General features: G+C 72.2%; 54 protein-coding genes and 1 pseudogene (2 of these 55 running past the window's edge). 27 read left to right on the forward strand and 28 right to left on the reverse strand.

The genetic code is table 11. From position 1 onward, the window contains the following. The 4 genes from AC59HU_RS07465 to AC59HU_RS07480 all read left to right on the forward strand — a co-directional run. Window positions 1-532, forward strand: partial view of an aldo/keto reductase gene (locus tag AC59HU_RS07465; RefSeq protein ID WP_497222750.1) — the 3' portion only. The gene continues 446 nt to the left of window position 1, outside the view; only the last 532 of its 978 coding nucleotides appear in the window; its start codon lies off the left edge, out of view; it ends in the stop codon at window positions 530-532. 83 nt (window positions 533-615) lie between these two features. After that, window positions 616-1,458, forward strand: coding sequence for a fumarylacetoacetate hydrolase family protein (locus AC59HU_RS07470; protein ID WP_497222751.1), 843 nt, complete (start codon window positions 616-618; stop codon window positions 1,456-1,458). Continuing rightward, a complete protein-coding gene (locus AC59HU_RS07475) occupies window positions 1,455-2,207 on the forward strand; it encodes an SDR family NAD(P)-dependent oxidoreductase (RefSeq protein ID WP_497222752.1) in 753 nt (250 codons plus the stop codon). The genes AC59HU_RS07470 and AC59HU_RS07475 overlap by 4 nt, the downstream gene beginning before the upstream one ends. A gap of 71 nt (window positions 2,208-2,278) precedes the next feature. Beyond that, complete coding sequence (locus tag AC59HU_RS07480) at window positions 2,279-3,259, forward strand: hypothetical protein (RefSeq protein ID WP_497222753.1); 981 nt, start codon at window positions 2,279-2,281, stop codon at window positions 3,257-3,259. Window positions 3,260-3,279: 20 nt separating this feature from the next. Here AC59HU_RS07480 and AC59HU_RS07485 read toward each other — a convergent pair whose 3' ends face one another. After that, window positions 3,280-4,800, reverse strand: coding sequence for a SulP family inorganic anion transporter (locus AC59HU_RS07485; protein ID WP_497222754.1), 1,521 nt, complete (start codon window positions 4,798-4,800; stop codon window positions 3,280-3,282). A 187-nt stretch (window positions 4,801-4,987) separates the two neighbouring features. Here AC59HU_RS07485 and AC59HU_RS07490 point away from each other — a divergent pair, with 187 nt between their 5' ends. After that, window positions 4,988-5,365, forward strand: coding sequence for a MerR family transcriptional regulator (locus tag AC59HU_RS07490; RefSeq protein WP_497222755.1), 378 nt, complete (start codon window positions 4,988-4,990; stop codon window positions 5,363-5,365). Window positions 5,366-5,701: 336 nt separating this feature from the next. Continuing rightward, entirely contained in the window at window positions 5,702-6,358 is a 657-nt protein-coding gene (locus tag AC59HU_RS07495) for a hypothetical protein (protein WP_497222756.1), read from the forward strand. Window positions 6,359-6,458: 100 nt separating this feature from the next. Here AC59HU_RS07495 and AC59HU_RS07500 read toward each other — a convergent pair whose 3' ends face one another. Then, window positions 6,459-6,674 (reverse strand): hypothetical protein, encoded by a 216-nt coding sequence (locus tag AC59HU_RS07500; RefSeq protein ID WP_497222757.1) that lies wholly within the window; start codon window positions 6,672-6,674, stop codon window positions 6,459-6,461. A 475-nt stretch (window positions 6,675-7,149) separates the two neighbouring features. Between AC59HU_RS07500 and AC59HU_RS07505 the strand changes: the two genes are divergently transcribed. Continuing rightward, entirely contained in the window at window positions 7,150-7,635 is a 486-nt protein-coding gene (locus AC59HU_RS07505) for a hypothetical protein (RefSeq protein WP_497222758.1), read from the forward strand. Between the two features lie 77 nt (window positions 7,636-7,712). Then, on the forward strand, window positions 7,713-7,940 hold the full coding sequence (locus AC59HU_RS07510) for a resistance to Congo red protein (protein WP_497222759.1): 228 nt from the start codon (window positions 7,713-7,715) through the stop codon (window positions 7,938-7,940). A gap of 209 nt (window positions 7,941-8,149) precedes the next feature. Here the strand turns inward: AC59HU_RS07510 and AC59HU_RS07515 are convergent, their stop codons facing one another. The 3 genes from AC59HU_RS07515 to AC59HU_RS07525 form a co-directional block, all read right to left on the reverse strand. Beyond that, window positions 8,150-9,217 carry an alpha/beta hydrolase gene (locus tag AC59HU_RS07515; protein WP_497222760.1) on the reverse strand — a complete coding sequence of 356 codons (1,068 nt, stop codon included), beginning with the start codon at window positions 9,215-9,217 and terminating at the stop codon, window positions 8,150-8,152. After that, window positions 9,210-10,952, reverse strand: coding sequence for an MFS transporter (locus AC59HU_RS07520; protein ID WP_497222761.1), 1,743 nt, complete (start codon window positions 10,950-10,952; stop codon window positions 9,210-9,212). Before AC59HU_RS07520 ends, AC59HU_RS07515 begins: the two co-directional genes overlap by 8 nt. Window positions 10,953-11,093: 141 nt before the next feature. Continuing rightward, the gene (locus AC59HU_RS07525; RefSeq protein ID WP_497222762.1) at window positions 11,094-11,726 is read right to left on the reverse strand and encodes a mismatch-specific DNA-glycosylase; all 633 of its coding nucleotides are present in this window, start codon (window positions 11,724-11,726) and stop codon (window positions 11,094-11,096) included. 118 nt (window positions 11,727-11,844) lie between these two features. Here AC59HU_RS07525 and AC59HU_RS07530 point away from each other — a divergent pair, with 118 nt between their 5' ends. Next, window positions 11,845-13,089, forward strand: coding sequence for an alpha/beta fold hydrolase (locus AC59HU_RS07530; protein ID WP_497222763.1), 1,245 nt, complete (start codon window positions 11,845-11,847; stop codon window positions 13,087-13,089). 111 nt (window positions 13,090-13,200) lie between these two features. Beyond that, the gene (locus AC59HU_RS07535; protein WP_497222764.1) at window positions 13,201-13,404 is read left to right on the forward strand and encodes a hypothetical protein; all 204 of its coding nucleotides are present in this window, start codon (window positions 13,201-13,203) and stop codon (window positions 13,402-13,404) included. 188 nt (window positions 13,405-13,592) lie between these two features. Here AC59HU_RS07535 and AC59HU_RS07540 read toward each other — a convergent pair whose 3' ends face one another. Next, a complete protein-coding gene (locus AC59HU_RS07540) occupies window positions 13,593-13,943 on the reverse strand; it encodes a UBP-type zinc finger domain-containing protein (protein WP_497222765.1) in 351 nt (116 codons plus the stop codon). Window positions 13,944-13,960: 17 nt separating this feature from the next. On the opposite strand from AC59HU_RS07540, the gene AC59HU_RS07545 reads away from it, so the two are divergent. Then, complete coding sequence (locus tag AC59HU_RS07545) at window positions 13,961-15,634, forward strand: FAD-dependent oxidoreductase (RefSeq protein ID WP_497222766.1); 1,674 nt, start codon at window positions 13,961-13,963, stop codon at window positions 15,632-15,634. A gap of 73 nt (window positions 15,635-15,707) precedes the next feature. Here the strand turns inward: AC59HU_RS07545 and AC59HU_RS07550 are convergent, their stop codons facing one another. From AC59HU_RS07550 to AC59HU_RS07560, 3 genes are all read right to left on the reverse strand, one after another. Then, window positions 15,708-16,484: an SDR family NAD(P)-dependent oxidoreductase gene (locus tag AC59HU_RS07550; RefSeq protein WP_497222767.1), complete on the reverse strand. Its 777-nt coding sequence runs from the start codon at window positions 16,482-16,484 to the stop codon at window positions 15,708-15,710. Between the two features lie 64 nt (window positions 16,485-16,548). Then, window positions 16,549-17,427 (reverse strand): fumarylacetoacetate hydrolase family protein, encoded by an 879-nt coding sequence (locus AC59HU_RS07555; RefSeq protein ID WP_497222768.1) that lies wholly within the window; start codon window positions 17,425-17,427, stop codon window positions 16,549-16,551. Between the two features lie 21 nt (window positions 17,428-17,448). After that, window positions 17,449-18,810 carry an MFS transporter gene (locus tag AC59HU_RS07560; protein ID WP_497222769.1) on the reverse strand — a complete coding sequence of 454 codons (1,362 nt, stop codon included), beginning with the start codon at window positions 18,808-18,810 and terminating at the stop codon, window positions 17,449-17,451. Between the two features lie 190 nt (window positions 18,811-19,000). Between AC59HU_RS07560 and AC59HU_RS07565 the strand changes: the two genes are divergently transcribed. Beyond that, window positions 19,001-19,690 carry a GntR family transcriptional regulator gene (locus AC59HU_RS07565; RefSeq protein ID WP_497222770.1) on the forward strand — a complete coding sequence of 230 codons (690 nt, stop codon included), beginning with the start codon at window positions 19,001-19,003 and terminating at the stop codon, window positions 19,688-19,690. A gap of 82 nt (window positions 19,691-19,772) precedes the next feature. Beyond that, complete coding sequence (locus AC59HU_RS07570; RefSeq protein ID WP_497222771.1) at window positions 19,773-20,624, forward strand: SDR family NAD(P)-dependent oxidoreductase; 852 nt, start codon at window positions 19,773-19,775, stop codon at window positions 20,622-20,624. Window positions 20,625-20,708: 84 nt separating this feature from the next. On the opposite strand, the gene AC59HU_RS07575 is transcribed toward AC59HU_RS07570, so the two are convergent. Next, window positions 20,709-21,251 (reverse strand): TetR/AcrR family transcriptional regulator, encoded by a 543-nt coding sequence (locus tag AC59HU_RS07575; RefSeq protein ID WP_497222772.1) that lies wholly within the window; start codon window positions 21,249-21,251, stop codon window positions 20,709-20,711. A 99-nt stretch (window positions 21,252-21,350) separates the two neighbouring features. Between AC59HU_RS07575 and AC59HU_RS07580 the strand changes: the two genes are divergently transcribed. The 3 genes from AC59HU_RS07580 to AC59HU_RS07590 are packed head-to-tail and all read left to right on the forward strand — an operon-like array spanning window position 21,351 to window position 24,687. Continuing rightward, window positions 21,351-22,040, forward strand: a complete 690-nt coding sequence (locus tag AC59HU_RS07580) for a TetR/AcrR family transcriptional regulator (RefSeq protein WP_497222773.1) — start codon at window positions 21,351-21,353, stop codon at window positions 22,038-22,040. Beyond that, the gene (locus tag AC59HU_RS07585; RefSeq protein ID WP_497222774.1) at window positions 22,037-22,711 is read left to right on the forward strand and encodes a hypothetical protein; all 675 of its coding nucleotides are present in this window, start codon (window positions 22,037-22,039) and stop codon (window positions 22,709-22,711) included. The genes AC59HU_RS07580 and AC59HU_RS07585 overlap by 4 nt, the downstream gene beginning before the upstream one ends. Beyond that, on the forward strand, window positions 22,708-24,687 hold the full coding sequence (locus tag AC59HU_RS07590) for a YhgE/Pip family protein (protein WP_497222775.1): 1,980 nt from the start codon (window positions 22,708-22,710) through the stop codon (window positions 24,685-24,687). The genes AC59HU_RS07585 and AC59HU_RS07590 overlap by 4 nt, the downstream gene beginning before the upstream one ends. A 190-nt stretch (window positions 24,688-24,877) precedes the next feature. On the opposite strand, the gene AC59HU_RS07595 is transcribed toward AC59HU_RS07590, so the two are convergent. Continuing rightward, the gene (locus tag AC59HU_RS07595; protein ID WP_497222776.1) at window positions 24,878-26,428 is read right to left on the reverse strand and encodes a molybdopterin-dependent oxidoreductase; all 1,551 of its coding nucleotides are present in this window, start codon (window positions 26,426-26,428) and stop codon (window positions 24,878-24,880) included. Between the two features lie 216 nt (window positions 26,429-26,644). After that, window positions 26,645-27,127, reverse strand: coding sequence for a DUF3054 domain-containing protein (locus tag AC59HU_RS07600; RefSeq protein WP_497222777.1), 483 nt, complete (start codon window positions 27,125-27,127; stop codon window positions 26,645-26,647). A gap of 31 nt (window positions 27,128-27,158) precedes the next feature. Here AC59HU_RS07600 and AC59HU_RS07605 point away from each other — a divergent pair, with 31 nt between their 5' ends. Continuing rightward, the gene (locus tag AC59HU_RS07605) at window positions 27,159-27,422 is read left to right on the forward strand and encodes a hypothetical protein (protein ID WP_497222778.1); all 264 of its coding nucleotides are present in this window, start codon (window positions 27,159-27,161) and stop codon (window positions 27,420-27,422) included. Between the two features lie 333 nt (window positions 27,423-27,755). Continuing rightward, the gene (locus AC59HU_RS07610) at window positions 27,756-28,673 is read left to right on the forward strand and encodes an EamA family transporter (protein ID WP_497222779.1); all 918 of its coding nucleotides are present in this window, start codon (window positions 27,756-27,758) and stop codon (window positions 28,671-28,673) included. A 124-nt stretch (window positions 28,674-28,797) separates the two neighbouring features. On the opposite strand, the gene AC59HU_RS07615 is transcribed toward AC59HU_RS07610, so the two are convergent. Beyond that, window positions 28,798-29,523: a TrmH family RNA methyltransferase gene (locus tag AC59HU_RS07615; RefSeq protein ID WP_497222780.1), complete on the reverse strand. Its 726-nt coding sequence runs from the start codon at window positions 29,521-29,523 to the stop codon at window positions 28,798-28,800. A gap of 47 nt (window positions 29,524-29,570) precedes the next feature. Next, window positions 29,571-30,629: a magnesium and cobalt transport protein CorA gene (locus AC59HU_RS07620; RefSeq protein ID WP_497222781.1), complete on the reverse strand. Its 1,059-nt coding sequence runs from the start codon at window positions 30,627-30,629 to the stop codon at window positions 29,571-29,573. Between the two features lie 302 nt (window positions 30,630-30,931). Between AC59HU_RS07620 and AC59HU_RS07625 the strand changes: the two genes are divergently transcribed. Beyond that, window positions 30,932-32,416 (forward strand): ion channel protein, encoded by a 1,485-nt coding sequence (locus AC59HU_RS07625; RefSeq protein WP_497222782.1) that lies wholly within the window; start codon window positions 30,932-30,934, stop codon window positions 32,414-32,416. A gap of 33 nt (window positions 32,417-32,449) precedes the next feature. Here the strand turns inward: AC59HU_RS07625 and AC59HU_RS07630 are convergent, their stop codons facing one another. Further along, window positions 32,450-34,018, reverse strand: coding sequence for an Nramp family divalent metal transporter (locus tag AC59HU_RS07630; protein WP_497222783.1), 1,569 nt, complete (start codon window positions 34,016-34,018; stop codon window positions 32,450-32,452). 67 nt (window positions 34,019-34,085) lie between these two features. Between AC59HU_RS07630 and AC59HU_RS07635 the strand changes: the two genes are divergently transcribed. Then, window positions 34,086-34,505 carry a PPOX class F420-dependent oxidoreductase gene (locus tag AC59HU_RS07635; RefSeq protein ID WP_497222784.1) on the forward strand — a complete coding sequence of 140 codons (420 nt, stop codon included), beginning with the start codon at window positions 34,086-34,088 and terminating at the stop codon, window positions 34,503-34,505. A 168-nt stretch (window positions 34,506-34,673) separates the two neighbouring features. Here AC59HU_RS07635 and AC59HU_RS07640 read toward each other — a convergent pair whose 3' ends face one another. Beyond that, window positions 34,674-35,372, reverse strand: a complete 699-nt coding sequence (locus AC59HU_RS07640; RefSeq protein WP_497222785.1) for an HAD family hydrolase — start codon at window positions 35,370-35,372, stop codon at window positions 34,674-34,676. Further along, entirely contained in the window at window positions 35,369-35,845 is a 477-nt protein-coding gene (locus AC59HU_RS07645) for an Lrp/AsnC family transcriptional regulator (protein ID WP_497222786.1), read from the reverse strand. The genes AC59HU_RS07640 and AC59HU_RS07645 overlap by 4 nt, the downstream gene beginning before the upstream one ends. A gap of 90 nt (window positions 35,846-35,935) precedes the next feature. Between AC59HU_RS07645 and AC59HU_RS07650 the strand changes: the two genes are divergently transcribed. The 3 genes from AC59HU_RS07650 to AC59HU_RS07660 all read left to right on the forward strand — a co-directional run bounded on the left by AC59HU_RS07650 (window position 35,936) and on the right by AC59HU_RS07660 (window position 38,757). Further along, window positions 35,936-37,201, forward strand: coding sequence for a histidinol-phosphate transaminase (locus tag AC59HU_RS07650; protein WP_497222787.1), 1,266 nt, complete (start codon window positions 35,936-35,938; stop codon window positions 37,199-37,201). A 197-nt stretch (window positions 37,202-37,398) separates the two neighbouring features. Continuing rightward, the gene (locus AC59HU_RS07655; protein WP_497222857.1) at window positions 37,399-38,049 is read left to right on the forward strand and encodes a DUF6198 family protein; all 651 of its coding nucleotides are present in this window, start codon (window positions 37,399-37,401) and stop codon (window positions 38,047-38,049) included. A 39-nt stretch (window positions 38,050-38,088) separates the two neighbouring features. Further along, a complete protein-coding gene (locus tag AC59HU_RS07660) occupies window positions 38,089-38,757 on the forward strand; it encodes a metal-dependent transcriptional regulator (RefSeq protein ID WP_497222788.1) in 669 nt (222 codons plus the stop codon). A gap of 237 nt (window positions 38,758-38,994) precedes the next feature. On the opposite strand, the gene AC59HU_RS07665 is transcribed toward AC59HU_RS07660, so the two are convergent. The 6 genes and pseudogenes from AC59HU_RS07665 to AC59HU_RS07690 form a co-directional block, all read right to left on the reverse strand. Beyond that, complete coding sequence (locus AC59HU_RS07665; RefSeq protein WP_497222789.1) at window positions 38,995-40,137, reverse strand: cysteine desulfurase family protein; 1,143 nt, start codon at window positions 40,135-40,137, stop codon at window positions 38,995-38,997. Window positions 40,138-40,352: 215 nt separating this feature from the next. Next, a pseudogene (gene nadC, locus AC59HU_RS07670) lies at window positions 40,353-41,210 on the reverse strand (carboxylating nicotinate-nucleotide diphosphorylase); the annotation flags it as partial. Beyond that, window positions 41,207-43,327 (reverse strand): L-aspartate oxidase, encoded by a 2,121-nt coding sequence (gene nadB / locus AC59HU_RS07675; RefSeq protein WP_497222790.1) that lies wholly within the window; start codon window positions 43,325-43,327, stop codon window positions 41,207-41,209. The gene nadB and the pseudogene nadC, both read right to left, overlap by 4 nt. Next, window positions 43,324-44,625 (reverse strand): quinolinate synthase NadA, encoded by a 1,302-nt coding sequence (nadA, locus tag AC59HU_RS07680; protein WP_497222791.1) that lies wholly within the window; start codon window positions 44,623-44,625, stop codon window positions 43,324-43,326. Before nadA ends, nadB begins: the two co-directional genes overlap by 4 nt. Before the next feature lie 73 nt (window positions 44,626-44,698). Next, on the reverse strand, window positions 44,699-45,586 hold the full coding sequence (locus tag AC59HU_RS07685) for an NUDIX hydrolase (RefSeq protein ID WP_497222792.1): 888 nt from the start codon (window positions 45,584-45,586) through the stop codon (window positions 44,699-44,701). Between the two features lie 85 nt (window positions 45,587-45,671). Beyond that, window positions 45,672-46,556 carry a hypothetical protein gene (locus tag AC59HU_RS07690; RefSeq protein WP_497222793.1) on the reverse strand — a complete coding sequence of 295 codons (885 nt, stop codon included), beginning with the start codon at window positions 46,554-46,556 and terminating at the stop codon, window positions 45,672-45,674. 146 nt (window positions 46,557-46,702) lie between these two features. On the opposite strand from AC59HU_RS07690, the gene AC59HU_RS07695 reads away from it, so the two are divergent. The 3 genes from AC59HU_RS07695 to AC59HU_RS07705 all read left to right on the forward strand — a co-directional run bounded on the left by AC59HU_RS07695 (window position 46,703) and on the right by AC59HU_RS07705 (window position 49,814). Beyond that, entirely contained in the window at window positions 46,703-47,500 is a 798-nt protein-coding gene (locus tag AC59HU_RS07695) for an HAD-IIA family hydrolase (RefSeq protein WP_497222794.1), read from the forward strand. A 321-nt stretch (window positions 47,501-47,821) separates the two neighbouring features. Further along, window positions 47,822-49,111 (forward strand): LCP family protein, encoded by a 1,290-nt coding sequence (locus AC59HU_RS07700; protein ID WP_497222795.1) that lies wholly within the window; start codon window positions 47,822-47,824, stop codon window positions 49,109-49,111. Between the two features lie 130 nt (window positions 49,112-49,241). After that, window positions 49,242-49,814, forward strand: a complete 573-nt coding sequence (locus AC59HU_RS07705; protein WP_497222796.1) for a DUF4190 domain-containing protein — start codon at window positions 49,242-49,244, stop codon at window positions 49,812-49,814. A gap of 35 nt (window positions 49,815-49,849) precedes the next feature. On the opposite strand, the gene AC59HU_RS07710 is transcribed toward AC59HU_RS07705, so the two are convergent. The 5 genes from AC59HU_RS07710 to AC59HU_RS07730 form a co-directional block, all read right to left on the reverse strand. Then, a complete protein-coding gene (locus AC59HU_RS07710; protein WP_497222797.1) occupies window positions 49,850-51,796 on the reverse strand; it encodes a DUF2207 family protein in 1,947 nt (648 codons plus the stop codon). A 42-nt stretch (window positions 51,797-51,838) separates the two neighbouring features. Next, window positions 51,839-52,450: a septum formation family protein gene (locus AC59HU_RS07715; protein WP_497222798.1), complete on the reverse strand. Its 612-nt coding sequence runs from the start codon at window positions 52,448-52,450 to the stop codon at window positions 51,839-51,841. Between the two features lie 185 nt (window positions 52,451-52,635). Next, window positions 52,636-53,145 carry a hypothetical protein gene (locus AC59HU_RS07720; RefSeq protein WP_497222799.1) on the reverse strand — a complete coding sequence of 170 codons (510 nt, stop codon included), beginning with the start codon at window positions 53,143-53,145 and terminating at the stop codon, window positions 52,636-52,638. Between the two features lie 13 nt (window positions 53,146-53,158). After that, window positions 53,159-53,707: an orotate phosphoribosyltransferase gene (gene pyrE, locus AC59HU_RS07725; RefSeq protein WP_497222800.1), complete on the reverse strand. Its 549-nt coding sequence runs from the start codon at window positions 53,705-53,707 to the stop codon at window positions 53,159-53,161. 97 nt (window positions 53,708-53,804) lie between these two features. Continuing rightward, window positions 53,805-56,075 carry a YhjD/YihY/BrkB family envelope integrity protein gene (locus AC59HU_RS07730; RefSeq protein WP_497222801.1) on the reverse strand — a complete coding sequence of 757 codons (2,271 nt, stop codon included), beginning with the start codon at window positions 56,073-56,075 and terminating at the stop codon, window positions 53,805-53,807. A 54-nt stretch (window positions 56,076-56,129) separates the two neighbouring features. On the opposite strand from AC59HU_RS07730, the gene AC59HU_RS07735 reads away from it, so the two are divergent. Next, window positions 56,130-56,194, forward strand: partial view of an exodeoxyribonuclease III gene (locus AC59HU_RS07735; RefSeq protein WP_497222802.1) — the 5' portion only. 775 nt of this gene lie beyond the right edge of the window; 65 of the gene's 840 nt are visible here — the first part of the coding sequence; the start codon lies at window positions 56,130-56,132; the stop codon falls past the right edge of the window.

Genomic DNA, 56,194 nt, shown 5'->3' on the forward strand with positions numbered 1-56,194 from the left:
GGCCTCGACCACCGGCGTGGATGCGCTGGTCGAGCTGCGCGAGCAGGGCGTGGTGCGGGCGATCGGCGCCGGGATGAACCAGGCCGCGATGCTCGCCGAGTTCGTGCGGCGCACCGACGTCGACGTGGTGATGGCCGCCGGCAGACTCACCCTGCTCGACCAGAGCGCGACCGACGAACTCCTGCCGCTCGCGGTGGAGCGCGGGGTCGGCGTCGTCGCGGCCGCTCCCTACAACTCGGGGCTGCTCAGTCGCGAGGTGGTGCCCGAGAGCGCGCACTTCGACTACGCCGAGGCGCCCCGCGAGCTCGTCGAGCGGGCCCGGCTGATCGCCGAGGTCTGCGCGCGCCACGGGGTGTCGCTGCCGGCCGCGGCCGTGCAGTACCCGCTGCGGTTCACGGGCGTGGTGAGCGTCGTCGCCGGCGCACGCACCGCGGGTCAGGCGCTCTCGACCACCGAGCGGGCCGCCGCCGCCATCCCGGATGCGCTCTGGGACGAGCTCGACGAAGCCGGGCTGGCGCCCCGCGGCGCCTGACCACCGGCCGCGCCAGCCCGCGGCCCGCGACCCCGCCGCATTTCACGAACACGAGACCCTACGACGAGAAGGACGAGACACAGATGAGATTCCTCAGGATCGGCGCGGCCGGCGCCGAACGGCCCGCGGTCGAGGTCGACGGCATCCGCTACGACATCTCGGCGGTCACCGGCGACATCGACGGCGACTTCCTGACCCGCGGCTTCGGCGACCTCGAGGCGGCGCTCGCGGCCGGCGACCTGCCGGTGATCGACGACGGCGAGCGGATCGGCGCGCCCATCCGTCGGCCCGGCAAGATCGTCTGCATCGGCCTGAACTACCGCGACCACGCCGAGGAGACGGGCGCGGCGATCCCGGCGGAGCCCGTGGTGTTCATGAAGGATCCGATGACGATCGTCGGGCCGTTCGACGACATCCTCATCCCCCGCGCCTCGACCAAGACCGACTGGGAGGTCGAGCTCGGGGTCGTGATCGGCGAGACGGCCCGCTACCTCGAGTCGCCCGCGGCCGCGCGAGCGCACATCGCCGGGTACGTGCTCTCGCACGACGTCTCGGAGCGGGAGTTCCAGATCGAGCGCGGCGGGCAGTGGGACAAGGGCAAGAGCTGCGAGACCTTCAACCCCCTCGGGCCCGTGCTGGTCACCGCCGACGAGATCGCCGACCCGCAAGACCTGGGCCTTCGGCTCTGGGTCGACGGCGTGCAGCGCCAGGACGGGTCGACCGCGAACATGATCTTCCCGGTCGAGTACGTGATCTGGTACCTCAGCCAGTTCATGGTGCTCTACCCCGGCGACCTCGTGAACACGGGAACGCCCGCGGGGGTCGCGCTCGGCATCCCGGGCAATCCCTACCTGCGGGCCGGCAGCCGCGTCACGCTCGAGATCGACGGCCTCGGCCGCTCGGAGCAGGGCACGGTGCAGGCATGAGCGCCGGGGAGTTCGACGGCATCGCCGCGATCGTGACCGGCGGCGCCTCCGGCATCGGAGCGGCCACCGCCGAGGCGCTGCTCGCCGCGGGGGCGCGGGTCGCCGTGCTCGACCGCTCGACCGAGGGGGCGCCCGAGGGGGCGCTGACCATCACGGCCGACGTGACCGATCGCGCCTCCGTCATCACGGCCGTCGACGAGGCGGCTCGCGCGCTGGACGGGCTCGACGTGGTCGTGAACAACGCCGGCATCAGCGCCGTGGGCACCGTGGAGCAGAACGACGACGAGCAGTGGGCGCGGGTGCTCGACGTGAACGTCGTGGGCATGGCTCGCGTGTCGGCGGCCGCGCTGCCGCACCTGCGCCGCTCGGAGCACGCGGTGATCGTGAACCTCTGCTCGATCGCGGCCCTGAACGGGCTGCCGGACCGGGCGCTGTACGCGGCCTCGAAGGGCGCCGTGCTCGCGCTGACCTACGCGATGGCCACCGATCACGTGGCCGAGGGCGTGCGGGTCAATGCCGTCAGCCCCGGCACGGTCTCGACGCCCTTCGTCGAGCGGATGCTGCAGGGCTTCGACGACCCGGTCGCCGAGAGGGCGGCCCTGGATGCACGCCAGGCGACGGGCCGCATGGTGAGCCCCGCGGAGGTGGCGGACGCCATCCTGTACCTCGCGAGCCCCCGGTCGGCCTCGACCACGGGCTCGGTGCTCGACGTGGACGGCGGGGTGACGCACCTGCGGGTGCGGCGCTGAGGCGCGCATCCATTCGACTCCCAGCCGACCGGAGGGCGCGCGGGCGTACGGTGATCGCGGAGAAGGACATCATGACGCCTGAACAGACCGCCGAAGACCTGCGTGCGCGCGACGAGTACGACGCCTATGGGCCGTGGGTCGTGCGGGTGCGCGAGACGGCCGATCTGCCGCCGTTGTTCGTGGATGCGCGGCTCGAGCCGGGGCGCGACGTGGTGGTGAAGTTCCCGCGGCCCGAGGCGCGGCGCGACCTGCTGCCCGGCATGGACCTCTACGACGCGGTGCTGTCGGCCGGTCAGGATGCGCTGGTGGTGCTGCAACGCGATCGAGCGGTGGCGGGGCGGCACTCGACGCGGGTCATCCCCTACGCCGGGTTGGCGGCGATCGTCGACAGCGTCGATCTGCTGGATGCGCGGCTCGAGATCCACGCGACCGACGGCGAGGTCGTGGTCGTGCCCTACAACGGGTCGTCGAAGCGCACGGTCGGCGAGCTGATCGACGAGCTGCGGAGCCGGATCGCGGCGGCCGTCACGCCGCCGGCCGGCTGGCCCGGTGTGCCGCTGCCCGAGCCCGGTACCCCGGTGCGGCTGGGGATGGACGACCTCGGTCGGAAGGACGTCGCCCTCGTCTCGCTGTTCGACCAGATCGTGCGGGGTGGAGCGGCTGCCGGTGGGGCGGGTGGTGCTGCTGTTGGTGGTGCCGTATTGCTCGCCGCGGCCGGCCGGAGCGTCGCGCGCCCCGTCGGCGCGGGAGCCCGCCGGGCGTTCGAGCAGGTCTGGCCCACCTCCCTGCAGGGAATGGTGATCGTCGGAACCCCGACCGAGCTGCAGATCCTCACCCGGCGTCTGCCGTTCCGGCGTGGTGGCCGCCCCGAGACCTCCCTCTCCCGAACGATCGTCGTAGCGCCCCTGGTCACCGCGGTCGACGCCGAGCCCCACACCTCCCGCGACGCGATCACCCTCGTCACCCTCCGTGCCGGCGAGGCGTCCCTCCCCTTCGCGGTCCCCGCCGCATCCCCCCTCGAGCGCGCCCTCCGGGCTCTAGCCCCCCGCTGACCCTCCCCCGCCTCCGTCGTTCAGTGTCCGGCGCCGAGCTTCCCGGCGAGACGGCCGTGGAAAGCCGTGCTCGCCGCGTTCAGTCCTTCGAAGACGACATGCTTGCCGCGTTGTTCGTACTTCGTCGCGATCGCGTCGAGCGCGGCGACGGTCGACGCGTCCCAGATGTGGCTGGTCGACATGTCGATGACGATCCGATCGGGATCCGCGGCGTACTCGAACTGGGTGGTGAGGTCGTTCGACGAGGCGAAGAACAGTTCCCCGTCGACCGTGTAGTGCGCGGCCGGAACGGGCTCGTCGAGTCTGACCTCGCGAGTCACGGTGGCGAAGTGGGCGACGCGGCGCGCGAAGATCACCATCGCGACGATCACGCCGACGATGACGCCGATCGCGAGGTTGTGGGTCGCGACGACCACGGCGACGGTCGCGATCATCACGGCGGTCTCCCCGACGGGCATCGTCTTCAGCGTCGACGGCTTGATGGAGTGCCAGTCGAACGTGGCGATCGACACCATGATCATCACGGCCACGAGAGCCGCCATCGGGATGATGGACACGACGTCGCCGAGCGCGACGACCAGAATGAGCAGGAAGATGCCGGCGAGGAAGGTCGAGATCCGGGTGCGGGCGCCGGAGGCCTTCACGTTGATCATGGTCTGGCCGATCATCGCGCAGCCGCCCATGCCGCCGAAGAGCCCGGAGAGCACGTTCGCGGCGCCCTGGCCGAGGGCTTCGCGGGTCTTCCGGGAGTGGGTGTCGGTGATGTCGTCGACGAGCTTCGCGGTCATCAGCGACTCGAGCAGCCCCACGACCGCCATCGCGGCGGCGAAGGGAGCGATGACCGTGAACGTCTCCCAGGTGAAAGGCACGCTCGGGATGAACAGCGACGGCAGACTGCGCGGCAGCTCGCCCTGGTCGCCGACGTTCGGTACGTTCAGCGCGAACACGATGGTCGCGGCGGTCAGCAGCACGATCGCCACCAGCGGCGCTGGGATCACCTTCGTGATCTTCGGCATGAAGACCATGATCAGGATGCCGATCGCGACGAGCGGATAGACCAGCCACGTCACCCCGAGCAGCTGCGGCAGCTGGGCGATGAAGATCAGGATGGCGAGCGAGTTCACGAACCCGACCATCACGCTGCGCGGGATGAACCGCATCAGCTTCGCCACGCCTAGTACTCCGAAGAGGACTTGGAAGATGCCGGCGAGGATGACGGTGGCGATGAAGTAGTCCATGCCGTAGTCGCGGGCGACCGGGGCGATGACGAGGGCGACGGCACCGGTCGCCGCGGTGATCATCGCGGGGCGGCCGCCGAGGAACGCGATCGACACCGCCATCACGAACGAGGAGAACAGACCCACGGCGGGGTCGACGCCGGCGATGATCGAGAACGAGATCGCCTCGGGGATCAGCGCCATGGCGACGACGAGGCCGGCGAGGACTTCGCGGGTCAGGATGCGCGGGGTGCGCAGCGCTGTCAGCACAGACGGTTCGGCTCTGTATCGGTTCGGCGAATCTGTCTTCTGGGCGATAGCCATGGCTGTCTCCTGGGAACGGGGCCGTTTGCGGACGACCGGTGGGTGAGTCTGGGTCCGGCGCCCCGTTGCGCGCGCCACCGTGCTCGTGAATGAGAATGGTGGGGAAGGGAGTGCTGCTGACGCGGAGAGCTCAGCAGCCCCTGCAACACTACCCTGACGTAAGGGTTGATTTGACGAAAGAGGGCGCATGGACCCCGAGACGACCGAACCGATGATGCACATCGGTGAGCTGGCCGAACGGACCGAGCTGTCGCTGCGCACCATCCGCCACTACGACGAGATCGGCCTCCTGAAGCCATCCGGCCGCACCGAAGGCGGGTTCCGCCTCTACACCGAAGGCGACTTCGCCCGACTGATGCTCATCCGGCGGATGAAGCCGCTCGGGTTCCCGTTGGAGGACATGAGCGAGCTGCTTCGCATCATCGACACTCTCGAGCACGGTGACGATCCGGAGTTGCGGGCCCAGCTCGAGCAGTTCATCGACCGGGCGGTCGAGCAGCGGGAGAAACTGCATCGTCAGCTCACCATGGCCGACGAGTTCATCGATCTGCTCCGCGACCGGTGAAGAGAGCATCCTAAGTACTGTCCTGGGGCCACTATCACTGTCAGTGTCCTGCGCGACAGTACTTTGAACCGGGTGCCCGTCGTGCGGAGGTCCGCGAACGCATGCAGGTGTCGACGGGGTGGCATCGGCGACCTTGTACATGATGTGCGCCCGGCCGCAAGCAGGGACCTGCCAGGCTTCGGCGGGATCGCCGGGATGACGCGGCGAAATCGAGGCGGATCCGTCGCCGCGACCCCCGTTCGAGGGTGGGTGCGCAATCCGATCCCGGTCTCCTTCCGGATCTCCTCTGTGCCTCGGATGAGGTCACAGACGATCCAGAGAAGGAGTACCCCACTCATGCGAAAGATCACCACTCGCGCCGGAATCATCGGAGCTGCCGGCATCGGAGCCGCCGCCCTCGCGATCGGCGGCCTCTCGGCCCCGGCCTTCGCCGACACCTCGTCGAGCTACGACGAGTCGTCGTCCAGCGTCTCGACCGCCGTGCAGAACACGCTCGACCTCCTCAGCGGTTCCAACTCGATCGGCAACGGCGGTCTGCTGCTCGCCCCCGACACCAACACCGGCGGCATCGGCACCGGTGACATCGGTTCCGGCGACATCGGGTCCGGCGACGTCAGCGGTGGCGACGTCAGCGGCGGCGACGTCTCGGTCGGCAACGGCGGCCTGATCAACGCTCCGCTCGTCGACGGCCCGCTGCTGGGCGAAGTGGCTTCCGGCAACGACACCCCGATCGCGTCCGGCAACGAGACGGATGCGCCCATCGGCTCCGGCAACGAGGTCACCGCTCCCGTGGACGCCCCGATCGGTTCGGGCAACGACACCTCGGTCGACGCACCGGTCGGCTCGGGCAACGACACCTCGGTCGACGGCGGCGACACCAGCGTCGGCGGCGACACCTCGGTCGGGTCGAACCTGTCCGACGTCGGCGGCGACGTGAACGACCTCGTCGACGGCGTCACCTCGGGTCTCGGGATCGGCGACATCCTGAACTGACCCTGAGCACGCACGGAAGGCCCGCCCCTGTCTCGGGGGCGGGCCTTCGGCGTCCATCGATGATCGCCGGCGCACGACGACTGCGCGGAGGACCTGCTGGCTACTCGGGCCGGGAGTCGACTCCCGGCACGTCACGGTAGCGGATCGCTCCGACGAGCAGGGCGATCCCAAAGCCGAAGATGCCGCCGCCGACCCAGTTCACGAGATGCAACCACGACGGCGGATGCTCGAGGCCGAGGATGAGCGTGGCGGAGAGGGCGACGATGCCCAGGACCATCACGACGATGGCGATGACGAGACGGGTTCTGGAACGCACGTCCCGATGCTAGCGACCCGCCCGCGCTCGGCGCGACGCCGCCCATCCCTGGGAGGTCGCGGCACACGCTTCACGGGGGCGGGAGGACGCGGGGCGATGAACGGAGCCTGACCCACCAGCCGCCTCGCGGCGACTCGCGCATCCCGAGCGGTCGGCGAAAAGGAATTGCCCCGGCGCGCCGACGCATTCCTGCGTCCCGTCCGGGGCTTACGACCCCAGGATACCTCGCCCCCACCCACTCCATCAAGGGCACTTGACGATTTCTCACCGAAGCTTGACAATGGGCTCCCATGCACACCGATCCCGCCTCACTCGCCGAGCTCGGCCGGGTGATCGGGTCCGAACGGATGGCCCCTATCTCGCCGTATGCGGACAGGATGCATCCCGAGCCATTCGGCTCTACACCTGGAACATCGAGGCGAGCGGCGCCCTTCTCGGCACCTTCGCCGCTGTCGAGGTCGGGGTACGGAATGCGATGCACCGCTCCCTCTGCGAACACCACGGCCAACCCGACTGGTGGCTCGAGGCCCCGTTGAGCGGTCAGGACCGGGTCTCCGTCGCCGGGGCCACCCGACTGCTCGACCGTCGACGCGGGGAGCGGGGTTGGCTCCCCGGACACCTGGTCGCCGAGCTGCCCGCTTCGTTCTGGGAGGGCCTCCTCGCGAATCGGTACCACCAGGCTCTCTGGGAGCCGTGCCTCCGGAAGGCGTTCCCCCACTTCACCGGTCGGCGCGGCGACCTCAAGTCCCAGCTCCAGTGCCTCCGCCTTCTTCGTAATCGGGCGGCTCATCACGAGCCGATCCACGCGCGAGACCTCTCGGTCGACTTCCGTTTCCTGTGCGGCGTCGCCGGCGCCACATCGACCGACCTCGAGGCCTGGATCGAGACGCATTCCCGCCTCCCTCATGCGATCGAGGGCAAGATCGCATCGGTCGCCGGGCTCCGCCCCACGCGGTTTTGACCGACGCACGTCTGACGGCATCCGCGCTCGTTCTGATCCGGCCCGCTTCGCAACCGGATGAGTGCTCAGGTGGAGGCGTGACGATCAACGAGAAGGTCGGGGTGGGGTTCCTGAGCGTGGTCGCGCTGGCCTGCGCCGCACTGCTGTTCGTTCCGGATGTGCGGGCGGGCTCCATCGGGCGCGGGGTGGTCCGCCTGTTGCCGGGGTGGGTGTTCCTCGTGGTCGCGATCGTCGTATTCGTGGCATGGATCACGCTCGTCGTCGTGAACAGCAGGCGACGCCGCGACAAGAAGCCCCCGCTCTGACCGACGCGGCGGCCGGCGGGCGCAGCTACCGCGGGCACACTCCGCTACTGCCAGCGCCCCTCCCGCACAAGCTGGATCACGCCCGCCACGGTGATCGCGACCCCCAGGGGCACGCCGATCGGGGCGAGCGTCGCGGGCCGCCCACTACGGGAGCGAGCCCTCCGCAGGAGTGGGCCCCTGACGAGCGAGCCCACTCCGGCGGGCGCGGGCTACGCGCTCGGGGTGGGCGCGAGGAGGCGGCGGGTCCAGTCGGCCAGGGCCGCTGTGGCGCTTCGGGTGACGGCGGCGGCCGGCATCATGCTCGTGAAGCCGTGGAACGCCCCCGGCCACACGTGCAGCTCGGCGTCTCCGCCCGCGGCCCACAGCGCGCTCGCGTAGGCGACCGTCTCGTCGCGGAACACCTCCGCGCTACCGCAGTCGAGGTACGTGCGCGGCAGCCCGGCGAGGTCTGCGAGGTCGGCGGCCCGCGCCGGCGCCGCGTAGATCGACACGTCGTCACCGGCCCTGCGGGAGCCGAGGTAGGCATCCCACCCGAACCGCGTCAGCTGCCGGTCGGCGACCCCGACCCCGTCGATCTGCCGCGTCGACACGGTCGAGTCGCGGTCGTCGAGCATCGGCGAGACGAGGATCTGCGCCAGCAGCGCCGGCCCACGCCGATCGCGCGCGAGCAGCGCGGTGCCGGCCGCGAGCCCTCCGCCGGCGCTCTGCCCGGCGATCACGATACGCTCGGGGTCGATGCCCAGCTCGTCGGCGTGCGCGTGCACCCAGACGAGTCCGGCGTAGCAGTCCTCGACCGGGTAGGGGTCGGGATGCTCGGGGGCGAGCCGGTAGTCGACGCTGATCAGCACCACGTCATGGTCGTCGAGCAGCCAGTCGTCGTAGGAGTCGAGGTTGCCGAGGTGGTGACCGAACATCATCCCGCCGCCGTGGATCGTGTACACCGCCGGCCTGGCGGCACGGCCGGTGCGCTCCATGTGCCCGGTGCGCCCATCGCGCCCATCCGGGTCGGGCTGGTCGTGCCGGATGCGCTGGATGCGCTGGATGCGCTGGATGATCGCGAGCGTGATCGGGTCGCCGAGATGGCCGGGCACCGTGAGGCTGCGCCGCTCGTAGCCGCGGGTCGCGAGCCGCTCGTCGAGCGCCTCCTCGGTCATCTCGAGTGCGCGCATCCGGGGCAGCATCTCGGTGGTGAGGGTGAGGGGGCCGCGGGCCTCGAGGGCGGCGAGGAACGGGACGAACTCGGGATCGAACGGGGGGCGGGGCATGGGGTCAGACATCGGTAAGCTCCTGGGTGCTGGGGGCGGAAGTGGGGGTGGCGGCGCGAGCGGCCGCGGTCGAGGTGGAGGTCTCGGCGGGGGCGACGGCGCCAGTGGGCACCGCGGAGGCGGAGGCCTGGGCGGAGGTGGCCGTACCGGTGGCCGCGTTAGAGGCGGGGGCGATCGCGGGCGGCGCGGCGCTGCCCGCGTCAGCGTCAGCGGAAGTGGCGTCTGCGGCCAGAGGCTCGGGCGAAAGGCGGCGCGAGCGGCGGACGCCCACGGCCACGAGCCCCGCCGCGAGCCCCGTGATGGCCAACCCCGCGACGAGGATCGCGGTCTGGAACGACGCGAGCCCCTCAGCCCCGAAGCTCATCGTCGTGATGCTCCCGCCGACCACGGCGGCGAGGATCGTGCCGGTCGCCGCGATGCCGACGGCGGTCGCGATCTCGCTGGCCGTGTCGACGAGCGCGGCACCGATCGAGGTGCGATCCTCGGGCAGCCCGCGGAGGACGTTGTTGCCCGCGACCACCCCGACCACCCGCATCCCGGCCGCGACCAGCACGAGGGCGACGAGCACCCAGGGGTAGCCGAACCGGCCGAGCAGGGCGAAGACGGCGAGCCCGGCGACGACCGCGGCGGCGCTCATCCATGCGGCCCGGTCCAGGCCCACCCGTGCCACGAACGGCCCGACGAACCGCCCGCTCGCGAGCAGCACCACGACCTGGGGCAGCGTGCCGATCGCGGCGAGCGCCGGCGGCCAGCCCCAGGCGAACTGCAGCTGCAGCGTCACCAGGAACGACAGACCGGCCATGGCGAGCCCGGCGGCCGCCTTGTAGGCCAGGCCCGAGGCGACGAGCGGCTTCGCGACGAGGCGCAGGTCGAGCAGCGGATGCAGTGCGGTGCGCTCCCTGATCACGAATCCGATCGCGGCGGCGACGGTCAGCACGGCCGCGAGCACGGCCACGACCAGAGCGGTCGCCTGCCCCGCGCTGGCGCTTCCGGCCTGGCCGACCTGGCCGACCGCGCCGACTCCGCCGACCTCGCCGGCGGCCACGAACAGCGTCGGGGTGAGCAGCACGCCGACCACGGTCGCGGTGCCGAGCACGGCGCCGATCACATCGATCGGATCGGCATGGAGCTGGTCGCGCCGATCGCGGGCGATGCCGGCGCGGATGCCGAGGAACGCGATGACCGCGATCGGCGCGTTGGCCACGATGAGCACCTGCCACGGTGCGACGGCGAGCACGAAGCCGCCGATCGTCGGCCCGGCGGCGAGGCCGACCAGTCCGGCGGTCGAGATGACGGTCAGCGCCCTCACCCGCAGGTCGTCGCGGTCGAACAGCCGGAACGCCAGGGCCATCGACCCCGGCGTGGTCATCGCCGCAGCGACCCCCATCAGCGCGCGCACGGCGATCAGCTGCTCCACCGAGGTGACGAACAGGGTCAGCACGCTCACGAGCGCGAGCAGCACCAGGCCCACGAGCATGACCCGACGGCGGCCGACGCGATCGGCGACCGCGCCGAACAGCAGCATGAGCCCGCCGAACGCGACCGAGTACGCGCCCGAGACCCACTGCAGCGAGGCGGTGGATGCGGCGAGCTCGCGCCCGATGGTCGGCAGCGCGACGTTCAGCACCGAGTTGTCGAGCATCTCGAACAGGAACACGGCCGAGAGCCCGGCGAGCGCGACCCACGCGTCGCGCAGACGCGGCGGTGGCGGGGCCTGGATGGCGGGCGATGGGGATGGTCGGGACACGGGCGCACTCCTTCGATGAAGAAGTGGCGACTCCCACGAGACGCGTGTACGTGTCCGTCGGCCGGAGCGCGACGGGTTTTTTCCCTCTGCGAGAAGACTACCGCATCCGCACCCCCTCGTGCGAGCGGTCGCGGTGTCGGGTCACGCCCCGGGCGGCGGGTACAGCGGGATGCCGGCGGCCGCGGCCGCCTCGCGGTAGGCGGCGGCGAGCGAGGCGACGGTCTCGTGCGCGTTCAGCCCGCTCGGGTTCGGGACCACCCAGAGCTCGGCACCCTCGAGCTCCTCCGGCTGCCGGCCGACCACCGCACCGGGCCGGCCGAAGGCGATCCGGTAGCTCGTCACTCCCAGCATCGCGACGACCAGCGGCTCGAGCGTGCGCACCCGCTCCCGCAGCACCGCCGCACCGGCGACGAGCTGCGAGCGGCTCAGTTCGTCGGCGCGAGCGGTGGCGCCCTCGACGAGGGTGGTGATGCCCAGCCCGCGAGCGATCAGGTTGTGCCGGTCGTCGTCCGACAGCCCGTTCGAGGCGTCGATCACCCGGTCGACGATCCCGGCCTCGAAGAGCGCGGGGTAGAAGCGGTTGCCGCGCCTCCCGAACGGCGCCTGCACCGCGGCGCTCCGCAGGCCCGGGTTGATGCCGACGATGAGCAGTTTCGGATGCTCGCCCAGCACGTCGGGAACGCCCCGGCCCTGGTAGCTCTTCAGTTCCTCGCGCGAGAAACCGGTGCCCGCGCCACTGTCCGCACCGGCCTCGCCCCGGGGCGCATCCGTCATGACCATGCTCCTGTCCACTCGACCCCGGTCGCTTCGATATACGACCCGTCGGATTCGTGGCCCCGCGCGACGGGAGATGAGATCATTCTCGCGGTGACGACGGAAGGAGGCCGCCACGGTGAGCAGGCCGAACCGCACCCCGGGCGACGAGCGACGCCAGCGGGTCGTGCTGGCCGTCATCGCGGCGGTCGTGATCGTCGCCGCGCTGCTCGCCGCGAGCGTCGTCCGCCGGGTGATCGAGGGGGCCGACGAGCAGGCCACCGACGCCCCCTTCTACGTCGCCCCGACACCGCTGCCGGCGGCCGAGCCGGGAACCGTCATCCGCAGCGAGCCCATCGACAGCGCGCCCGAGGGGATGAAGGCGTGGCGCGTGCTCTACCACTCCACCGATCTCGCCGGCGACGACGTGCCGGTCTCGGGGGTGGTCGTCGTGCCCGACGCCCCGGCGCCCACCGGTGGCCGCACCATCGTGTCCTGGGCGCATCCGACCACGGGTGCCGCGACCCCGTGCGCGCCGTCGCTCGCGCGGGATCCGTTCGAGCTCATCGAGGGCCTGCACGAACTCGTCGCGGCCGGCTACGCGGTCGCCGCCACCGACTACCCGGGGCTGGGGGTGGAGGGGGTCGCCTCGTCCTACCTCCTCGGCGTGCCCGAATCCAACAGCGTGCTCGACGCCGCGCGGGCGGCACGCGCTCTCGACAGCGGCGGCACGAGCGATCGGCTGATCCTCTGGGGCCACTCCCAAGGAGGGCAGGCAGCGCTGTTCGCCGCCGAGCGGGCCGCCTCGTACGCCCCGGACCTCGATCTGCGAGGTGTCGCCGTCGCCGCGCCCGCCGCCGACCTCACCGCCCTGATGAGCGACGACATCGGCGACCTGGCCGGCACCACGATAGCGTCGCTCGCCATCCCCGCCTTCACGACGGCCTATTCGGGTCAGTATGGCACCGCCGCGATCCAGGCCATCCTCACCCCGGCCGGCGCCGAGGCCACCCCGCGCATGGCGAGTCTGTGCCTGTTGACGCAGACCGAGCAGATCCACGAGATCGCCGAGCCCCTGGTCGGCAAGTACGTCGCCTCCGACCCCTCCACCACCGAGCCGTGGAAGACGATGCTCGAGGAGAACAGCGCCGGCCGGCAGCCGATCGACGTGCCGATCTTCGTTCGCCAGGGCCTCGCCGACACCCTCGTCATCCCCACCGCGACGGAGGGATACGTGAAGACCGTCTGCGCGCAGGGCGCGTCCGTCGACTTCCAAACCCTCCCCGACGTCACCCACGCCCTCGCCGCCGACGCGTCCATCCCGGCCCTGATGGTCTGGCTGTCCGAGCTCGCCGCGGGTCGCACGCCGACCAGCACCTGCTAGCGCGTTCCGGCGGCTCGATCCGTTGGCGGCCGGGCGGGGTGGTGGTAGGGAGGTTCAGGAGGATGCGCCCGGAACCCGAACCGGCGCACGCGAGAGAGGACGGTTCGAGCGATGACGGATGAGACCCCCGCCGTGGGCACGTTCGATTCGGGCCCGTCCCGCCGCGGCATCCCGGGGCTGCGCTGGCCCGAGGGCGACGCGGCCGACCGCACCGGCCAGCGGGCGATGACGATGGATGCGCTCGTGCTCGGCGGAGCCACGGTCGCGACGCTCGCGGTCGTGGTGGCGTCGCTCGCGACCCTGGGCGTGCGCTGAGCCCGTCGCTCGCATCCCCGGGCGTGCGCTGAGCCCATAGCTCGAGAGCCCGGCGTGCCCTGAGCACGTTTCAGGCGACAACCGGGGGCAGACCCGGCGGATCCGCTACGCGGCGTCGCGTCCGCGTCATCGATGAGAGCGGGGACGTCGTGGCGGGATCCGGCACCCCCGGAGAGGCGGCCGGGAGGTTACCCGTGCAGCAGCGACTGCCAGTTCTGGGGCACGTGGCCGGCCGGGCCGGGGACGGGCTGGTCGAGGGGGTGCGAGCGCGGCGGGGCGAGCTCGGGGCCGTCGGCGAAGGTGGCGGTGGGGTAGTCCCAGAACCAGTCCTCACCGGGCTCGTAGCTCTGGATGACCGGATGCCCGGTCGAGGCCGCGTGCGCGCTCGCGTGCTGCGATGGCGAGGAGTCGCAGCAGCCCACGTGGCCGCACTCGGCGCAGCGGCGCAGGTGCAGCCACCAGCCCGTCTGCGGATCGCAGTCCGCGCATCCGGGCCCGCTCGGTTTCACGTCTTGATTGATGCCGCTGTCGCTCGTCACACCTAGGATCGTAGGCCATGGACGACTCGGTGTCTCAGGATCTGACGGCCGCCGCGCATCCGCTTCTCACGACCGAGCAGCGGCAGCGGCTCGGCGCCTACGGGCGGGAGTCCGCGGTGGTCGAGGGCGAGGTCGTCTTCGCCTCCGGCGACGCCACGACCGACCTCGTGCTGGTTCACGAGGGCAGCGTCGACCTGGTGCAGGTCGCGACGCTCGACGCCCCCGAGGAGGTGATCTGGCGCTATGTGCCGGGCGAGTTCGTCGGCGAGCTCAACCTGCTGACCGGGCAGCGCATCTACCTCACGGCACAGGTCGCCGAGGCCGGGCGGATCACGCGCATCTCCCCCACCTCCTTCCGACGCATCATGTCCGACGAACCCGACCTCTCCGACCTCCTGCTCCGCGCCTTCGTGGCCCGACGCGGGAGGCTGCAGCGCAACGCCGGCGCCCGCGCGATCGAGATCATCGGCACCGAGTTCTCGGCGCCCTCGCTGGCGCTGCGCACTTTCGCCGCCCGCCAGCAGCTCGCCCACACCTGGATCGACTCGGACAGCGTGGAGGGCCGCTCGCTCCTGCGGGTCGCCGAGCTCGACGCGGCCGACCTGCCCGCCGTCATCCTGCCCGATGCCGTGCTCAGGCAGGCGACACCGGGCGGGCTCGCCGAGCACGTCGGGCTGACCGCGCCGCGCGGCGGGGGCGAGACCGTCGACCTGGCGGTCATCGGCGCCGGGCCGGCCGGCCTCGCCGCCGCGATGTACGGCGCCTCCGAGGGGCTCGACACCGTTCTGCTCGAGGCCGTGGGCACCGGGGGCCAGGCCGCCGCCAGCTCGCGGATCGAGAACTACCTCGGCTTCCCCTCCGGCCTCAGCGGCAGCGAACTGACCTCGCGCGCGATGGTGCAGGCCGAGAAGTTCGGCGCCCGGCTCTACAGCCCCTGCACCGCGGCCTCGCTGCATCCGGATGGCGGACACCTCGACATCCAGCTCGACGACGGCACGATCGTGCACGCGCGGGCCGTCGTCATCGCGAGCGGCGCGCACTACCGGTCGCTCCCGCTGCCGGAGTGGGGCCGCTTCGAGGGCGCCGGCATCTACTACGCGGCGACGGAGCTCGAGGCGCGCTCCTGCGCCTCCAGCCCGGTGGTGGTCGTGGGCGGGGCCAACTCGTCCGGCCAGGCCGCGCTCTACCTCGCGTCGAAGGGCGCCCGGGTCACGATCGCCGTGCGCCGCGACGGCCTCGAGGCGACCATGTCGGCCTACCTGGTCGACCGGCTCAAGGCGCACCGCAACGTGACCATCCGCACCTCCAGCGAGGTGACCGCGTTGCACGGCGACGACTCGCTCGACCGCGTCACCCTGACCGACCGGGCCACGGGCGAGTCGGTCGAGGAGGCCTGCCGCGGGCTGTTCTGCTTCATCGGCGCCGACCCCGCGACCTCCTGGCTCGGCGGCTCGGTCGTCACCGATCACGACGGCTTCATCCTGACCGACTCGGCCCTCGGCACCGGCGACGCGCTGCCCGAGGCCTACCGCCTGCTCGGCCGCGATCCGCTGCCGTTCGAGACCAGCGTGCCGGCCGTGTTCGCCGCGGGCGACGTGCGCCGCGGCTCGATGAAGCGGGTGGCGGCCGCGGTCGGCGAGGGCGCGAGCTCGGTGCGCTCGGTGCACGTCGCCATCGGCACGAGCGCCTGAGCCCGCCCCGCCGGCCGACGCCCGCACCGGCATCAGCATCAGCACCGGCACCGGCACCGGCACCGAACCCTTCCTACTCCGCCCGCAGGCGCAGGTTCTGCATCCCCCCGTCGACCGCGATCGACGCCCCCGTCGTCGAGCCCGCGAGCGGCCCGGCCAGGTAGGCCACCGCCTCCGCCACCTCGGCCGGCGACACCAGTCGGCCGTGGGGCTGCCGGGCCTCCAGGGCCGCGCGCTCCGCCCCGGGATCCGCGGCGCTCGAGAGCAGCCGGCCCACCCAGGGCGTGTCGGCGGTGCCCGGGTTCACACAGTTGACCCGGATGCCCTCCCGCAGATGATCGGCCGCCATCGCGCGGGTGAGCGCGAGCACCGCCCCCTTCGACGCGCTGTAGAGCGCGCGCTGCGGCAGACCGGCGGTCGCGGCGATCGAGGCGGTGTTGACGATCGCCGCGGCCGGCGACTCGCGCAGGTAGGGAAGCACCGCGCGGCTGACCCGCGCCATCCCGATCACGTTGATGTCGAGCACCCTCGTCCACTCCTCGTCCGGGTTGTCGGCGATCGTGCCCTGGGCCCCGACGCCCGCGTTGTTGACGAGCACGTCGATGCGGCCGAAGCGCGCGGCGACGGCGGCGACCGCCGAGCGCACCGAGGCGTCGTCGCCGATGTCGGCGGCCACGGCGACGTGATCGGGCGAGGCGTGCGAGATGTCCCGGTCGAGCACGGCCACCTGGGCTCCGGCCGCGTGCAGGCGATCGGCGACGGCGGCCCCGATACCGGATGCTCCGCCCGTCACGATCGCGACCAGCCCGTCGAACTCGCGGCCGGGTCGGGCGGCCGACCCATCGGACACGGGTGTCACCTCAGACGCAACCGGCACCTCGGACTCCAGCTCGCGGCCGGCTCCCGCCCCCGCCTCACGCATCGACGAACACCTGCCGCTGCCGGCCCAGCCCCTCGATCTCGATCTCGCAGACGTCGCCGGCCCGCAGATACGGGAACCGCCCCGAGAGCGCGACCCCCTCCGGCGTACCCGTCATGATCAGGTCGCCGGGCTCCAGGGCCAGGAACTGGCTGAGATACCAGACCAGATAGTCGACCCCGAAGATCAGGTCGGCTGTCGAGGAGTCCTGCCGCGGCTCGCCGTTCACCCAGCTGCGCAGCCGGAGATCGGTGTGGTCGACCTCGTCCGGGGTCACCAGCCACGGCCCGGTCGGGTTGAACCCCGGCGCGCACTTGCCCTTCGACCACTGGCCGCCCGAGAGCTCCAGCTGGAACTCGCGCTCCGAGAGGTCGTTGCCCACGACGAAGCCGGCGACGTGCCCCAGGCTGTCTGCGGGCGAGTCGAGGTAGAGCGCCCGCGTGCCGATCACGACGCCGAGCTCCACCTCCCAGTCCGTCTTCCGGCTCTTCCGCGGGATGGCGACCTCGTCGTGCGGCCCCGCCACGGTGTTCGGGGTCTTCAGGAACATGATCGGAGCGGTGGGCGGCTGCGAACCGGACTCGGCCGCGTGGGCGGCGTAGTTCATCCCGATGCAGATCACCGAGCCGGGCCGCGCGATCGGCGACCCGATCCGGTCGGCCGCGGCCGCAGCGACCGGGTCGCCGCCCGCGTAGGCATCCGCGAGCCGAGGGAGCGACCCGGCCCCGAAGGCCGCGCGCACGCGCTCGATGCCGCCGCCGGCGAAGAAGTCGCCGTCGATGTCGGCGGTCAGACCGGAGAGGTCGTAGTGGGCGTCGTCGGTGACGAGCACGGGTCGTTCGTGGCCCACGGGGCCGAGACGGGCGAGTTTCATGGGGTTCCTTTCACGAGCGGTCTACTCGAACTTCCCGGTCGAGGCCTTGAGCTCGGGCACCGTGAGGGCCTCGAGGCTGCGGCCCCGGGTCTCCGGCCCGAGCACGGTGGCGACGAAGCCGATCAGGCAGGCGGCGATCACGAACAGCGCGACGAGCCAGGATGCGCCGGAGGCGGCGGCCACCAGGGCCACGGCGATCAGCGGGGTCAGGCCGCCCGAGATCGCGCCCGCCACCTCGCGGCTGAAGGCCAGCCCGGTGAACCGCGACCGCGCGGTGAACAGCTCGGAGAAGTACGCGCCCTGCGGCCCGAACATCGCGCCGACCCCGATCGCGAGGCTGATCGTCACGGCGAGCGTGATCCAGAGCGGCGACTTCGTGCCGTCGATGATCGCGAAGTACGGGAAGACGAAGAGCGCCGAGAACACGATGCCGAAGAGCACGACGGGCTTCCGGCCGATGCGGTCCGAGAGGTGGCCGGCGATCGGCAGCGTGATCATCGTCACGAAGGTGGCCACCGTGATCGCGATCGGGCCGATCGAGTTGGCGAGCTTGAGCGTGCCGACGAGGTACGCCGTGAGGAAGGTGAGGTTGACGTAGGCGAGCACGTTCTGCGGGGTCTGCGTGCCGATCAGCACGAGCGCCGCCTTCTTCTCGAACCGGAACACGTCGGCGACCGGCGTGACCTTGACCTTCTTCTGCTGCGCCTTCTCCTGCGCCTCGAGGAAGGCGGGGCTCTCGGCCAGCCGGAGCCGGATGAACAGGGCGACCGCGATCACGACGATGCTCGCCAGGAACGGGATGCGCCAGCCCCAGCTGAGGAACGCGTCCTCCGGCAGCTGGGTCACCAGCGCGAACGCGCCCGAGGCCAGCAGCAGGCCGAGGTAGACGCCGACGGCGGGCCAGGCGCCCTGGAGCCCGCGGGCGCGCGGCGCGGCGTGCTCGACCGAGAGGATCGCCGCGCCGCCGAACTCGGCGCCGGCGCCGATCCCCTGCACGGCCCGCAGCAGCACCAGGATGATCGGCGCCCAGACGCCGACCTGGTCGTAGGTCGGCACGAAGGCCATCGCCACGGTGGAGAAGCCCATCACCAGCAGCGTGATGACCAGCACGTTCTTGCGCCCCACGATGTCGCCCAGCCGGCCGAAGATCAGCCCGCCGAGCGGCCGGATGAAGTAGCCGACCGCCAGCGTCGCGAACGCGGCCAGGGTCGCCACGGTCTGGTCGGCGGCGGTGAAGATGATCTTGTTGAAGACCAGGGCCGCGGCTGTGCCGTAGAGGTAGAAGTCGTACCACTCCAAGGCCGAGCCGACGAGGGCGGCGGCGGCCACCCGTCGGGTCGAGCGGGAGTCGTGGGTGGGATTCGTCATGGTGGTGTCGGACATCATTGTCTCCTCGGAACGAGACGCGCCAGAGTCGTCTGTCGAGAGTGTGGGGGCACCTCTCGGACCGGCGCGGATGCCGGTGGGGGCATCCGATCTGCGCGTCAGAGATGATCATATAGTATTTGATGATTCCGGCAACCGCCGCCGCGTGCCGGGGCCGCGCGCGGAGCGGTCCCGCTAGAGTCGGAGGATGACCGTCGCGTCGCCCTTCGAACGCCCCCGCCTCGGCGGCTCGCGCGCTCAGATGGTCGCCGACGACGTCTACGAGCGGGTCACCGGGATGATCCTCCGCAACGAGGTCGAACCCGGCGTGCGATTGAACATCGAGGCCCTGGCCCAGCACTTCTCCGTCTCAGCGACCCCGGTGCGCGAGGCTCTCGCGCGGCTCGAGGCCGACGGCCTGGTCGCGCGCGAGCACCTCAAGGGCTACCGGGCCCGCGGACTGCTGACGCGCAAGGAGCTGCTCGACCTGTTCGAGTTGCGCCTGCTGCTCGAACCGCACGCCGCCGGCTGCGCCGCCGAGGTGGCGGAGGCCGCCGAGCTCGACGGCATCCTGGTCGAGTTCGAGGCGAACGGAGCGGCCCCCTCGGGTGCCGACTACGACTCGTACAAGGAGTTCAGCGCCCACGACTCGCGTCTGCACCGGCTGATCCTGTCGGCCGCCGGCAACCGGGCGGTCGCGGATGCGGTGGACCGCACGCACTTCCACCTGCACGCGTTCCGGCTCAGCTACGACAACTCCTCCGGTCAGGAGACCGTCTCCGAGCACCGCGCGATCGTCGAGGCGCTCGCCGCCCGCGACCGCGCCGCGGCGGAACGCGCCATGGCGACCCACATCGCCAACGCGCAGGAGCGGCTGGCGCCGCACGCCGGAGACTGAGGCCGAGCGGGCCTGCGCGGCTCACCGCCTCAGCGCTCGATCCTCTTCTTGACTTCCCAGTTCAACAGTGTTGAATTGCCTCATGACCGAACCCGACGCATCCGCACCCATAGCCTCCGAACCCACTGCTTCCGGGCCCACGGCCCCCGCACCCGCGCAGAACCCCGACACCGGCTGGGTCGAGCGCATCTCCCCCGGCCGCTTCGACGGCACGACCGTCATCGTCACCGGAGCGGGCGGCGGCATCGGCCGCGCCACCGCCTCCCGACTCGCCCGCGAGGGCGCCCGGGTCGTCGCCGTCGACATCGCGCCGGCGGGACTCGAGAGCCTTCTCGCCGCGCATCCGGAGGCCGACATCGTGGTCGTAACGGGCGACATCACCGTGCAGGCCGACGTCGACGCCATCGTCGAGGCGGCCGGCGACCGCGTCGACGGCCTGGCGAACGTCGCCGGCATCATGGACGACATGACCCCGCTGCACGAGGTCACGGATGCGATGTGGTCGCGCATCCAGTCGGTCAACGTCGACGGCACCTTCCGCCTGTCGCGCGCCGTACTGCCGCTCATGCTGGCCGCCCGCCGCGGCTCGATCGTCAACATCGCCTCGGAGGCCTCGCTCCGCGGCGACGCCGCCGGTCTGGCCTACACGACCTCGAAGCACGCGGTGGTCGGGCTGACCCGCAGCTCGGCGTTCATGTACGGGCCGTCCGGCATCCGTGTGAACGCGGTCGCCCCCGGCGGCGTCGCGACCGGCATCGAGAGCCGCTTCGGCTCGGAGCTCGGGATGTCCCGGCTCGGTCCGATGCTCGCGACGATCCCGCCGATCGCGGTCGCGTCCCAGCTCGCGGCGAGCATCACCTTCCTGCTCAGCGACGACGCGACGAACATCAACGGCGTCGTGCTGCCCTCGGACGGCGGCTGGTCGGTGCAGTAGCGGATGCGCGAGGGCGGTCGTCGGCGCGGGCTCTGATCAGCGCCGGCCCTGGTCAGTGGCGGCGCTGATCAGTGGCGGCCCTGATCAGTGGCCGTCGACGAGCTGCTGCAGCAGCGGCGCGTAGCGCGCCACGATGCGCTCGGGGTCGGCGGCGGCCAGGCGCTCGTCGCCGACCACCCAGAGCGCGTAGAGCAGCCCGCCCACGACGGCCCCGGCCAGCCGGGCGCGCAGCTCGGCGTCCTCCCCCGCCAGCCGGCCCAGCAGGGGCGCGACGAACAGCGTCTCGTGCATCTCGCCCAGCCGATTGTGCACGCCGCGGGCGTCGCTCGCCCGCAGCAGGGCGAGCTGGATGCTCTTGAGCCGCTCGTCCGACGCCAGGAGCTCGCGCACGAACCGCTCGCCGAAGCCGTCCAGCGGCCCGGCGAAGACGGGCTGGTCGTCCAGGGCGGCGCGCATCGTGTCGAGGAAGAGCCCCTCCTTCGACCCGAAGTAGTGCAGCACCAGGGCCGGATCGACCTCGGCCCGGCGCGCGATCTCCCGCACGGAGGTCGGGCCGTAGCCCCGCTCGACGAACAGGCGGCTCGCCGTGGTCCAGATCTCCTCCCGCGCACTCCGCCTGCCGTCCATCCGTCGAGTCTAGGCATCGGGAGGCCGCGATCGTCGCGGCCCGACGACCTCGTGCGACTAAATTGCACAGTGCTGTGCAGGTTCGTGTAGAATCGCAGCATGACCACCACCCTGCCGACCGCACGCGCCACGCGGAAGGACGCCGTCGAGAACCGCGAGGCCATCCTCGTGGCCGCGGCCGCCGTCTTCCGCCGTGAGCCCGAGGCATCCCTCGACGCCGTCGCCACCGAGGCCGGCCTCTCGCGCCGCTCCATCTACGGCCACTTCTCCTCCCGCGACGAGCTGCTCGCCGAGCTGCTCATGCGGGGCGGCGCCCGCATCTCCACCGCCCTGGCCGACGTGCACGACGACGACCCGCGCATCCACCTCGCCCTGATCGGCGCGGCCCTGTGGACCGAGGTGCAGCAGGTGCGCGTGCTCGCGCAGCTCGCCCTGCACGGCCCGCTCGAGAAGACCATCGCCGAGGCGCTCGTGCCCGTGCGCACCTCGGTGCGAGTGGCGGCGCGCGGCGGGGTCGAGCGCGGCTGGTTCCGCTCCGACGTGCCGGTCGAGTCGCTCGCGCGCCTGATCGAGGATGCGGCGATCGCCGTGCTCGACGAGGCCGTGCGCGCCGACCTCAGCGAGGAGGAGGGGCGGCGTCTGGTGATGTCGGTGGGGCTCTCGGTCGCGGGGCTGTCGTGGCGCGACGCGGTCGCGGTCATCGAGACGCTGCCCGCGCATCCGGTCGCCGAGCACGCCGCCCGGTCCGCATCCGCATCCGCCGCCTCCACCGAAACGAGCCGCTCATGAAGATCGTCGCCGACCGCGTGAGCAAGGGGCACGCCGGCATCCCGCTGCCCGAGACCACCCTCGCCTACGAGACCGGCCGGGTCACGATCGCCGAGGCCGAGGTGGGCGACCACCCCACCGTGCTCGCCCTGATGATGAGCGGGCGGATGCGCACCGACAGCGGGCAGCTGACCATCGACGGCGCCGACGACTCCGCCCTGGTGCGCGAGCGCATCGCGCTGGTCGACGCCCCCGACGTCAGCGAGCCCGCCGGCGACCTGCTGCTGAAGCAGGTCGTCCGCGAGGAGCTCGTGTTCGCCGGTCGCGCCTTCTCGCGCGACGCGGTCGCCCGGGCCATCGCCGAGAACGGCGGGGCCGACTACGCCTCGGTGCGCATCGCCGACGTGCCCGCCGGCATCCGGGTGCGCATCCTCACCGAGATCGCGGCCTTCCGCGCCGGGGTGCAGGGCATCGTGATCACGAGCCCCGACCGTCACGGCGGCGACCCGCGCGACTGGCTCGCGGTCGCCCACGAGCTCGCCGAGCGCGAGTTCGCCGTGCTCGTGGTCTGCGGCTACGCCTCGGCCGAGATCGTGCGCCCCCTGCTCCCCCCGAATCCTGCCGCCTTCGACGCCATCGACGCCGCCCCTGACGACTTCTCCTACGAAACCGAATCGGAGCGCCTCGCGTGAAGATCTACACCCTCGTCACCACCGAGCTCAAACGCCTCACGGCGACCAGCATGGCCCGGCTCGCGCTGATCGCGCTGATGCTCGTGCCCATCCTCTACGCGGGCCTGTACCTCTGGGCCAACAACGACCCCTACGGCAACCTCAAGGACGTGCCGGTCGCGCTCGTCGTGGAGGACACCGGGTCGACCCTCGACGGCGAGACCGTGAACTACGGCTCGCAGGTCGAGGATCAGCTGCTCGCCGACGGCTCAGTCGGCTGGCAGGTGACGGATGCGGCGGATGCGGCCGACGGGGTGCGCAACGGCCGGTTCGACTTCATCCTCACCCTCGGCCCCGACTTCTCGGACGCCCTGACCTCGGCCAGCGGCAACACCCCGCAGCAGGCGGTGGTGAGCCTGACGACCAACGACACGAACAGCTTCCTGGCCACGACGATCGCCGGGCAGGTCGCCGAGAAGGTGCGCACCAGCATCACCGAGCAGGTGGGCAAGGAGGCGGCGCTCAAGCTGCTCGACGGCTTCGCCGAGGTGCGCACGAACCTGACGGATGCCGTCTCGGGCGCCGGGCAGCTGGCCGACGGGTCTGCCTCGGCCCTCACGGGCGCGCAGTCGCTCGCCACGGGCGCCCAGAGCTTGACGACCGGCGCACAGTCGCTCGCCACCGGGGCGAGCTCGGCGAACGACGGGGCGCAGCAGCTGAACACGGGGCTGCAGCAGCTGGAGGCGGGGTCGGCCGGGTTGCCGGCGAGCGCCGACGCGCTGAACAAGGGCGCCCACGACCTTGCGAAGGGCAACAACGATCTGTCGAACGAGGTGGCTCCGCTGGCCTCCACGGTTCAGGGCTACACCGATCAGGCGAACCTCCTGAACCCCCAGATCATCGACGCGATCAACAAGAGCAGCTTGGATCCCGCGGTGAAGGCCGATCTGATCTCGAGGGTGAATGACGTCAACTCGACGATCAACGAGGGCAACACCAAGGTGCAGACTGCCAATACCGGGATCGCAGCGTTGGCCCAGGGGAGCTCGGACCTGGCGGCCGGAACGCAGCAGCTCGCCGACAACGCACCCGCGCTGGCCGACGGGATCGCGTCCGCCGCATCCGGAGCCTCACAGCTCGCCGACGGCACCTCGCAGCTGGCCGACGGCTCGAGCCAGCTCGCCACGGGGGCCCAGCAGCTCAGCGACGGGTCGAACCAGCTCGTCACCGGGCTCGGCACCCTGACCACCGGGGTCGGCACGCTGAAGGACGGGCTCTCCTCGGGTCTCGACGAGATCCCGAACCAGAACGCCGATCAGCGCGAGGCCGCGGCCCAGACCATCTCGGACCCGGTCGCGCTCGACACCAGCGCCGTGACCAAGGCGAGCAACTACGGAGCCGGCATCGCGCCGTTCTTCATCAGCCTCTCGGCCTGGATCGGCATCTATGCGCTGTTCCTCATCGTGAAGCCGCTGTCGCGGCGGGCCATCACGGCGCTCAAGCGGCCCTTCGCCACCACGACGGCCGGCTGGGCGACCCCGGCGATCCTCGGGGCGCTGCAGATGGTGACCGTGTTCGGCATCATCACCCTCGCGCTGGGCTACCAGGTGCAGCACGGCTGGGGGATGCTCGGGTTCATGATCCTGGTGTCGGCGACGTTCGCGACGATCATCCTGGCGCTGAACATCCTGCTCGGCAGCGTGGGGCAGTTCTTGGGCCTGGTGCTGATGGTGCTGCAACTCGTGACGGCGGGCGGTACCTTCCCGTGGCAGACGCTGCCGGGGCCGCTGCAGGTGCTGCACAACATCCTGCCGATGAGTCACGCGGTCGACGGCATCCGGCAGCTGATGTACGGCGGCGACCTCGGGATCGCGGGTGCCGACGCCGGGGCGCTGTTCGCCTGGCTGGTCGGGGCGCTGCTCATCTCGTACCTCGGGGCGCGGAGGCTCACGAGCCACCGCACCCTGCGCGACCTCCGCCCCTCCCTCATCGGCTAGCCCGCCCTCCCCGGCCGGTGCCCCTCCGGGCCCCCCTACCTGCCCGACCCCCGACTGCCCGGCCCCCCGACTGTCCGCGACCCGTCACTTGTTGTCGCTAAACCACCCGAATGGCGACAACAACTGACGTGTCGCGGACAGTCGGGGGCGGGCCAGGGGGTGGTGGCAGGGAGCGAGTCAGGGGGGACGATCAGGAGACCGTGACGCGGAGAGTGTCCCAACCCGAGGCACCATCGGGGGCGGGGGGCGCCTGCACGTCGGTCTGGGTCGCCCCGGACGCGTCGGTCGCGCGCACGGCGAGGGTGTGCTGCCCGGCCGGCGCATCCCACTCGTAGACCCACTGCACCCAGGTGTCGACACCGGTGGTCGCGGCCAGGCGCGCGGGCGCCCAGTCGCCGCCGTCGACCTGCACCTCGACCTTCGAGACGCCGGTGTGCTGGGCCCAGGCCACTCCGGCGACCGCGACCGTGCCGGCCGGGACCGACGAGCCGGCACGCGGCACGTCGATGCGCGACTCGGTCTTGATCGGGCCGAGCGCCGACCAGCCGCGCGGGGTCCAGTAGCCCTCGGCATCCGCGAACCGGGTCACCTGCAGCTCGGTCACCCACTTGGTCGCCGAGACGTAGCCGTAGAGCCCGGCGACGACCATGCGCACCGGGAAGCCGTGCTCGACCGGCAGCGGCTGCCCGTTCATCCCGACGGCGAGCAGGGCGACGCGGCCGTCGTCCTGCAGCGCGTCGAGCGGGGTGCCGGCCGTGAAACCGTCGGTGCTGACCGAGAGCACCATGTCGGCGCCCGCCTGAGGGGCCGCCTTCTTCAGGATCTCGCGGATCGGGTAGCCCAACCAGACCGCGTTGCCGATCAGGTCGCCGCCGACCTCGTTCGAGACGCAGGCGAGGGTGACGACGTGCTCCTCGAGCGGGAGGGCGAGCAGCTCGTCCCAGCCGATCTCGATGGGCTGGTCGACCATGCCGGTGACGCGGAGCTTCCAGTCGCCGGTCGCGAGCGCGGGCACCTGCAGGGCGGTGTCGATGCGGTAGAAGTCCTCGTTCGGTGTGATGTACGGGGTGAGGCCGTCGATGCCGAGGTCGGCGCCGGCGGGCACGGCCGGGGCCGGGGTCGCGGCGGCCGGCAGCACGACCGCGTCGCGCGCGGCGCTCACGGCGTTGGCGGCGGCATTCATCGTGCGCGCGATAACCCCGCCGAACGCGGCCACCAAGGCGGTGATGCCGGCGGCGGTGAGGAAGCGGCGGCGGTCGAGACCCGTCTGCGCGGCCAGGGGAACCGGCTCGGCGGCCGAGGCCTGCCAGGCGCGCAGTCGGCGGGCGAGCATCCGCAGCACCAGCACGCCCACGATCATGCCCACGACGGTGGGGATGCCCGACAGCCCGGTCGCGCCGGCCCGGGTCGTGACGGCCAGCACCGCGATGCCCGAGACGAGCACGAGCACGACGAGGCCGAACGGCGTGCGGCGGTACTCGAGGATGCCGGCGAGCGCCGCCAGCACGACGACCAGGATGCCGAGGATCACCAGCAGCGCGGCCTTGTCGCCGGTGCCGAAGACGGCGATCATGAACGACTTGACGCCGGGCGGGGCGAGGTCGATCGCGAGCGAGCCCACCGCGAAGACGGGGCTGGTGGCCGCGCCGGCGAAGATGGCGATGATCTCGGCGGAGGCGAGCACGGCGGCGGCCGAGACCAGCCCGGTGACGGCGGCCCAGAGATCGGCGGTGCGGCGCATGGGGTCATCCTAGGTCGCGGCAGTGGGAGGTGGGCTGTGAGCGGGTCTCCTCCCCCTGCGCCCTCGCCGAGAAGTCACTTTCACGTCCAAGATCCCGTTTTTGGACGTAAAGGTGACTTCTCGGCGGGTGGGGGGGTGGGGGGGTGAGTGGATGCGCGGGGTGGGGCGCGTGGCGCGCGAGTGGGGTGCGGGCCGCGCGAGCGGGGGGCGCGCGGGTCAGCGCGCGGCGGGGCGGGGGGCGCGGAGGCGGCGGACGAGGAGGAGGAGGGCGCGCCAGCCGAGGAGAAAGACCGCGAGCACGATCGCCGTCACGATCGCGAACGAGACCGCGATGCCCTGACCGGAGGCGGCTCGGATCACCAGGCCCGCGGCAACAGTTCCGAACCAGACCACGAGCCCCGAGACCATCAGCGACAGCGGCCGACGGGCAGTGGGAGAGGCAGTGGCAGCGCCATCGGCAGCGGGACGGGCAGTGGGAGACGCAGTGGCAGCGCCATCGGCAGCGGGACGGGAGGCGGAGATGATCGCCACGGCGATCCAGCCCAGGGCGAGCCCGGCGACGAAGGGCCACGCGGTGACGAGGAAGCCGAGCACCGACGCATCCTCGTCGTGGCTGGCCCGGCCGATGGCCGCGAAGACGAGCACCAGCACCAGGTCGACGACGAGGGCCACGGCGGGGAGGATCGGGCGGGGCTTCACCGTTCGAGTGTAGGTGGGCGAAGATGGACTCGTGACCCACACCGACATCACCATCCTGAACTACACCGTCAACGCCGATGTCTACGCCCGGTACGGCGCCGACTTCGACGCCGAGGCCGTCAACGACGAGATCCTCCGCATCCTGAACGCCGAGGTGCCCGAGGGCATCGAGATCCACCGCAACGGCAAGGTCGTCGCCGAGGACTTCGCGATCGAGACCGCCCGCAAGTACGACTGGGCGGCGCTGCTGAAGCGTCTCGACCTCGACACGATCCTCGCCGAGCACGGCAAGTAGGCGGCGGGGGTACCGCCCGTCGCCGCCCCGCCCCGCGCGGCTCCCGCCCGCCCGCGCAGCACCGGCCCGCGCGCCGCCCGCCCGCGCAGCACTGGCCCACCCAGCACCGCCACGCGACGCCCCGCGCAGCACTGGCCCGCGAAGCACCGCCCCGCACAGCACCGGCCCGCACAGCACCACCCCGCGACTCCCCGCGCAGCACTGGCCGGCGAAGCGCCGCCCCGCGCAGAACTGCCCCCGCGACGCTTTCGCGCGCCACCGTTAACTTGTGCCACCGGGTGGGTGAAGACACCGTCGCTTGTGCACCGCTGCCGGCCCCGGGAGGCTGAGCACGTGCCCCCTCGTGACCGACTCCTCGCCGCCCTCGTCGCCGTGATCTGGGGCGTGAACTTCGTCGCGATCCACTTCTCGCTCGAGCAGTACCCGCCGTTCTTCCTGGTCGGGCTGCGGTTCCTCCTGCTCGCGATCCCCACCGTGCTGTTCGTCAAGCGGCCGAACGTGCCGTTCCGCTGGCTGCTGGGGTACGCGGTCGGCTTCGGGGTGCTGCAGTTCGCGTTCCTCTACGCGGGGATGGCGGCCGGGATGCCGCCGGGGCTCGCCTCTCTGGTGCTGCAGGCATCCGCCCCGTTCACGGTCGTGCTCGCGGCGGTCTGGCTGCGGGAGCGGCTGTCGCTCGTGCAGGGCGTGGGCATCCTCGTCGCCGCGGCGGGGCTGGGGGTGATCGCGGCCGAACGGGCTGGGGTGTCGGCGCTGCTGCCGGTCATCCTGACGCTGTGCGGCGCGCTCGGCTGGGCCTTCGGCAACATCTGCAGTCGGCAGGCGAGGCCCGAGAGTCCGCTGCGGTTGACGATGTGGATGTCGGTGGTCCCGCCGATCCCGATGATCGCCCTGTCGCTCGCGATCGAGGGCCCCGAGCGCATCGGTGAGTCGCTGGCGACGAGCTTCACGCCCGAGGCGCTGCCCGCGGTGCTCGGCCTGGCCTACACGGTGCTGATCGGCACGGTCGTCGGCTCGGGCATCTGGGTCACCCTGATGAAGCGCAACCCGTCGAGCCGGGTGGCCCCGTTCTCGATGCTCGTGCCCGTCGCCGGCTTCACGAGCGCCTGGCTGATCCTCGGCGAGACCCCCTCCCCCGCCGACCTCCTCGGCGGCGCGATCGTGATCCTCGGCGTGCTCACCGCCACCCTCACCCTCCGCCCCCGCCGCACCCCCGCGCCCGCCCCCGAACCCTCCACCGTGGCCGCACCGTAAGAGGCCGCTCCCGAACGACCCAGGGTGAGCGCGTCGCCGTGAGGTGCGACCGCAGGCCGCGCCTCACGACGGCACGCGAACATGTCGCCCGCGCCGCAGAGGCGGCGGCGCGGAGAAAACACAACTAGAACTTGACGTGCCCCAGCACCCACGCGTGCATCGCCACCGCCGCCGCCGCCGACGCGTTGATCGACCGCGTGCTGCCGAACTGCGAGATCTCGACCACCGCATCCGCCGCCGCGAGCGCCTCGGGCGAGAGCCCCGGGCCCTCCTGCCCGAACAGCAGCACGCACCGCTCGGGAAACGCGAAGGTCTCGATGATGACGCTGCCCGGCACGTTGTCGATCGCGATCACCGGCAGGTCGGCCGCGCGGGCGAACTCGACGAAGGCGGCGACATCCGGATGGTTCTGCACGTGCTGGTAGCGATCGGTCACCATGGCGCCGCGCTTGTTCCAGCGTTTGCGGCCGATGATGTGCACGGTGTCGGCCGCGAAGGCGTTGGCGCTGCGCACGATGGAACCGATGTTGAGGTCGTGCTGCCAGTTCTCGATCGCGACGTGGAACGGATGCCGGTGCTGGTCGAGATCGGCCACGATCGCCGACATGCGCCAGTAGCGGTAGCGGTCGATCACGTTGCGGGTGTCGCCGTGGGCGAGGAGGTCGGGGTCGTAGCGCGGATCGTCGGGCAGCTCGCCCGCCCAGGGGCCGACCCCGCCGGCGCTCCACTCGAGGCTCGGGTTCGTGGCGGTGGCGGCCAGGTCGGCGGCGCCCGGGTTCACAGCGCTCGCAGCGCCCGTCGCAGCGGCTGCGGCGCCCGCGGTCGGGTCGGTCGGCAGGTCCTCGGGCATCCAGCCAGGCTACCGCCGACCGCGCCCCGCCCCGCCTGCGCCCCCGCCTACAGCCACTTGTTGCGCTTGAACACCCAGTACAGCCCGAAGCCCATCGCGAACATCCCGAGCACCGCCATCGGGTAGCCGAAGACCCAGTGCAGCTCGGGCATGTACTCGAAGTTCATGCCGTAGATCGTGCCGATCAGGGTCGGCGCGAAGAGGATCGCGGCCCAGGCCGAGATCTTCTTCACCTCCTCACCCTGCTTGATGCTGGTCTCGGTGAGCTTGCGGGTGTCTTCGGCGAGCGCGAGGCTGGCCTCCGAGATGCGTCGCATCTCGTCGTTCTGCTGCTGCGTGGCGAGCGTGGAGTGCACGGTCAGCGCGTTCTGCAGGGTCGCGCGGAACGCATCCGCCCGCCCCGCGATCTGCAGCACGTGGTCGAGCACGTCGCGCACGCCGCGCTGGATCTCGAGATCGACCTGGTACTTCTCCGACCCGCGGAGCAGCGCCTCGAGCATGCCCTTCAACGGATGCACGGCCCGCTGGAACTCCATCACCTCGCCGAGCAGGTCGTAGATGCGGCGCGAGACGGTCGGGTCGCCGCCGAACAGCTGCTTCTCGATCTCGTCGATGTCGTTCTCGAGGCCGGCGATGACCGGGCCGTACTCGTCGACCACCTCGTCGACGATCGCGTAGAGCACCGCCTCGGGTCCGAGCGCGAGCAGCGGCGGGTTCGTCTCGAGCCGGTGCCGCACGGCGGCGAGGTTCGGCGACTCGGCGTGCCGCACCGTCACGACGAAGCCCGGGCCGAGGAAGACGTGCACCTCGCCGAACTCGACCCGCTCCTCGGAGTCGATGTATCGCGCGGGCCGCAGCACCACGAACAGGGTGTCGCCGTAGCGCTCGAGCTTGGCGCGCTGATGGCCGATCAGGGCGTCCTCGACCGCGAGGTGGTGCAGACCGAACTCGGTCTCGACCGAGTGGATCTCGGTCGCATCCGGACGGTAGAGACCGATCCACGCCATGCCGTCGAGCTCGCGCAGCAGCTCGTACGTGTCGTCGAGACTCTTGGGGTCGTGGGCGCGGCGACCCGCCACGTACACGGCGTTGTCGATGAGGGGCATGGTGGACACCCTAGGCACGAACGGTGAACAACCGGCGAACCGTGGGGTGGGCGGGATGCCCGGGGTCGGGTCGGCGCCGACGGGCGGCGGGATGCGCGGGGTCGGGTCGGCGGGTGCGGGTGGTCGGCGAAGGGCGCGGGGATGCACGGGGTCGGGTGCGCGCCGACGAACAGCGGGATGCGCGGGGCCAGGTGGGAGGCGCCGGGATGCGCGGGGACGGGTGGATGCGGGCGCGACCCTCGTGGTCGGAGCATCCGCTCTGGCACACTGGTGCCGACGGCCGACCGGGGAGGCGGGGGACGATGGACGCGACGCCACACAGCGGAGCCGACGGGGGCCGCGGCGCGGGCGCGGACGCCGGCGGAGCCGCGGGCGGCGTCAGCGCGAGCAGATCGGGCATGGGCGGCGCAGGCGCAGGCGCCGGCGCGGGCGGATCGGGCGCAGGCGCCGGCGCGGCCGGGGGTCCCGCCGTGCGCACCCTGCTGCTGCTGTCGGTGCCGGCGCTCGCGATCGGGGTGGTGTCGGCGCTCGTGCTGTTCGCGCTCGACGAGGTGGCGGGGTGGCTCGAGTCGTGGCTCTGGGGCGCCCTGCCCGGCGCGGTCGGTATCGACCCCGCATCCGGCTGGTGGATCTTCGGCATGCTCACCGTGACCGGCATCGCGGTCGGCCTCGTGGTCTGGCTCGTGCCCGGCCACGGCGGCCAGGACTCCGCCACCACCGACCTCATCGCCGCGCCCCAGAAGCTCATCGCCCTCCCCTCGCTCGCGCTCGTGGCCGTGCTCGGACTCGCCGGCGGCGTCAGCCTCGGCCCCGAGAACCCGATCATCGCCATCAACACCGGTCTGCTCGTGGCCGTGCTCGCCCGGCTCGTGCCGCGGATGCCCCGCGAGCTCGCCATGGTCGGCGCCGCCGCGGGCACGATCGGCGCTCTGTTCGGCACCCCGGTGGCGGCGGCGCTCATCCTCACCGGCGTGGTCGCGGCCCGGCCGGCCGGGGGTGCGCTGTGGGACAGGCTGTTCCTCCCGCTGGTCTCCGCGGGGGCGGGCTCGCTGACGATGACCCTGCTCGCGCATCCGAGTTTCGCGATCTCGCTGCCCGCCTACGACGGAGTGCAGGCGATCGACCTGCTGAGCGCCGCGGTCATCGCGGTGATCGGTGCCGGGCTGGGCGTGCTTGTGGTCGTGGTGTTCCGGCTGCTGCATCCGGTCTTCCACGGCATCGGGCATCCGCTCGTCTACATCGCGCTTGGCGGTGTCGTGCTCGGCCTGCTCGGGGCGATCGGTGGGCCGCTGACGCTGTTCAAGGGGCTCGACCAGATGGCCGAGCTGATCGCCGACCGCTCGGGCTACGGGGCCTGGACAGTGCTGCTGCTCATCGCCATCAAGCTGGCCGCTCTGGCGGTGGCCTCGGCGGCGGGGTTCCGGGGCGGGCACATCTTCCCGGCCGTGTTCGTCGGGGTGGCGCTCGGGGTGCTGGCGAACAGCGTGGTGCCGTCGATCCCGCTGGTGGTGGCGGTCGCCTCGGGCGTGCTCGGGATCGTGCTGGCCGTCAGCCGCGACGGCTGGATCGCCCTGTTCCTCGCGCCGGTCGTCACGGGCAGCGTGGTGGTGCTGCCGCTCATGTGCATCGCCATCCTGCCGGCCTGGCTGATCGTGACGAAGGCGCCGCACATGGTCGCGTCGGGTGCCGATGAGGGCCGGCGGCCGCCCTGGCTCGGGCGGCGCCGGGCCGCGGGTGCGGCTGGCCCAGCAGAGGCGGCAGGGGCGGCGGGCCCGGCGGCGGGCTGAGGATGGGCCGGGTCGGGCTGAGGATGCGCGGGGTCAGCCCGCGCCGGTGATCGTCAGGCCGATGAGCACGACGTTGAGCGCCACGATCAGGGCGATCACGGTCCAGGCGACGATCCGCACGGGCCGTCGGTCGGCGAACTCCCCCATCAGCGCCCGATCGCCGGTGAGCCGGATCAGCGGCACGAGCGCGAACGGGATGCCGATCGAGAGCACCACCTGGCTCAGCACCAGCGCCCAGGTCGGGTCGATCCCGACCGCCAGCAGCACCAGGGCGGGCACCAGCGTGACGACCCGCCGGGCCAGCAGCGGCACCCGCACGGTCAGCAGCCCCTTCATGATCACCGAGCCGGCGTAGGCGCCGACCGAGGTCGAGGCCAGGCCCGAGGCGAGCAGTCCGATCGCGAAGATCGTGGCGATCGACGGCCCGAGCGCCGCCTGGATCGCGACGTACGCCCCCGGGATGGTGTCGGTGCCTTCGACGCCGCGCAGACTGGATGCGGCCAGCAGCAGCATCGCGATGTTGACCGCGCCGGCCAGCGCGAGCGCCACGATCACGTCGGTGCGGGTGGCGGAGAGCAGCCGGCGCACCCGCGGTGCGGTGACGTCGAGCGCGGCGGTCGCGGGTGCGGCGGTCGCGGCGATCGCAGGTGCGGCTGTCGCTGTGGTCGCCGGCGCAGTGGCCGGGTTCGGGTCGGTCGCGGCGGACGCCGTGGTCACCAGCGGGGCGGCCGGATGCGGCGCGGCGGCCGGAGTGCCGGTCGCGGGAGCGGCAGCGACCGGCACGGTCGCAGGTGCGGCGGTCGCGGGTGCGGTGGCCGCGATCGGCGCGATCGAGGCCGGGGCGCGCGACACACGCGCCTCGCCCGTGAAGTCGCTCTTCTCCGCCAGGGCCGCGAACTCGGCGTGATGCCGGTCGCGCGCCAGGGCCGAGTGCAGGTAGATCGCGTGGGGCATCACGGTCGCCCCCAGCATGCTCGCCGCGAGCAGCACGGTCGGCGCCCCGTCGAACCGGGGCACGAGCCCGTCGACCGCGGCCGGCCAGTCGACGTCCGACACGAACACCCCCGCCAGGAACCCGACCGCGATCACTGCGAGCAGCCCGACGATCACGAACTCGAACGACCGCTGGCGCCGATGAGCCTGGATCAGGAGGAGCGCCAGCGACACCACGCCGACGATGAGTCCGCCCACCACCAGCGGCAACCCGAACAGCAGGTTGAGGGCGAGGGCCCCGCCGATTACCTCGGCGATGTCGGTGGCCGCCGCGACGAGTTCGGCCTGCACCCAGAACGCCCGCCTCGACCACGGCCGCGACCGCGCGCCGATGTGCTCGGGGAGCGTCTTGCCCGTGACCACCCCGAGCTTCGCCGACTGGTACTGGATGAGCATCGCCATCAGGTTCGCGAGCACCAGCACCCAGACCAGCAGGTACCCGTACTGCGCCCCCGAGGTGAGGTTCGCCGCGACGTTGCCCGGGTCGACGTAGGCGATCGAGGCCACGAACGCCGGCCCCAGCAGCGCGAGCGGATGCCACCACCGCGGCCGCACGACGGCCGGACGGTCGATCGGCCCCGCCTCCGGCCGCAGCGCACTTTTAGGCATGCCTAAAAATTAGCACGCGAGGCCGACTCCTGGGAGGGGGTGCACCCGCCGGGGCTAGGGTGACACCGTGACCTCCCCCGAACCGTCCGCGGCCCCCGTTCTCACCGAGGCGGCCGAGCCGTTCCTCACCGAATACCGCCTGGCCACCCTGACCACCCTCCTGGCCGACGGGTCGCCGCACGTCGTCCCCGTCGGGTTCACCTACGACGCCGAGGCCACCCCGCCGCGGGTGCGCATCATCACCAGCGGCACCTCGCAGAAGGTGCTCAACGTGCGCCGCGACGGCCGTGCGAGCGTCTGCCAGTTCGAGGGCGCCGCGTGGCTGACCTTCTCGGGTCCGGCCGTGGTGCTCGACGATCCCGACGCGGTCGCGGATGCGGTGGCCCGCTACGCCGCCCGCTACCGTCAGCCGCGCGAGAACCCGCTCCGCGTGGTGATCGAGATCGAGGTCGCGAAGACGATGGGGTCGTCGGGCCTGCTGGCCTGAGCCGATTCGGGCCGCCGCGAGGCGCGGGGCTGCTCAGCTGGGCGAGCTCGGCGTGGCGGGCGGGCGGGCGGGCTCGGCGTGGCGGGTGGGCGCGGCGGGGCGGGCGCGGCGGGGTGGGCGCGGCGGGGCGGGCAGGTACGGCGGGGCGGGCGGATCGCGGGGCAGCGGTCAGGGCAGCAGGAGCGCCGGCAGCTCGGCCATCGCCGTGAAGACCGTGCGCGCCCCCGCGGCGAGCAGCGACTCCGGGTCGGTGTGCGCCGCGTCTCCGGGAGCGAACGCGAAGACGGTGGGCCCCGCGGCGACTCCGGCCGTGACCCCGGCGACGGTGTCCTCGACCACGGCCGCCCGCGCCGGATCCACCCCCAGCGCCCCGGCCGCCGCCAGATAGACGTCGGGGGCGGGCTTCGTGCGGGCGTACTCGAGCCCGCTGAAGACCCGGTCGCCGAACACCCCGGCGAGCCCCAGTGCCGCGAGCTGCATCTCGATCTTGGGGCGGTCGGCGCCGGAGACGCAGGCGATCCGATCGCCGTAGGCCGCCTCGACCGCGCGCACGGCGTCACCGGCACCCGGGATCTCCCGGAGCCCGAGACGGAGTCCCTCGTTTCGCCGGCGACGGAAGTCGGCCAGCCACGAATCGGTGATCGCGAACCCGGTGTGCTCGAGGATGAGGGGCGCCTCGTCCTTCAGCGCCCGCCCGACGAACAGGCTCACGCTCTCCGCGGGCTCGAGGTGCCAGCCGAGGTCGGCGAGCATCCCGCGAAGAACCTCGTTCGTGATCCCCTCCGAGTCGGCGAGCACCCCGTCGCAGTCGAAGAGCACGGCGTCGAACGGCAGCCCGCTCGCGCCCGCCGCATCCGAACCGCTCACCGGCGGGCCGCCTCGAGCAGGCCGCGCACCCGGTGCGGCATGGCCTCGACCAGCGAGAGCGCCGTGTTCGTGCGCATCACGCCGTCGACCCGCAGCATCCGGCTGGTGAGGCTGTGCAGGTGATGCGGATCGCGCGCGACCACCTTCGCCAGCAGATCGGCGTCGCCCGTGGTCGCGTGCATCTCGACGATCTCGGGGATCTCGGCGAGCTCGGCCATCGCGGTGCTGTCCGAGGCCTGGCTGATCGCGATCCAGACGAAGGCGACCAGCGGATAGCCGAGGGCCGCTGGAGCCACCCGCCGGCTGAACGGGCCGAGGGCGCCGCCGGCGGTCATCCGCTTCAGCCGGGCGTGCACGGTGTTGCGCGCAACGCCCAGCGTGGTCGCGAGCGCCAGCACCGTGGCATCCGGGTCGTCGTCGAGTGCGAGCAGGATGCGGGAGTCGAGATCGTCGAGCAGGGCCATGATGGTCATTCTGTCATTTTCAGCACCGATCGGATGCATTGTGCTCAGTCAACGGCGTTCGGTTTGTGCGCCCGTGCATCCGTTCTGCAGAATTCGGACATGACCTCGTCTCCGTCGTCCCCCTCGCCCCGCGCCGCCGTGCTCGCACTGCCGGCCTACGTCGCCGGGCGTCGGGCCGACTCCGGCCTGACCGCCGCTCTGGCCTCGAACGAGAGCCACTACCCGCCGCTGCCCTCGGTGCTCGAGGTCGTGCGGCACTCGGCCGGCACGATCAACCGCTACCCCGACAACACCGCCCTGCCGCTGCGCACCCGCATCGCCGAGAAGCTCGGGGTCGCGGTCGAGGAGACCGCCGTGGGGCCGGGGAGCACGGGCGTGCTGCAGCAGATCATCACCTCGGTCTGCGAATCGGGCGACGAGGTGGTGTTCGCGTGGCGGTCGTTCGAGGCGTACCCGATCCTGGTGCGGCTGGCCGGGGCGGTGCCGGTCGCGGTGCCGCTGCTCGCCGACGAAGGGCACGACCTGGAGGCGATGGCCGACGCGATCACCGAGCGCACACGCCTCGTCATCCTGTGCACGCCGAACAACCCGACCGGGGTGTCGCTTGGGGCCGAAGCGGTCGAGCGATTCCTGGCGCGGGTGCCGTCGCACGTGCTCGTGGTGATCGACGAGGCGTACACGGAGTATGCGGCGCTTGAGGTGAGTGCGGATGCGGGTTCGAGCGGACCTTCTGCGGCGGATGCGGGTGCGCTCGCTTCAGGCGGCGTGGATGCGGGTTCGGGTTCGGTTGGACCTTCACCGGTTGATGCGGGCGGGCTCGACTCGATCGCGGTGTTCCGCGCGCATCCGAACGTCTGCGTACTTCGTACCTTCTCGAAGGCGTACGGGCTGGCGGGGCTCCGTGTCGGGTACGCCGTGGCCGCCCCGATCGTGGCCGACGGACTCCGCCGCTCGGGCATGCCCTTCGCCGTGAGCGCGCTGGCGCAGCAGGCGGCGATCGCGTCGCTGGAGGCCGAGGACGAGATCCGCGCCCGGGTCGCCGCGGTCGTCGCCGAACGGCACCGGGTGATCGCGGCCCTCCGCGCCCAGGGGTGGGAGACCACCGACAGTCAGGCCAACTTCGTCTGGCTGCGGATGCCCGACGAGGAACGCCTGGCGCTCGTCGAGCACCTCGACGCGAACGACATCCTGGTGCGCGGCTACGTCGGTGACGGCGTGCGGATCTCGCTGGCCGACGCGGCGGCGAATGATCGCGTGCTGCACGTACTGAACGGGGTGCGGGAGCTGAGTCGCGAGGCGGCGGCGACGGATGCTGCCGCAGGCAGCGAAGCAGGCGACGTCGAGCGTATGCCGGTGGAGGCATGAGCGCGGCTCGGCCCGGCGGCGCCCCCGCCACGGGCGTGGGAACAGACCCGGCCGCGGATACGGACTCGGACCTCGGCCGCAAGTCCGAAGCGGGCGTCGGCGTGGGCGCCGACCCCGAAGCGCACGTGGGCGCTGATGTCGGTACCGAACCCGAAGCGCGCGTGAGCGTCGAGAGATCGACCCCCGTCGACGCGGACATGGACATCTCGACCCCGGAGCCGCTGGGCCCCGTGACCTCGTCGAAGCGGCGCGACCCGCTCAAGCACAGCGTCGTCGAAGACGTCGCCGGCGTGCTGACCGGCACGTTCGTCGCCTCGCTCGGCGTCTTCCTGCTCAAGTCGACCGGAGCGGTGACCGGCGGCACCGCCGGGCTCGCGCTGCTGCTCAGCTACGCCCTCGCACTCCCGTTCGGCGTCGTCTTCTTCGCCCTCAACGTGCCCTTCTTCGCGCTCGCGCTCTGGAAGAAGGGGCTCTCGTTCACCATCCGCACCGCCATGAGCGTCTCCCTGCTCTCGGTGTTCTCCCTGATCAACCCGTTGGCGGTCGCGTTCGACCACCTGGATCCGGTGTTCTCCGTCATCGCCGGCAACCTCCTCGCCGGCATCGGCCTCCTGGTGCTGTTCCGCCACCGGTCGAGCCTCGGCGGCTTCAACATCGTCGCCCTGCTGGTGCAGGAGAAGCTCGGCTGGCGGGCGGGCTACGTGCAGATGGGGCTCGACGTGGCCGTCGTCGTCTGCTCGCTCACCGTCGTGCCGCCGCTCACGGTCGCCCTCTCGGCGGGCGGTGCGGTCATCCTGAACCTGGTGCTGGCGCTCAACCACCGGCCGGGGCGGTACGCGGGCATCTAGCCCGAGGCGGATGCGGGCCGCGGTTAGGCTGGTGGCATCATGCCGCCCACCGCATCCTCGTCCGGGCCCGGACTCGAGATCGCGACCGAGAACTACCTCAAGTCGATCTACGCCCACACCGAGTGGCAGCCCGCTCCGATCACGCCCTCGGTGCTCGCCGCGCGGCTCGGGGTCGCGCCGTCGTCGGTGACCGAGATGGTCAAGAAGCTCGCCGCGGCGGGGCTGATCACGCACGTGCCGTACGGTCCGCTCTCGCTGACCGCCGAGGGGCGACGGCGGGCGGTCGGCGTGGTGCGCCGGCATCGGCTGATCGAGACCTGGCTGGTGCGCGAGATGGGCTATGGCTGGGATGCGGTGCACGACGAGGCCGAGGTGCTCGAGCACGCGATCAGCGACCGCCTGCTGGATGCGATCGACGAGCGGCTCGGGCGGCCGGTGCAGGATCCGCACGGGGATCCGATCCCCTCGGCCTCCGGTGAGGTGCCGGTGCTCGAGGCGGTGCTGCTGGCCGACGCGCCCGAGGGGCACACGGGCCGCGTGGTGCGGATCAGCGACCGCGACGCCGCCCTCCTCCGCACGCTGGCCGACTGCGGCATCGGCCCCGGAACCGAGGTGCGGGTCGCGTCCGGAGCGCTCGCGCTGCCCGGCCGCCCCGCGCCCGTCCCGGTGCCCCCCGAGGCCGCCGCCGCTATCTGGCTCGCGCGCTGAGCCCTGGCTGGGGGCGCTCCCGCCCTGGCCCGCCCCTAGCGCACCCCGCCCCGGGCACGCCCCCCACCCTGGCCCGTCCTGCCAGGGCCCGGCCCCACCTCTCCTCGCTCCTCCCCCTCACCCTCACCCCTCACCGAGAAGTCACTTTTGCGTCCAAAACCCGGGATTTGGACGTAAAGGTGACTTCTCGGCGGTGGGGAGGGTGCCTGGGCCACGAACTTCGCTCTCGGGGGCGGGTCAGCGGAGGGTGCGGAGGGCCGCGACCGACGACTCGAGGGCCGCGACGGCCGCGACGAGCTCGGCCCCCGTCGTGTCGGCGGTGAAGGTGAAGCGCACGGCGGTCTGCGCGATCCGGGGCGGGATGCCGAGCGCCAGCAGCACGGGCGACGGCTCGTCACTGCCCGCGGCGCACGCCGAGCCGCTCGAGACGATCACGCCGCGCTCCTCGAGGCCGAGCAGCACCGCCTCACCACTCGTCCCGGGGAAGCAGAACGACGCCACCGTCGGGAGCCGGCGTGACGCGTGCCCGGTGAGCACCGCATCCGGAACCCGCTCGAGCACCGCCCGCACGAACTCGTCGCGGAGCACGGTGGTCGCCGCGGCGTCCGCGGCCACCCGAGCCGGGTCGTGCAGTGACACCGCCGCCGCCAGCCCGACCGCGAAGGCGACGTTCTCAGTGCCGGAGCGGCGCCCGCGCTCCTGACCGCCGCCGTGCAGCAGCGGTTCGACCCGCACCCGCTGCCGCACCACGAGCGCCCCGACCCCCTTGGGCGCGCCCAGCTTGTGGCCCGAGATACCCACTGCGTCGACGCCGAGGGCGTCCAGGCGCAGGTCGAGCCAGCCGGCGGCCTGCACCGCATCCGTGTGGAAGGGCATGCCCCGCTCGCGCGCCAGGGCCGCGAGCTCGGCGACGGGCTGGATGGTGCCGATCTCGTTGTTCGCAAGCATCACCGTCGCCAGGGCCGTGTCGGGTCGCAGGGCCGCGGCGAAGTCGGCGGGGTCGATCAGGCCGGCGGCATCCACCGGCACGACCGTGGACTCGAAGCCGTGCACCCGGCACAGGTACTCGACCGACTCGACCACCGCGGGATGCTCGACGGCGCTCAGCACGACGTGCCGGCCTCGGGTCGAGGCCAGCGCGATCCCCTTCACCGCGAGGTTGTCGGCCTCGGTGCCTCCCGAGGTGAAGACGACCTCGGAGGGGCGGCAGCCGAACCAGTCGGCGACCGTGCGGCGGGCGTCGTCGAGGGCACGGGCGGCGGATGCGCCGATGCCGTGGTGGCTCGACGGGTTGCCGAACTCGCCGGTGAGGTGGGGCCACATCGCCTCGAGCACCTCGCGGCGCACGGGGGTCGTGGCGGCGGCGTCGAGGTAGATCACGGGAGCGGGTCGGGTGTGGGGATGGGTGTGGTGGTCGCGGCGGGCGCGGGCCTGTCGGCAGACGCGGGCCCGGCGGCGGGCACGGCGGTGGCGGACGCTGACCCGGTGGCTGCGACGCCCGCAGCGGTTTCGGGCGCGGGAGCGCCGGCGGCGGGTGTCGAGGGAGCAGACATGGCGGCGGTCGAGGCGGCGCCCGCGGCGAGGGCAGCGGCCGCATCGAAGGCGACGTCGAGGCCGAGGTCGAGGGCGCGGACGCTGTGCGTCAGGGCCCCGACCGAGATGACGTCGACGCCCGTCTCGGCGATGGCTGCGACCGTGGCGAGGCCGACGCCGCCGCTGGCCTCGACGAGCGCCCGCCCGGCGACCTGCGCCACGCCCACCCGCAGGTCGGCGAGGCTGAAGTTGTCGAGCATGATCGTGTCGACCCCGGCCGCCAGCACCGGTTCGATCTGATCGAGGCGGTCGACCTCGACCTCCAGGTGGGTGGTGTGCGACATCCGCGAGCGCACGCCGCGGAGCGCCTCCGTCACGCCCCCGCCGTGCTGCGCGGCGAGCACCGCCAGGTGGTTGTCCTTCGCGAGCACCGCATCCGACAGCGAGAACCGGTGGTTGTGACCGCCGCCGTCGCGCACGGCCGCGCGTTCGAGCGCGCGGAGCCCCGGGGTGGTCTTCCGCGTGTCGACCACCCGCGCCGTGGTGTGGGCGACGGCGGCCACGTAGGCCGCGGTGAGGGTGGCGATGCCGCTCATCCGCTGGGTGAGGTTGAGGGCAACGCGCTCGGCGCGCAGCACTCCGCGCGCCGGCCCCGACACCCGCGCGAGCACCTGGCCGGCGCTGAACGACTCGCCGTCGGCGACGAGCATCGTGACGTGGATGCGCGGGTCGACCAGCCGCATCGCCGCCGCGAACACCGCGCCACCGCTGAACACGCCGGGCTCGCGGGCGTCGAGGCTGGCGTCGACCTGGGCGTCGGCGGGGATGAGCAGCTCGGAGGTGATGTCGCCCCATGGCGCGTCCTCGGCGAGCGCGCGGCTGACGACGTCGTCGATGATCGGGGTCGGGGTGGTGCTCATGCGCTGACCTTCGCTCGGGGGTGGTGGGGGTGCTGGTGTCGTTCGGGGTGCTCTGCGGCTGCGCCGGCCTGGGCCGGGGGTTCGGGATGCGACGGGAGCGTCGTCACACCTCGTGCGGTCGAAGGCGCCAGGACCGTCGTCCCACCCCGTCCGATCGACGGTGCCGGGACTGCTCCGAGCACGACGGCCGGGGCAGGGGCGGCGGCGGTCTCGACCGGAACCGGTACGAGGTGGTGGGCGAAGGCGGGGTCGACGACGGGGAAGTCCGCCCGGAAGTGCGCGCCCCTCGACTCCTCCCGCTCCAGCGCCGAAGCGACCACCGCCCGGGCGAGCACCAGGAGGTTCGCGTTCTCGAGCCGCTCGATCACGGCTGGCCCGGGCGCTGGGGTGGCGGTTCCGACCGGGATCGACGTGATCGTCGGGATCCGCCAGGTCGCAAGCCTCGCGGCGGCCTCGCGCAGGCCGGGCCCGTCGCGATGCACGCCTGCGGCGCGCCAGAGGAGTTCGTGGAGCTCGGCCCGCGTGGGCCCCTCGACCCCGGGTGCGGCGACCGCGGGTACGGCGACCGCGGGTACTTCTGTCGTCGACGCCGGTGCGGCCGGCCCGCCGCTGACCGGCACCCGGCGGAAGGCCGGTGCGTCGAAGTCGGGAAGTGCGGCGGGGCCGACCGCCGGCTCTCCCACCTGCCACGGATCCACATCTCGTGCCGGCGGGCGCCGCGCATCCACGACCGGCGCCGCCGGAGCCGGCGCATGCACAACCCGTGCCGCCTGACCCGGCGCATCCGCTTCTCGTGCCGCCGGGATCGGTGCATCCGCCTCCCGTGCCGCCGGGCTCGGCGCATCCGCCCGGACCGCGGAGGCCCGGATCGCCGCGGCCGCGCGGTGCGCGAAGACCACCGACTCGAGCAGCGAGTTCGAGGCCAGGCGGTTCGCGCCGTGCACCCCGGTGCAGGCGACCTCGCCGACCGCGACGAGTCCGGGAAGGGAGGTGCGGCCGTCGAGGTCGGTGGCGATGCCGCCCATCCAGTAGTGGGCGGCGGGGGCGACCGGGACGGGCTCGCGGGTCCAGTCGAAGCCGGCGGCCAGGGCGGCCGCGGTGATCGTGGGGAAGCGGCGCCGCAGCTCGTCGGCGCCGATCGCGGTCGCGTCGAGCACGACCGGCTGCCCGGTCTCGAGCATCTCGCGCGCGATCTCGCGGGCCACGACGTCGCGCGGCGCGAGCTCGGCGAGCGGGTGCCGCCCCACCATGAACCGCTCACCCCGCGCATTGCGGAGCACGGCCCCGTCGCCCCGCACCGCCTCGGACACCAGGAACGAACCCTCGACCGCCAACGCCGTCGGGTGGAACTGCACGAACTCCACGTCGGTGAGCACCGCCCCGGCGCGAAGGGCGGCGGCGGCTCCGTCGCCGGTGGTGACCGAGGGGTTGGTCGTGTGGGGGAAGAGCTGGCCGAGGCCGCCGGTGGCGAGCACGACGACGTCGGCCGCCCGCACCTCGCGGCGCCCCTCCCGCAGCAGCTCGACGCCGACCACCCGGCGAGGCGGCTCGCCCCCGGCAGTCAGGCCGGATGCGGTCGTCGGCTCGGTGACGAGGTCGACCAGGAAGGCGTGCTCGACGACGCGGATGCCCGCCGCCGCGACCGCACGCACGAGCGCCGACTCGACCTCGAACCCGGTGGCGTCGCCGCCGGCGTGCAGGATGCGGTGGAACGAGTGCGCCGCCTCCAGCCCCGCGTCGAAGTCGGGGAACCCGCCGCCGGCGAGCGGCGGAACCTCCGCACCCGGCTCGCGCAGGTCGAACTGCACGCCCCAGCGGATCAGGTCGCGGATACGGTCGGGGCCTTCGGTGCAGAGCACCTCGACCGCCCGCGGGTCGCACAGCCCGGCTCCGGCTGCCAGGGTGTCGGCGATGTGCGCCGCGAGGGTGTCTCCGGGCATCACTGCGGCCGCGATGCCGCCCTGGGCGTAGCGGGTGTTTCCGTCGGAGACGGCACCCTTCGTCACCACGGTCACCTCGACCTCGGGCCCGAGCGCCAGCGCCGTCACGAGCCCGGCGACCCCGCTCCCGACGACCACCACACGAAGCGGCCGACCCGCCGCATCCGCCCCACTCATGGCCGGGCCGCGAGCATCCGCTCGAGCGCGACGCGCGCGGGCGCCGCCACGTCCTCCGGCACCGTGATCCGGTTCAGCACCTCCCCGTCGACGAGCGCCTCGAGCACCCACGCCAGGTAGCCGGGGTGGATGCGATACATCGTCGAGCACGGGCAGATCACGTCGTCGAGGCAGAAGATCGTGTGCTGCGGGTACTCATTCGCGAGCCGCTGCACGAGGTTGATCTCGGTGCCGATCGCGAAGGTCGACCCGGGCGGCGCCGCGGCGATGGCCTTGACGATGAAGTCGGTCGATCCGGAGGAGTCGGCCGCATCCACGACCGGCATCGGGCACTCGGGGTGCACGATCACCCGCACGTCGAGGTGCTCCGCCCGCGCGCGCTCGATCTGCTCGACCGAGAAGCGCTTGTGCACCGAGCAGAAGCCGTGCCACAGGATGACCTGCGCGTCGACCAGCTGCTCGGGAGTCGAACCGCCGAGGGGCTTCCGCGGGTTCCACATCGGCATCCGCTCGAGCGGCACGCCCATCGCCTTCGCGGTGTTGCGGCCGAGGTGCTGGTCGGGGAAGAACAGCACCCGCTGCCCCCGCTCGAACGCCCAATCGAGCACCGTCGCCGCGTTCGACGAGGTGCACACGATCCCGCCGTTGCGCCCGCAGAACCCCTTGAGGTCGGCCGCGGAGTTCATGTAGGTCACCGGGATGACCGGCACCCGGCCGTCGGCGTCGGGCTCGGTGCCGTAGAGCTCGGTCAGCTCGGCCCAGGCCGCCTCGACCGAGTCGATGTCGGCCATGTCGGCCATCGAACAGCCCGCAGCGAGGTTCGGCAGGATGACGGACTGCGTCGGGCCGGCGAGGATGTCGGCCGTCTCGGCCATGAAGTGCACGCCGCAGAACACGATCGCCTCGGCGTCGGGCCGGGCCTTCGCCGCGTTCGCGAGCTGGAACGAGTCGCCCACGAAGTCGGCGTACTTCACCACCTCGTCGCGCTGGTAGAAGTGGCCCAGCACCACGACGCGGTCGCCGAGTTCGGCCCGGGCGGCGCGGATCCGCGCATCCAATTCGTCTTTCGAAGCGGTCGTGTACTGCTCCGGCAGCACGCCCTGGCGCGGGGTCGCGGCCGGGATGGGGTCGGCCATCGACGCACCCGGACCGTAGACGGGGGTCGGCAGGAGGTCGATCGTCCAGGGGCCGTCGGCGAGCTCGGGGGCGCAGACGGCTCCGGTCTGCCCTGGGGCGCTCGGGGTGCGGGCGGCGATGAGCTGGATCTCGGCGTCGACCGACAGGGGTGTCGCGGTCATGGGTGCGGCTTTCTCGGGGGGGGTGGGGGGGGAGGGAGTTGGGGTTGGTGGGGCGTCGGTGCCTGGGGGGCGCTCAGACGGTGGATGCGGGGCCGGTCGGCGCTTGGCTGGTGGGTGCGGAATCGGTCGGCGGGTGGCCGGTCGGGGCTTGGGCGATGGGTGCTTGACCGGCGGATGCGGGGCCGGTGGATGCGGGGCCGGGGGATGCGGGCCCCGGGCGCACGGCCGGCGCGAGCGGGCCGCGGTCGGCCTGGTCGACCGCGTTGTTGTAGCGATAGAGCTTCGGCGGCCGGTAACTGGTTCCCGTGACGCGCTTGCCGGTCGGCACGACCGCGTTCGAGGACTCGATCTGGCGGCGGAAGTTCGCCGGATCCAGGCTCCGCCCGAGCACCGCTTCGTGCACCTCGCGCAGCTCGGCCAGGGTGAAGGTGTCGCCGAGGAAGGCGTGGGCGATCCGGCTGTACTCGACCTTGTTGCGCAGCCGCCACAGCGCGTACTCGACGATCACGTCGTGATCGAAGGCGAGATCGGGCAGGTCGTCGACCGAGAACCAGGCGACGTTCGCATCCGGCCCGTCGCCGTTGGCCGAGGCCGCATGGCTAGCCTGATCGGCGTTCACCAGGGCCCAGTAGACGATTGAGACGACCCGGTCCTTCGCCCCGTCGGGCGAGCGGTCCAGGGTGCCGAAGGCGTAGAGCTGCTCGAGGTAGTTGGGCTCGAGCGCCGTCGTGGCGGCGAGCGTGCGGGCGGCCGAGGCCTCGAGATCCTCGTCGAGCTGCAGCGGGCCGCCGGGCAGCGCCCATTGTCCTTCATAGGGCGGGCGGATGCGGCGCACCAACGGCAGCCACAGCGACGGTCGCGGGGCGGCGACGTCGGGCACCTCGGGCCGGCCGGGCCGCAGCGCGAAGATCACGGTGGAGACCGCGAGGGCGATGCCCGGGGAGTCGTCGTGGGGGGTCATGACAGCCATCCTCTAAAGGTTGGACTGACTATAACCCCTTAAGGTCAGATGTACCCGAACTTTTTTCGGTGGCGGGGGCTGGCGGTCAGCACCCGGTTCCGTCGGCCATGCAGAGCGGATGCTCGGCGACCCACTTGTCCACGTTCGCCTTGGCGCTCTCCTCGAGCTCCTTCTTGACGGCGTCCCAGTCGACGGTCCAGATCAGCTCCGAAGAGCCGGAGCTGCTTCCGCCGCCCTCGCCCGACCCGCCCGATCCACCGCTCGAGGACTGGGCCGCGAGGCGGGCCTGCTCGTCGAACCAGGCCTGCTGCGACGCCTGCGCGGCGCGCGATTTGGCGACCAGTTCGCCGACCAGGCGCGCGGTGTCGGCGGTGGCCGTCGGGGTGTTCTGCTGCTCGACGACGGCGAGGTAGAGGGTGTCGCGCACACCCTGGTCGGCATTGAGCGTCTCGGCATTGAGCACGCGCGACGAGGTGGCGATGACGTGCACGCGGGCCGCGTCGAGGGCCTGGAGCACGGTTGACGAGTCGAGCGCGACGAGCTGGTTCCAGCCGCCGGGCGGGAGGGCGCGATCGCTCGGGGCGGGCGTGGCCGTGCCTGTCGCTCCGCCGGTGGCGGCAGTTCCGCCGGTGGCAGTCGTTCCGCCGGTGGAGGCGTCCGCCGCGGCGAGGTCGAGGTCGAGGCGGGTGACCGCATCCTCGAGGCCCACCTTCGACTCGGGCGAGGCGAAGCCGTCGAGCGAGGCGACCATGCCGTGCACGGCCGCGGCGAGCGCCACGGCGTTCTGGTCGGAGACGTAGGCGGGAACGGTCGGCGTCGGTGTCGGCGAAGCCGCTGCGGCCTCCGCGGCCGCCACCGGTTCCGCGGCGGGCGACTCCCCCGTCGCCGGAGCCGTGCATCCGCTCACCCCCAGCAGCAGTGCCACGAGCACCAGTCCTGCACCGATCGTCGTCGAAGCGCGCTTTTCCACAGTTCCCCCCTCGCGGGAGCCCCTCAGCATCCCCGTCGCCATCCTAGGAGACATGATCCGACCCCCAGTCACTCCGAAGACTCGGCCGACCGTCAGCGGTAGCCTGGAGCCACCCGCCGAGAGTCACCGCTCTGAAGGAGACGCACATGCCCCGCCGCGACGAGATCGAATGCTGGCTGACCGACATGGACGGCGTGCTCGTCCATGAGAACCACCCCATCCCCGGCGCCGCCGAGCTGCTGCAGCAGTGGCGAGACGAGGGCAAGCCCTACCTGGTGCTGACCAACAACTCCATCTTCACCCCGCGCGACCTCAGCGCCCGGCTCCGCGCGAGCGGGCTCGAGGTGCCCGAGGAGTTCATCTGGACGTCGGCGCTCGCGACCGCGGCGTTCCTCAAAGACCAGATGCCCGGCGGCAGCGCCTTCGTCATCGGCGAGGCGGGCATCACGACGGCCCTGCACGAGGCCGGCTTCATCATGACCGAGACGGCACCCGACTACGTGGTGATCGGCGAGACCCGTAACTACTCGTTCGAGGCGATCACCAAGGCGGTGCGGCTGATCGGTGCGGGGTCGCGGTTCATCGTGACGAATCCGGATGCGACGGGGCCGAGCGCCGAAGGCCCCCTGCCCGCGACGGGCGCGATCGCCGCGATGATCACGAAGGCCACGGGCAAGGAGCCCTACGTGGTCGGCAAGCCCAACCCGATGATGTTCCGCTCGGCGATGAACCGGATCGGTGCGCACTCCGAGAACACGGGCATGATCGGCGACCGGATGGACACGGATGTGGTGGCCGGCATCGAGGCGGGGCTGCACACCATCCTCGTGCTCACCGGCATCAGCGATCAGGCCGAGATCACGAAGTACCCGTTCCGACCCGACGAGGTCATCGACTCGGTGGCCGACCTGCTCGCACGCGAGCCGGTCGAGACCGAGCTGTAGCGCCGGGGGTCGGTCGGGCGCCGGCGGTAGCCGTCGCGGATCGTGGTGATCACGGTCGCGACGACGCCGATCAAGGACAGGGTTCCGAGGACGATCAGGAAAAGCATCATGGCAGTAACGCTACGAACCGCGACGTGATGCCACCAGTGGCCGCGATGCCGGTATTCGTCGATTTCCTGCCAGTTCGAGCATCCGCCCCCGCGACACCCCGTCGTCAACCCTGGGAGAAGCCCGCGGGCCCTGCTACGAGGGTCCGCTAGTATCGACCGGCAAAGCCGTTGCCCACTCCTCCCCGGGCGCTGAACCGAGAAGGACTCTCTTGTGAACGACAGCGATGTGCGCCCCCGGCGCCAGACCTCCGGGCCTGTGCGGCACGGTCGCCTGCACACCTCTTCTCCTGCGACCGCGGTCGTCAAGGGCCTCGCGGTGGTGCTCGCCGTCGCCCTGGTGAGTGCGGGCGCGGTGGCCGCCTACGCCGTGACGAGTGTGACCCAGCAGTTCAACGCGAACGCCGTCGACATCTCGAACGGTCAGGATGCGCCGGCTCCGCCGCCGTTCCTCAGCGCCTTCGAGGGCGGCTTCAACATGATGGTCATCGGCACCGACAACGACCCGAACCAGGGTGACAGCTTCGGCGAGCGCGACGCCACCCTCAACGACGTGAACATCCTGTTGCACGTCTCGGCCGATCACCAGAACGCCGTGGTGGTGAGCTTCCCGCGCGACCTGGTCATCCCGCATCCCGAGTGCGAAGATCCCTCGACCGGCGAGGTCTACGACTCGATGAGCGCGCAGCCGCTCAACGAGGCCTTCAGCCGAGGCGGGCTCGCCTGCGTCACGAAGACCGTTTCGAACCTCACCGGGCTGAACATCCAGTACGCAGCCGCGACCTCGTTCAACGGCGTGATCGAGATGACGAACGCGGTCGGCGGCGTGCCGGTGTGCCTGGTCGACGCGATCTCGGACACGGATTCCGGTCTCGACCTCCCCGCCGGAACGAGCGTGATCGAGGGTCAGATGGCCCTCGCGTTCCTCCGCAACCGGCACGGTGTCGGCGACGGTTCCGACCTGGCGCGCATCGCGTCGCAGCAGCAGTACCTCTCGTCGCTCATCCGCACGATGAAGAGCTCGAACACGCTGAGCGACCTCACGAAGCTCTACGGGCTGGCGACCGCGGCGGGGCAGAACATCCTGCCGTCGAAGTCGCTGGCCAGCCCGGATGCGATGGTGTCGCTGGCTCTCACGCTGAAAGACGTCGATCTGTCGAAGATCGTGTTCGTGCAGTACCCGGCGGCCAGCTCCTCGGCGTACCCCAACAAGGTCGTCCCGGTGATCGACACGGCCGACGCGCTGTTCGCGAAGGTCTTGGCCGACGAGCCCTTCGTCCTGCCGGAGGACTCGACCGGCACCGGCTCGACCGTCGTGGCCGACCCCTCGGCGCCGACCCCGGCCCCGACGGCGGATGCCGGAGCGGAGACACCGGCGACAGACTCTCCCGCCACCGACACCCCCGCCACGGATGCGCCGATCGCCGCCGCTCCCGAGGTCATCGACGGCCTGAAGGGCCAGACGGCGGCCGAGCAGACCTGCGCCAACCCCTTCACCGACTGACCCGTCCGGGCTGCGCCCCTCGGTCTGCCCGGGAGCGGGACCGCGGTCTGACGCGAAGATCATGCTGGGGTACCACGGGCTCATCCCGCGGTCCGATCCGGTGCATCCCGTCGCTTCGTAGCGTTGGATCATGACTTCAGACACCACCGCTCCCGAGAACCCCACCCCCGCCGCAACCACCGACGCCGCCTCGACCACCACCGTCATCCCGACGACCTCGGCCCCGACCGTCACGGCGCCCACCCTGGCCGCGCAGCCCACGTCCGCTGCGACGCCCGCGATGCCCACCGGCTCGTGGGCCGGCGGCTACGGCCAGCAGGCCGCGGACACGCGTCAGCCAGCAGCCGGCGGCTACGGCCAGCAGCCCGTCGATCCTCGACAGCCGACGTTCGCCGCCCCGCCGCAGCAGCCCACCGGCCCGAACCCGGGCGCCTCCGGCGCCGCGTACCTGCCGGTGCAGCCGCGCACCAACGTGCTCGGCATCCTCACCCTGGTCTTCGGCATCCTCGGCTTCGGCATCGTCCCCGTGGTCACCGGCCACATCGCGCTCGGCCAGATCAAGCGCACCGGCGAGGAGGGTCGCGGGCTCACGCTCGCCGGCCTGATCCTGGGTTACGTCACGGTCGCCGGCTGGCTCCTCGTCGCCCTGTTCTGGATCGGCGCCTTCGGCATCGCCATCTTCAGCCACAGCGTCGCCCGCTGACCGGCCCCCGCAACCGCCGCACGGGGGGGCCGGGCCTAGACGCCTCCGCCACCACCTCCGCCGCCGCCACCGCCCGAGAAGCCGCCGCCGCCCGAGAAGCCGCTCGAGCTGCTCGACGAGCTGCCCGAGTAGGCCGAGGCGGAGGTGGAGGACAGCGACGAGATCGCCGAGGCGAAGAGGTAGGCGTTGAACACGTCGCCGCCGCCGTACCAGTCGGGCCGGCTGCCGAGGCTCTCGTAATAGGTGCCGAGCACCTTCGCCCACTCCGACTCGAGATCGAGCAGCACCGCATAGGGCAGCAGCTTCTCGTAGAGCGTGACGACCTGACCCCAGTCCGGTGCGTTCACCCCCGTGCGCAGCGCCCCCTCCGGGCTCTGCAGCACGCGGAACCGGTCTTCCTCCGCCCACTTCAGGTACATCTCGATGCCCTCGATGTAGTCGCGCAGCTCGGCCCCCTTGGCGGTCAGCGGCGAGCGGAAGGCCGTCGCGAAGACGACGATCACCGCGACCACCGCGGGCAGCATCAGGCCCACCGGCAGGCCGCCCCCGAGCTCGGCGTCGGAGGACCGGGTGCCGGCGACGATCGAGACGACCGCCAGCACGAACACCGAGAGCAGGAGGATGGCCCCGGTTCCCCGGATGCCCGATTTGAGGTAGCCCTCCGCGAAGGCGCGCTTGCGGGTCGCCTGCAGCACGGCGTAGACCTGCTTCGCCAGAGCCGAGTCGTTCTTCTTCAGCTCCCGCACCGACCCGGCCTCCAGCCCGTCGCCGAACAGCGCCCGCGCGAGCGTCAACTCCCAGGGGTTGAGGCCCTGGGCGGTGAGCAGCCGCAGCACGTACACGGTCTTCGACGAGAAGACCCCCGGCTCCTCCTGCTCGACGATCTGGATGTTGTGCCGCACCGCGTAGTCGACGAAGGATGCGGCCGCCGCCCGGGTGGTTCGCTTGGTGACCACCGCGGCGATCAGCAGGTCGGCGTCGCGAGGCGGCGTGAACTCGGGCACGATCACGGGGCGACCCGGTGCATCCCGCAACCGCGTCACCCGGTAGACGATGGCGAGCACGGCGGTCGCCACCGCCAGCACGAGCGCGATCAGCTGCACCCAGCTCGAGGCGGCCGAGAGGTAGGAGGTGTCGGGCTCGGCGAAGGTGCCGGGTCGGAACGCGATGCCCACCGTCACGTTCTCGCCCGCGGCGAGGTCGGTGGCGCGCGTGCTGAACACCGCCGACCCCCCGGAGCCGTCGGCCCGGGTGATCTCGCACTGCGCGGTCGACCCCTCGGTGCCGACGAAGCAACCCGTGCTGCCGGTGAGCGCCCCGACGAGGGCGGGCGCGACCGTGGTCGTCGTGGTGTGGGTGGTGAAGGGCTGGCGCCAGAGCGTGCCGTTCGTGTCCCAGTAGAACTCGTCGTCGTCGGTGTTCTCGAAGTACGCGGTGACGTCGGTCTGCCGGTAGGTGAGCACATAGGTCTGCGCGCCGTGCACGTAGTCAGGATCGGCACTCGTCACGACCAGATTGCCGTCTTCGGTCTCGGTCGTGTACGGCCGCGCGGTGCCGTCGCCGTCGGTGACCGAGATCAGGGTGAGCTCGGTGGAATGCCCCTTGTAGCGCAACGGGATCGCCCGCTGGATGCCGTGGTTCTGATCGGAGTCGGGGAAGCGCGCCACGAAGGTCTCGACCGTCGTGAGCGTCGAACGGCCCTCGCCGTCGATGCCCAGGTCGTAGCGCCCGTCGAAGGAGTCGAACGTGAAGTCGTTTACGTCTCCCGGCGACTCGGCCAGCGCGACGACCGACCCGGCGAGGATGGGCGAGGCCGACCCGGATGCCGACGCAGTGGCCGCCACCGAAGCCCCAACCGGGGCCGCCGCGGCCGCACCCGCCCCGAACAGCCCGCCGACCCCCACCGCGCCACCCAGCACGAGGAGCCCGGCCACGACGCGCGCGATCGCGGAGCGGCTCCCGACACCCCTGGTTCGTCTCATGCCCTCACTCTAGCCAGGCGCACCGACATTGCAGAGGAATGCTCAGCCGACCGGCACCAGCGACGCCGCGAGCGGCTCGCCGGAGGTGCGGCTGAAGAAGCAGGAGTAGCGACGGTCGCCCGCGGACCAGGTCGCCGCATCCGCCGGGTAGGAGGCCTGCCACTGCAGGTCGGGCACCGCACCCGCGGCGTCGTAGGAGAGCGCGGCGGGTGCCGTGCAGAGCAGGTTGAGCCGCGAGACCAGCTCGGCCTCGCCCGGGTAGGCCGCAGCGGCATCCTCGGCGAGGAGGCCGGTCGAGACCAGCTGGGCCGTGTGGGCGGATGCGCAGTCGACGACCGTGAACTGCTGCTCCCACGGCGAGGTGAAGCCCGAGAGGCACTCGCCTCCGCCCAGCTCGTCCCACTCGTGCACCCCTGCCGCCGCGGGGCCGCTCGGCACCGCCGCTCCAGCCGGAGCAGCAGCCGCCGAATCCGGGGCGGTCGGATCCGCGGCGGTCGGAGCCGCTGACGGAGTCGGCTCCACCGTCGGTTCCGACGTCGGCGCCGTCGACACCAGCGAGCGCCCGGTCACCCCGCCCTGCCCGATCCGCATCCCCACGAAGAACAGCGCGACCACGACCGCGAGCCCGAGCACCGCCGCGACGATCACGAGCACACGGCGCGGCCCATGCCCGCCAGACCCGGCAGACCCGCCAGACCCGGCAGACCCGCCCGCCACGTCAGCTCGGCCGACAGGGCCCCCGGGGCCCGCGGGACCGTCCGGGGACCCGCCCCCGGAGTGTCGTCCCTGCTCGGCTGTCATCCGTCCAGTCTGCCTCACCACCCCGCGCCGTTCGACCGTCAGCGGCGCTTCTTCCAGCCCGTGACGCGGTCGAAACCACGGCCGTCGACCGGTGCCTCCGGGTCGATCGGCCGCACCGACGACCGCAGGGCTCCGCCGGTCCGTTCGGCGGCGAGCTCTGCGGCGAGGGCCACACGCTTCGCGACGAGTCCGACCGTCCCGGCGTCGCCGCGGAACCCCCAGACGGTGCTGCTCAGCAGCCGCGACCCACCCGGATGCACGGCCACCGCGACCGGGACCGCACACCGCGCGAACGGTCGGCGCACGCCCACGAGCGACAGCAGCGGCACCAGCTCGAGCAGGAACTCGTTGCGCGTGGAGGCCCGATCGTCGCCGATCTCGGCGTACCTCAGCGACCATTCACCGTGGGTGAACTCCTCGGGCGGGATCGCGAAACCCTGCTCGTGCAGGGCTCGCAGCATCGCATCCTGTGTCTCGCGCACGCCGAGCGGTGAGAGCAGCTCGTGCTGGCGCACCCGGCTACCGAGGGCGAAGGCGTGATCACTCACGACGGGGCCGCGGTCACTCGAGGCCGAGGTCCGCCAGGCCGATCGCGTAGTGGTACGGGTACCCCGCCTCTTCGATGCGCTCCCCCGCGCCGGTGCCCCGGTCGACGACGACCGCGACGGCCACGACGATCGCCCCGGCCTTCTCCAGCGCGGCGATCGCGGCCAGCGGCGAGCCGCCGGTGGTCGAGGTGTCTTCGAGCACGACGACGCGCTTGCCCGCGACGTCCGGACCCTCGACCTGGCGGCCACGACCGTGGTCCTTCGGCTCCTTGCGCACCACGAAGGCGTCGTAGGCGAGACCCTGGGCGGCGCCCTGGTGCAGCACGGCGGAGGCGATCGGGTCGGCGCCCATCGTCAGCCCGCCCACCGCATCCACGTTCTTGATGCCCGAGATCACGTCGAGCATGACGCGGCCGATCAGCGGGGCGACCCGGTGGTCGAGCGAGACCTTCCGGAGGTCGACGTAGTACGACGCCTTCTTGCCGCTCGTGAGGGTGAAATCGCCGTGGAAGACGGCATCGGACTTGATGTACTCGATGAGTTGGCTGCGCGCGTCGGTCACGCGCCGAGTCTACCGGCGGCCACCGTCACGGCCGGCGAGGGGCGTGGCTCCAAGGCGGTCGCACCCAGCGAGCAGGGTCACCGCTCGGCGACCTCCGTCACTCCCCTGCGTCCAAGAAGTCCTGCAGCGACTCCGCCCGGCGCCCGGTCAGCTTCTCGACGTCGTCGCCGACCCAGGCCAGCTCGCCCGACGCGATGGCCGTGTAGGTGCTGACCCACGCATCCACCTGCCACCCGGGAGCGCCGTAGTGCGCGCGGGAGGCGTAGGCCTCCTCGAGCGTCTCGTCGACGAAGGTGATCGGGCCGCGGCGCCCGTCGGCACTCAGCACGCCGGCCACCTCGACGAGGCTCATGGCCTCGGGGCCGGTGAGGTCGTAGGTCGCGCCCCGGTGCGTCGCCGGGTCGCGCAGGAGGTCGAGCAGCACGGCCGTGGCCGACCGGGCCACGTCGGCCCGGGTCACCGAGGCGAGCCGCCCGTCGCCTGCGGGCCCGCGGATCACGCCGTCCTCGTCTGCCAGCATCGGCAGGAAATCGGTGTAGAGGTTGTCGCGCAGGAAGGTGAACCCCATGCCCGAGGCGCGGATCGCCTGCTCGGTGGCGAAGTGGTCGCGCCCGAGCGTGAAGACCGAGTCGGGCGCCGCCGCGAGGAACGACGTGTAGACGACGTGCTTCACGCCCGCCGCGGCGGCTGCGGCGATGAAGGCGCGGTGCTCGCCCACCCTGTCTTCGTTCTCGGCGGCCGACACCATGAACAGCAGCTCGACCCCCTCGAGGGCGCGGCGGGCGGCCTCCGAGTCCGAGTACTCCGCCACGGCGACCTCGACGCGGGGAGTCGAGCCGTCCTGGGCGTCGCCGAGCTCGGGCGCGCGGGTCGCGTCGCGCACGATCAGGCGCAGCGGGATCCCGGCGTCCGACAGCATCCGGGCCACGCGGCCGCCGACCGCACCGGTCGAGCCGGTCACGGCGACGGGGGTGGATGCGGCGGGCGCGGATGCGGGACGGGCGCCGGCATCGGGCGTGCTGCCGGGCGCCGCGCCGAGGCCGGCTGCGGGCGTCGGGCCGCTGGTCTGGTTCTCGCTCATGCCCCGATCATCCCCCGTTCCCGCGGTCCCGCGCATCGGACGAACGGCGGAAGCCCGCATCCACCCCGGCCCCCGCATCCGCCTCGAGCCCGGCCCCGCCCCCGCACCCGCACCCGCACCCGCACCCGCACCCGCCAGCGTCGCCAACTCCTCCCGCGCCGCATCCCGCCGCCACTTCGCCGCAGGTCGCCGGAAGAACGATGCCGTGCGGTACTCCTCCTCCGCCGAGCGCAGTCGCACCTCCGCCGCCAGGAGCAGGGCGTCACGCTCGAGGGCGGCGCGCTCGGCGACGGTGGGTTCGTAGAGGCGCTCGTTCCTGTCCTCGGCCGCGACGGCGATCCAGGATGCGGCGACCAGCGTCACGACGCTGGTGATCCTGAACCAGAGCAGCAACGCGATGAACACGACGAAGGTCGACAGCAGCGGGTTCTGGGTCGCGCCGTCGAGCAGCCTGCTGCCGAGCACCTGGAGGAGGAGGTGGCCCGCGCCGCCCAGCAGCGACCCGACCGCCATCCGTCGCAGCGTCAGCCGGGCACCGGCGAGGAAGCGGAACATCACCATCAGCGAACCGACATCGATCGCGAAGACCACGAGGAGGCTGATGCCGGTGCCGAGCGCGCGGGTCCAGTCGTGCGAGGTGATGCCGACGATCGAGAGCAACCAGTCGATCGCCGAGGTGCTGAGCACGCTGAGCGCCGCCGCCGCGAAGAGCACGACGCCCAGCAGCAGCGAGACCACCAGGTCGCGGGCCTTGAGCAGGAGGTAGGCGCGGCGGTCGCGCGGCATGCCGAAGATGGTGCGCACGGCGATGCGGGAGTAGGTGATCCAGCCGATGGCCGTCCAGATCAGCACCAGGAGGGCGGCGATGCCGGTGATCGTCAGCAGGGACCCGCTCGACTCGGTGACCCGGCGCAGGTCGTCGTCGGTGATGATGCCGTGCTCGCCGATCAGGCTCGGGACGTAGGTGTTGATCAGGCGCACCAGGGCATCCCTCGTCTCGCGCGAGCCGGTCAGCCAGATGCCGCCGGACGCGAACACGATGTAGACCGCCGCGAAGACCGCGAACAGCGCCTGGTAGCTCATGCCCGAGCTCAGGATGAAGCCGTTCCCGGCCAGGAACCGCCGCCAGACCCGGGTCGGGAACAGGGCCAGGGTCTGCTGCGTGAGGTTCGTGACCCGGGCGATCGGCTCGTCGAAACGGTCCTGGATGCGCTGCTCCAGCCGATCGCGGCGGTCGCGCAGGTTCCGCTGCTCGGTCGGCCGCGCCCCCTGCTCGCCGTCCGCCATGCGGCCAGCCTAGTGACGCGGATGCGCCCGCTTCGCCCGTTGTAGCGTGGGACCATGCGTGTTGCCACCTGGAACGTGAACTCCATCCGTGCTCGAGTGGGCCGGGTCGTCGACTGGCT

The organism is Herbiconiux sp. 320_LB (assembly GCF_059691755.1).

Excerpts from the sequence above, each read along its gene's own strand:
- AC59HU_RS07470 (WP_497222751.1), top strand. The coding sequence starts at position 616 with ATGAGATTCCTCAGGATCGGCGCGGCCGGCGCCGAACGGCCCGCGGTC.
- AC59HU_RS07475 (WP_497222752.1), top strand. The coding sequence starts at position 1,455 with ATGAGCGCCGGGGAGTTCGACGGCATCGCCGCGATCGTGACCGGCGGC.
- AC59HU_RS07480 (WP_497222753.1), top strand. The coding sequence starts at position 2,279 with ATGACGCCTGAACAGACCGCCGAAGACCTGCGTGCGCGCGACGAGTAC.
- AC59HU_RS07485 (WP_497222754.1), bottom strand. The coding sequence starts at position 4,800 with ATGGCTATCGCCCAGAAGACAGATTCGCCGAACCGATACAGAGCCGAA.
- AC59HU_RS07490 (WP_497222755.1), top strand. The coding sequence starts at position 4,988 with ATGGACCCCGAGACGACCGAACCGATGATGCACATCGGTGAGCTGGCC.
- AC59HU_RS07495 (WP_497222756.1), top strand. The coding sequence starts at position 5,702 with ATGCGAAAGATCACCACTCGCGCCGGAATCATCGGAGCTGCCGGCATC.
- AC59HU_RS07505 (WP_497222758.1), top strand. The coding sequence starts at position 7,150 with ATGCACCGCTCCCTCTGCGAACACCACGGCCAACCCGACTGGTGGCTC.
- AC59HU_RS07515 (WP_497222760.1), bottom strand. The coding sequence starts at position 9,217 with ATGTCTGACCCCATGCCCCGCCCCCCGTTCGATCCCGAGTTCGTCCCG.
- AC59HU_RS07525 (WP_497222762.1), bottom strand. The coding sequence starts at position 11,726 with ATGACGGATGCGCCCCGGGGCGAGGCCGGTGCGGACAGTGGCGCGGGC.
- AC59HU_RS07535 (WP_497222764.1), top strand. The coding sequence starts at position 13,201 with ATGACGGATGAGACCCCCGCCGTGGGCACGTTCGATTCGGGCCCGTCC.
- AC59HU_RS07545 (WP_497222766.1), top strand. The coding sequence starts at position 13,961 with ATGGACGACTCGGTGTCTCAGGATCTGACGGCCGCCGCGCATCCGCTT.
- AC59HU_RS07555 (WP_497222768.1), bottom strand. The coding sequence starts at position 17,427 with ATGAAACTCGCCCGTCTCGGCCCCGTGGGCCACGAACGACCCGTGCTC.
- AC59HU_RS07560 (WP_497222769.1), bottom strand. The coding sequence starts at position 18,810 with ATGTCCGACACCACCATGACGAATCCCACCCACGACTCCCGCTCGACC.
- AC59HU_RS07565 (WP_497222770.1), top strand. The coding sequence starts at position 19,001 with ATGACCGTCGCGTCGCCCTTCGAACGCCCCCGCCTCGGCGGCTCGCGC.
- AC59HU_RS07570 (WP_497222771.1), top strand. The coding sequence starts at position 19,773 with ATGACCGAACCCGACGCATCCGCACCCATAGCCTCCGAACCCACTGCT.
- AC59HU_RS07575 (WP_497222772.1), bottom strand. The coding sequence starts at position 21,251 with ATGGACGGCAGGCGGAGTGCGCGGGAGGAGATCTGGACCACGGCGAGC.
- AC59HU_RS07580 (WP_497222773.1), top strand. The coding sequence starts at position 21,351 with ATGACCACCACCCTGCCGACCGCACGCGCCACGCGGAAGGACGCCGTC.
- AC59HU_RS07585 (WP_497222774.1), top strand. The coding sequence starts at position 22,037 with ATGAAGATCGTCGCCGACCGCGTGAGCAAGGGGCACGCCGGCATCCCG.
- AC59HU_RS07595 (WP_497222776.1), bottom strand. The coding sequence starts at position 26,428 with ATGCGCCGCACCGCCGATCTCTGGGCCGCCGTCACCGGGCTGGTCTCG.
- AC59HU_RS07615 (WP_497222780.1), bottom strand. The coding sequence starts at position 29,523 with ATGCCCGAGGACCTGCCGACCGACCCGACCGCGGGCGCCGCAGCCGCT.
- AC59HU_RS07620 (WP_497222781.1), bottom strand. The coding sequence starts at position 30,629 with ATGCCCCTCATCGACAACGCCGTGTACGTGGCGGGTCGCCGCGCCCAC.
- AC59HU_RS07625 (WP_497222782.1), top strand. The coding sequence starts at position 30,932 with ATGGACGCGACGCCACACAGCGGAGCCGACGGGGGCCGCGGCGCGGGC.
- AC59HU_RS07630 (WP_497222783.1), bottom strand. The coding sequence starts at position 34,018 with ATGCCTAAAAGTGCGCTGCGGCCGGAGGCGGGGCCGATCGACCGTCCG.
- AC59HU_RS07645 (WP_497222786.1), bottom strand. The coding sequence starts at position 35,845 with ATGACCATCATGGCCCTGCTCGACGATCTCGACTCCCGCATCCTGCTC.
- AC59HU_RS07650 (WP_497222787.1), top strand. The coding sequence starts at position 35,936 with ATGACCTCGTCTCCGTCGTCCCCCTCGCCCCGCGCCGCCGTGCTCGCA.
- AC59HU_RS07655 (WP_497222857.1), top strand. The coding sequence starts at position 37,399 with ATGGACATCTCGACCCCGGAGCCGCTGGGCCCCGTGACCTCGTCGAAG.
- AC59HU_RS07660 (WP_497222788.1), top strand. The coding sequence starts at position 38,089 with ATGCCGCCCACCGCATCCTCGTCCGGGCCCGGACTCGAGATCGCGACC.
- nadB (WP_497222790.1), bottom strand. The coding sequence starts at position 43,327 with ATGAGTGGGGCGGATGCGGCGGGTCGGCCGCTTCGTGTGGTGGTCGTC.
- nadA (WP_497222791.1), bottom strand. The coding sequence starts at position 44,625 with ATGACCGCGACACCCCTGTCGGTCGACGCCGAGATCCAGCTCATCGCC.
- AC59HU_RS07685 (WP_497222792.1), bottom strand. The coding sequence starts at position 45,586 with ATGACCCCCCACGACGACTCCCCGGGCATCGCCCTCGCGGTCTCCACC.
- AC59HU_RS07695 (WP_497222794.1), top strand. The coding sequence starts at position 46,703 with ATGCCCCGCCGCGACGAGATCGAATGCTGGCTGACCGACATGGACGGC.
- AC59HU_RS07705 (WP_497222796.1), top strand. The coding sequence starts at position 49,242 with ATGACTTCAGACACCACCGCTCCCGAGAACCCCACCCCCGCCGCAACC.
- AC59HU_RS07710 (WP_497222797.1), bottom strand. The coding sequence starts at position 51,796 with ATGAGACGAACCAGGGGTGTCGGGAGCCGCTCCGCGATCGCGCGCGTC.
- AC59HU_RS07730 (WP_497222801.1), bottom strand. The coding sequence starts at position 56,075 with ATGGCGGACGGCGAGCAGGGGGCGCGGCCGACCGAGCAGCGGAACCTG.